The 55,796-nt window shown below is 55.2% G+C and carries 68 protein-coding genes (2 of these 68 running past the window's edge); 65 read left to right on the forward strand and 3 right to left on the reverse strand.

The window, feature by feature from the left end:
- The 49 genes from rpoC to W02_RS19240 form a co-directional block, all read left to right on the forward strand.
- A protein-coding gene (rpoC, locus tag W02_RS19000) for a DNA-directed RNA polymerase subunit beta' (protein ID WP_370467948.1) crosses the window boundary here: on the forward strand, positions 1-3,244 show its 3' portion. It extends 938 nt beyond the left edge of the window; 3,244 of the gene's 4,182 nt are visible here — the last part of the coding sequence; its start codon lies off the left edge, out of view; it ends in the stop codon at positions 3,242-3,244.
- Between the two features lie 123 nt (positions 3,245-3,367).
- Positions 3,368-3,739 carry a 30S ribosomal protein S12 gene (rpsL, locus tag W02_RS19005; protein WP_173050615.1) on the forward strand — a complete coding sequence of 124 codons (372 nt, stop codon included), beginning with the start codon at positions 3,368-3,370 and terminating at the stop codon, positions 3,737-3,739.
- Positions 3,740-3,777: 38 nt separating this feature from the next.
- Entirely contained in the window at positions 3,778-4,248 is a 471-nt protein-coding gene (gene rpsG, locus W02_RS19010; RefSeq protein WP_173050617.1) for a 30S ribosomal protein S7, read from the forward strand.
- Between the two features lie 109 nt (positions 4,249-4,357).
- Positions 4,358-6,439, forward strand: coding sequence for an elongation factor G (fusA, locus tag W02_RS19015; protein ID WP_173050619.1), 2,082 nt, complete (start codon positions 4,358-4,360; stop codon positions 6,437-6,439).
- 38 nt (positions 6,440-6,477) lie between these two features.
- A complete protein-coding gene (tuf, locus tag W02_RS19020; protein ID WP_173050601.1) occupies positions 6,478-7,683 on the forward strand; it encodes an elongation factor Tu in 1,206 nt (401 codons plus the stop codon).
- 63 nt (positions 7,684-7,746) lie between these two features.
- Positions 7,747-8,058, forward strand: coding sequence for a 30S ribosomal protein S10 (gene rpsJ, locus W02_RS19025; protein WP_173050621.1), 312 nt, complete (start codon positions 7,747-7,749; stop codon positions 8,056-8,058).
- A gap of 27 nt (positions 8,059-8,085) precedes the next feature.
- The gene (gene rplC, locus W02_RS19030; protein WP_173050623.1) at positions 8,086-8,706 is read left to right on the forward strand and encodes a 50S ribosomal protein L3; all 621 of its coding nucleotides are present in this window, start codon (positions 8,086-8,088) and stop codon (positions 8,704-8,706) included.
- 3 nt (positions 8,707-8,709) lie between these two features.
- On the forward strand, positions 8,710-9,333 hold the full coding sequence (gene rplD, locus W02_RS19035) for a 50S ribosomal protein L4 (protein ID WP_173050625.1): 624 nt from the start codon (positions 8,710-8,712) through the stop codon (positions 9,331-9,333).
- A complete protein-coding gene (locus tag W02_RS19040) occupies positions 9,330-9,623 on the forward strand; it encodes a 50S ribosomal protein L23 (protein ID WP_173050627.1) in 294 nt (97 codons plus the stop codon). The genes rplD and W02_RS19040 overlap by 4 nt, the downstream gene beginning before the upstream one ends.
- A gap of 46 nt (positions 9,624-9,669) precedes the next feature.
- Positions 9,670-10,494 (forward strand): 50S ribosomal protein L2, encoded by an 825-nt coding sequence (gene rplB / locus W02_RS19045; protein ID WP_173050629.1) that lies wholly within the window; start codon positions 9,670-9,672, stop codon positions 10,492-10,494.
- Between the two features lie 11 nt (positions 10,495-10,505).
- Entirely contained in the window at positions 10,506-10,793 is a 288-nt protein-coding gene (rpsS, locus tag W02_RS19050) for a 30S ribosomal protein S19 (protein ID WP_173050631.1), read from the forward strand.
- A gap of 12 nt (positions 10,794-10,805) precedes the next feature.
- Positions 10,806-11,159, forward strand: a complete 354-nt coding sequence (gene rplV, locus W02_RS19055) for a 50S ribosomal protein L22 (protein ID WP_173050633.1) — start codon at positions 10,806-10,808, stop codon at positions 11,157-11,159.
- A 58-nt stretch (positions 11,160-11,217) separates the two neighbouring features.
- Positions 11,218-11,889, forward strand: a complete 672-nt coding sequence (gene rpsC, locus W02_RS19060) for a 30S ribosomal protein S3 (protein ID WP_173050635.1) — start codon at positions 11,218-11,220, stop codon at positions 11,887-11,889.
- A gap of 14 nt (positions 11,890-11,903) precedes the next feature.
- Complete coding sequence (gene rplP, locus W02_RS19065; protein ID WP_173050637.1) at positions 11,904-12,317, forward strand: 50S ribosomal protein L16; 414 nt, start codon at positions 11,904-11,906, stop codon at positions 12,315-12,317.
- A 35-nt stretch (positions 12,318-12,352) separates the two neighbouring features.
- Positions 12,353-12,562: a 50S ribosomal protein L29 gene (rpmC, locus tag W02_RS19070; RefSeq protein WP_173050639.1), complete on the forward strand. Its 210-nt coding sequence runs from the start codon at positions 12,353-12,355 to the stop codon at positions 12,560-12,562.
- A gap of 17 nt (positions 12,563-12,579) precedes the next feature.
- The gene (gene rpsQ, locus W02_RS19075) at positions 12,580-12,846 is read left to right on the forward strand and encodes a 30S ribosomal protein S17 (protein WP_173050641.1); all 267 of its coding nucleotides are present in this window, start codon (positions 12,580-12,582) and stop codon (positions 12,844-12,846) included.
- Between the two features lie 34 nt (positions 12,847-12,880).
- Positions 12,881-13,249, forward strand: a complete 369-nt coding sequence (rplN, locus tag W02_RS19080; RefSeq protein ID WP_173050643.1) for a 50S ribosomal protein L14 — start codon at positions 12,881-12,883, stop codon at positions 13,247-13,249.
- A gap of 23 nt (positions 13,250-13,272) precedes the next feature.
- Positions 13,273-13,602 carry a 50S ribosomal protein L24 gene (rplX, locus tag W02_RS19085; RefSeq protein WP_173050645.1) on the forward strand — a complete coding sequence of 110 codons (330 nt, stop codon included), beginning with the start codon at positions 13,273-13,275 and terminating at the stop codon, positions 13,600-13,602.
- A 16-nt stretch (positions 13,603-13,618) separates the two neighbouring features.
- Positions 13,619-14,281: a 50S ribosomal protein L5 gene (rplE, locus tag W02_RS19090; RefSeq protein WP_173050647.1), complete on the forward strand. Its 663-nt coding sequence runs from the start codon at positions 13,619-13,621 to the stop codon at positions 14,279-14,281.
- 11 nt (positions 14,282-14,292) lie between these two features.
- Entirely contained in the window at positions 14,293-14,478 is a 186-nt protein-coding gene (locus W02_RS19095) for a type Z 30S ribosomal protein S14 (RefSeq protein WP_173050649.1), read from the forward strand.
- A 49-nt stretch (positions 14,479-14,527) separates the two neighbouring features.
- Positions 14,528-14,923 carry a 30S ribosomal protein S8 gene (rpsH, locus tag W02_RS19100; RefSeq protein ID WP_173050651.1) on the forward strand — a complete coding sequence of 132 codons (396 nt, stop codon included), beginning with the start codon at positions 14,528-14,530 and terminating at the stop codon, positions 14,921-14,923.
- Positions 14,924-14,963: 40 nt separating this feature from the next.
- Positions 14,964-15,500, forward strand: a complete 537-nt coding sequence (gene rplF / locus W02_RS19105; protein ID WP_173050653.1) for a 50S ribosomal protein L6 — start codon at positions 14,964-14,966, stop codon at positions 15,498-15,500.
- Positions 15,501-15,506: 6 nt separating this feature from the next.
- Positions 15,507-15,872, forward strand: a complete 366-nt coding sequence (rplR, locus tag W02_RS19110; protein WP_173050655.1) for a 50S ribosomal protein L18 — start codon at positions 15,507-15,509, stop codon at positions 15,870-15,872.
- 59 nt (positions 15,873-15,931) lie between these two features.
- Entirely contained in the window at positions 15,932-16,441 is a 510-nt protein-coding gene (gene rpsE, locus W02_RS19115) for a 30S ribosomal protein S5 (protein WP_173050658.1), read from the forward strand.
- Complete coding sequence (rpmD, locus tag W02_RS19120) at positions 16,441-16,644, forward strand: 50S ribosomal protein L30 (protein ID WP_173050660.1); 204 nt, start codon at positions 16,441-16,443, stop codon at positions 16,642-16,644. Before rpsE ends, rpmD begins: the two co-directional genes overlap by 1 nt.
- The gene (rplO, locus tag W02_RS19125; RefSeq protein WP_173050662.1) at positions 16,641-17,090 is read left to right on the forward strand and encodes a 50S ribosomal protein L15; all 450 of its coding nucleotides are present in this window, start codon (positions 16,641-16,643) and stop codon (positions 17,088-17,090) included. Before rpmD ends, rplO begins: the two co-directional genes overlap by 4 nt.
- Entirely contained in the window at positions 17,083-18,402 is a 1,320-nt protein-coding gene (gene secY, locus W02_RS19130) for a preprotein translocase subunit SecY (RefSeq protein WP_173050664.1), read from the forward strand. The genes rplO and secY overlap by 8 nt, the downstream gene beginning before the upstream one ends.
- A gap of 6 nt (positions 18,403-18,408) precedes the next feature.
- On the forward strand, positions 18,409-19,065 hold the full coding sequence (locus tag W02_RS19135; protein ID WP_173050666.1) for an adenylate kinase: 657 nt from the start codon (positions 18,409-18,411) through the stop codon (positions 19,063-19,065).
- On the forward strand, positions 19,062-19,817 hold the full coding sequence (map, locus tag W02_RS19140) for a type I methionyl aminopeptidase (protein WP_173050668.1): 756 nt from the start codon (positions 19,062-19,064) through the stop codon (positions 19,815-19,817). The genes W02_RS19135 and map overlap by 4 nt, the downstream gene beginning before the upstream one ends.
- Before the next feature lie 27 nt (positions 19,818-19,844).
- Complete coding sequence (gene infA, locus W02_RS19145) at positions 19,845-20,063, forward strand: translation initiation factor IF-1 (protein ID WP_173050670.1); 219 nt, start codon at positions 19,845-19,847, stop codon at positions 20,061-20,063.
- 12 nt (positions 20,064-20,075) lie between these two features.
- Positions 20,076-20,189 carry a 50S ribosomal protein L36 gene (gene rpmJ, locus W02_RS19150; protein WP_173050672.1) on the forward strand — a complete coding sequence of 38 codons (114 nt, stop codon included), beginning with the start codon at positions 20,076-20,078 and terminating at the stop codon, positions 20,187-20,189.
- Positions 20,190-20,249: 60 nt separating this feature from the next.
- Positions 20,250-20,642: a 30S ribosomal protein S13 gene (rpsM, locus tag W02_RS19155; RefSeq protein ID WP_173050674.1), complete on the forward strand. Its 393-nt coding sequence runs from the start codon at positions 20,250-20,252 to the stop codon at positions 20,640-20,642.
- 17 nt (positions 20,643-20,659) lie between these two features.
- Entirely contained in the window at positions 20,660-21,043 is a 384-nt protein-coding gene (rpsK, locus tag W02_RS19160) for a 30S ribosomal protein S11 (protein WP_173050676.1), read from the forward strand.
- A gap of 54 nt (positions 21,044-21,097) precedes the next feature.
- Complete coding sequence (gene rpsD, locus W02_RS19165) at positions 21,098-21,724, forward strand: 30S ribosomal protein S4 (protein ID WP_173050678.1); 627 nt, start codon at positions 21,098-21,100, stop codon at positions 21,722-21,724.
- Between the two features lie 74 nt (positions 21,725-21,798).
- A complete protein-coding gene (locus tag W02_RS19170; RefSeq protein WP_173050680.1) occupies positions 21,799-22,800 on the forward strand; it encodes a DNA-directed RNA polymerase subunit alpha in 1,002 nt (333 codons plus the stop codon).
- A 17-nt stretch (positions 22,801-22,817) separates the two neighbouring features.
- Entirely contained in the window at positions 22,818-23,228 is a 411-nt protein-coding gene (gene rplQ / locus W02_RS19175; protein WP_173050682.1) for a 50S ribosomal protein L17, read from the forward strand.
- A 171-nt stretch (positions 23,229-23,399) separates the two neighbouring features.
- Positions 23,400-23,972: an LPS export ABC transporter periplasmic protein LptC gene (gene lptC / locus W02_RS19180; protein ID WP_173050684.1), complete on the forward strand. Its 573-nt coding sequence runs from the start codon at positions 23,400-23,402 to the stop codon at positions 23,970-23,972.
- A 79-nt stretch (positions 23,973-24,051) separates the two neighbouring features.
- Positions 24,052-24,519 carry an LptA/OstA family protein gene (locus tag W02_RS19185; RefSeq protein WP_173050686.1) on the forward strand — a complete coding sequence of 156 codons (468 nt, stop codon included), beginning with the start codon at positions 24,052-24,054 and terminating at the stop codon, positions 24,517-24,519.
- Positions 24,520-24,542: 23 nt separating this feature from the next.
- The gene (lptB, locus tag W02_RS19190) at positions 24,543-25,298 is read left to right on the forward strand and encodes an LPS export ABC transporter ATP-binding protein (RefSeq protein WP_173051554.1); all 756 of its coding nucleotides are present in this window, start codon (positions 24,543-24,545) and stop codon (positions 25,296-25,298) included.
- 19 nt (positions 25,299-25,317) lie between these two features.
- Positions 25,318-26,835 carry an RNA polymerase factor sigma-54 gene (gene rpoN / locus W02_RS19195; RefSeq protein WP_173050688.1) on the forward strand — a complete coding sequence of 506 codons (1,518 nt, stop codon included), beginning with the start codon at positions 25,318-25,320 and terminating at the stop codon, positions 26,833-26,835.
- 141 nt (positions 26,836-26,976) lie between these two features.
- Positions 26,977-27,483 (forward strand): ribosome hibernation-promoting factor, HPF/YfiA family, encoded by a 507-nt coding sequence (gene hpf, locus W02_RS19200; RefSeq protein WP_173050690.1) that lies wholly within the window; start codon positions 26,977-26,979, stop codon positions 27,481-27,483.
- An 11-nt stretch (positions 27,484-27,494) separates the two neighbouring features.
- Positions 27,495-28,361 (forward strand): RNase adapter RapZ, encoded by an 867-nt coding sequence (gene rapZ, locus W02_RS19205; protein ID WP_173050692.1) that lies wholly within the window; start codon positions 27,495-27,497, stop codon positions 28,359-28,361.
- A 259-nt stretch (positions 28,362-28,620) separates the two neighbouring features.
- Positions 28,621-29,730 (forward strand): type IV pilus assembly protein PilM, encoded by a 1,110-nt coding sequence (gene pilM, locus W02_RS19210; RefSeq protein WP_197742070.1) that lies wholly within the window; start codon positions 28,621-28,623, stop codon positions 29,728-29,730.
- Entirely contained in the window at positions 29,727-30,278 is a 552-nt protein-coding gene (locus tag W02_RS19215) for a PilN domain-containing protein (protein WP_173050694.1), read from the forward strand. The genes pilM and W02_RS19215 overlap by 4 nt, the downstream gene beginning before the upstream one ends.
- A 2-nt stretch (positions 30,279-30,280) precedes the next feature.
- Positions 30,281-30,904 (forward strand): type 4a pilus biogenesis protein PilO, encoded by a 624-nt coding sequence (locus W02_RS19220; RefSeq protein WP_173050696.1) that lies wholly within the window; start codon positions 30,281-30,283, stop codon positions 30,902-30,904.
- A 27-nt stretch (positions 30,905-30,931) separates the two neighbouring features.
- Entirely contained in the window at positions 30,932-31,564 is a 633-nt protein-coding gene (locus W02_RS19225; protein WP_173050698.1) for a pilus assembly protein PilP, read from the forward strand.
- Positions 31,561-33,525 (forward strand): type IV pilus secretin family protein, encoded by a 1,965-nt coding sequence (gene pilQ / locus W02_RS19230; RefSeq protein WP_173050700.1) that lies wholly within the window; start codon positions 31,561-31,563, stop codon positions 33,523-33,525. Before W02_RS19225 ends, pilQ begins: the two co-directional genes overlap by 4 nt.
- A gap of 184 nt (positions 33,526-33,709) precedes the next feature.
- On the forward strand, positions 33,710-34,888 hold the full coding sequence (gene aroB, locus W02_RS19235; RefSeq protein ID WP_197742071.1) for a 3-dehydroquinate synthase: 1,179 nt from the start codon (positions 33,710-33,712) through the stop codon (positions 34,886-34,888).
- 12 nt (positions 34,889-34,900) lie between these two features.
- Positions 34,901-36,166: a GAF and ANTAR domain-containing protein gene (locus tag W02_RS19240; RefSeq protein WP_173050702.1), complete on the forward strand. Its 1,266-nt coding sequence runs from the start codon at positions 34,901-34,903 to the stop codon at positions 36,164-36,166.
- 7 nt (positions 36,167-36,173) lie between these two features.
- Here the strand turns inward: W02_RS19240 and W02_RS19245 are convergent, their stop codons facing one another.
- Both W02_RS19245 and W02_RS19250 read right to left on the reverse strand, forming a co-directional pair.
- Positions 36,174-36,848: a hypothetical protein gene (locus W02_RS19245; RefSeq protein ID WP_173050705.1), complete on the reverse strand. Its 675-nt coding sequence runs from the start codon at positions 36,846-36,848 to the stop codon at positions 36,174-36,176.
- A gap of 384 nt (positions 36,849-37,232) precedes the next feature.
- On the reverse strand, positions 37,233-38,048 hold the full coding sequence (locus tag W02_RS19250; protein WP_173050707.1) for a hypothetical protein: 816 nt from the start codon (positions 38,046-38,048) through the stop codon (positions 37,233-37,235).
- A gap of 408 nt (positions 38,049-38,456) precedes the next feature.
- Here W02_RS19250 and W02_RS19255 point away from each other — a divergent pair, with 408 nt between their 5' ends.
- From W02_RS19255 to W02_RS19290, 8 genes are all read left to right on the forward strand, one after another.
- On the forward strand, positions 38,457-39,875 hold the full coding sequence (locus W02_RS19255) for a hypothetical protein (protein ID WP_173050709.1): 1,419 nt from the start codon (positions 38,457-38,459) through the stop codon (positions 39,873-39,875).
- Positions 39,876-39,950: 75 nt separating this feature from the next.
- Positions 39,951-41,309, forward strand: a complete 1,359-nt coding sequence (urtA, locus tag W02_RS19260; RefSeq protein WP_173050711.1) for an urea ABC transporter substrate-binding protein — start codon at positions 39,951-39,953, stop codon at positions 41,307-41,309.
- 120 nt (positions 41,310-41,429) lie between these two features.
- Positions 41,430-42,968, forward strand: a complete 1,539-nt coding sequence (gene urtB, locus W02_RS19265) for an urea ABC transporter permease subunit UrtB (protein ID WP_173050713.1) — start codon at positions 41,430-41,432, stop codon at positions 42,966-42,968.
- Between the two features lie 14 nt (positions 42,969-42,982).
- On the forward strand, positions 42,983-44,119 hold the full coding sequence (gene urtC, locus W02_RS19270) for an urea ABC transporter permease subunit UrtC (RefSeq protein ID WP_173050715.1): 1,137 nt from the start codon (positions 42,983-42,985) through the stop codon (positions 44,117-44,119).
- Positions 44,116-44,880: an urea ABC transporter ATP-binding protein UrtD gene (gene urtD, locus W02_RS19275; RefSeq protein ID WP_173050717.1), complete on the forward strand. Its 765-nt coding sequence runs from the start codon at positions 44,116-44,118 to the stop codon at positions 44,878-44,880. The genes urtC and urtD overlap by 4 nt, the downstream gene beginning before the upstream one ends.
- Positions 44,880-45,620 carry an urea ABC transporter ATP-binding subunit UrtE gene (gene urtE, locus W02_RS19280; protein WP_173050719.1) on the forward strand — a complete coding sequence of 247 codons (741 nt, stop codon included), beginning with the start codon at positions 44,880-44,882 and terminating at the stop codon, positions 45,618-45,620. Before urtD ends, urtE begins: the two co-directional genes overlap by 1 nt.
- Positions 45,621-45,733: 113 nt before the next feature.
- Positions 45,734-46,105 carry a hypothetical protein gene (locus tag W02_RS19285; RefSeq protein WP_173050722.1) on the forward strand — a complete coding sequence of 124 codons (372 nt, stop codon included), beginning with the start codon at positions 45,734-45,736 and terminating at the stop codon, positions 46,103-46,105.
- A complete protein-coding gene (locus W02_RS19290; protein ID WP_173050724.1) occupies positions 46,102-47,409 on the forward strand; it encodes an outer membrane beta-barrel protein in 1,308 nt (435 codons plus the stop codon). The genes W02_RS19285 and W02_RS19290 overlap by 4 nt, the downstream gene beginning before the upstream one ends.
- Positions 47,410-47,516: 107 nt before the next feature.
- Here the strand turns inward: W02_RS19290 and W02_RS19295 are convergent, their stop codons facing one another.
- Complete coding sequence (locus tag W02_RS19295; RefSeq protein ID WP_173050726.1) at positions 47,517-48,560, reverse strand: urea transporter; 1,044 nt, start codon at positions 48,558-48,560, stop codon at positions 47,517-47,519.
- Between the two features lie 174 nt (positions 48,561-48,734).
- Between W02_RS19295 and W02_RS19300 the strand changes: the two genes are divergently transcribed.
- The 8 genes from W02_RS19300 to W02_RS19335 all read left to right on the forward strand — a co-directional run.
- Positions 48,735-49,037, forward strand: coding sequence for an urease subunit gamma (locus W02_RS19300; protein ID WP_173050728.1), 303 nt, complete (start codon positions 48,735-48,737; stop codon positions 49,035-49,037).
- Between the two features lie 49 nt (positions 49,038-49,086).
- Positions 49,087-49,587, forward strand: coding sequence for an urease subunit beta (locus W02_RS19305; protein ID WP_305080027.1), 501 nt, complete (start codon positions 49,087-49,089; stop codon positions 49,585-49,587).
- Positions 49,584-51,311, forward strand: a complete 1,728-nt coding sequence (gene ureC / locus W02_RS19310) for an urease subunit alpha (RefSeq protein WP_197742072.1) — start codon at positions 49,584-49,586, stop codon at positions 51,309-51,311. Before W02_RS19305 ends, ureC begins: the two co-directional genes overlap by 4 nt.
- 170 nt (positions 51,312-51,481) lie before the next feature.
- The gene (locus tag W02_RS19315; RefSeq protein WP_173050730.1) at positions 51,482-51,886 is read left to right on the forward strand and encodes a hypothetical protein; all 405 of its coding nucleotides are present in this window, start codon (positions 51,482-51,484) and stop codon (positions 51,884-51,886) included.
- Positions 51,886-52,572 (forward strand): urease accessory protein UreF, encoded by a 687-nt coding sequence (locus W02_RS19320; RefSeq protein WP_173050732.1) that lies wholly within the window; start codon positions 51,886-51,888, stop codon positions 52,570-52,572. The genes W02_RS19315 and W02_RS19320 overlap by 1 nt, the downstream gene beginning before the upstream one ends.
- 16 nt (positions 52,573-52,588) lie before the next feature.
- Positions 52,589-53,260, forward strand: coding sequence for an urease accessory protein UreG (gene ureG / locus W02_RS19325; RefSeq protein ID WP_173050734.1), 672 nt, complete (start codon positions 52,589-52,591; stop codon positions 53,258-53,260).
- 7 nt (positions 53,261-53,267) lie between these two features.
- Positions 53,268-54,143 carry an urease accessory protein UreD gene (locus W02_RS19330; RefSeq protein WP_173050736.1) on the forward strand — a complete coding sequence of 292 codons (876 nt, stop codon included), beginning with the start codon at positions 53,268-53,270 and terminating at the stop codon, positions 54,141-54,143.
- 308 nt (positions 54,144-54,451) lie between these two features.
- Positions 54,452-55,796, forward strand: the 5' portion of a protein-coding gene (locus tag W02_RS19335) for an NAD+ synthase (protein WP_173050738.1). The gene runs 446 nt beyond the window's last position; the window shows 1,345 of its 1,791 coding nt (coding positions 1-1,345); its start codon is at positions 54,452-54,454; its stop codon lies beyond the right edge, outside the window.

Genomic DNA, 55,796 nt, shown 5'->3' on the forward strand with positions numbered 1-55,796 from the left:
CGGTCGTGCGATCCGAGGACCCAACAAGCGTCCGCTCAAATCGCTGAGCGACATGCTGAAGGGCAAGCAGGGACGTTTCCGACAGAATCTTCTTGGTAAACGGGTGGATTATTCAGGCCGTACTGTCATTGTCGTCGGTCCGGAACTGCGTCTCCATCAATGCGGGTTGCCTAAAAAGATGGCGCTCGAACTCTTCAAGCCGTTCATCTTCCACAAGCTCGAAGAGCGCGGGGCCGCCACGACCATCAAGAGTGCCAAGCGTCTAGTGGAAAAAGAGCGTCCCGAAGTCTGGGACGTTCTGGATGAAGTGATTCGGGAGCATCCGGTTTTATTGAACCGTGCCCCCACGCTCCATCGTCTCGGCATACAGGCTTTCGATCCGGTGTTGGTGGAAGGCAAAGCCATCAGATTGCATCCGCTCGTCTGCGCGGCGTTCAATGCAGACTTCGACGGCGATCAGATGGCCGTGCACGTACCGCTGTCCGTCGAGGCCCAGGTCGAGGCTCGCGTGCTCATGATGTCGATCAATAACATTCTGTCGCCAGCGAACGGAAAGCCGATCGCCGTTCCTTCTCAAGACATGGTGCTGGGCTGTTACTGGCTGACGAAAGAGCGCGCAGGTATGAAGGGAGAGGGCAAACTGTTCGGCTCGCCCGAAGAAGTCCGCATTGCGTTCGATGCGCGGGAAATCGAAGAGCATGCCCGGATCAAGGTGCGTATTGAAGGCGAGTTGGTTCAAACCACTGTGGGGCGAGTCATTCTGTCGGAAGTGCTTCCGACAGGAATGCCGTTTGCCTATGCAAATAAGCTGATGACCAAGAAAGAGGTCACCAAGCTCATCGATTCCGTATACCGGCAATCAGGTCATCGGGAAACGGTCATGTTCCTGGATAAGATCAAGGACACCGGATTCCAGTACGCCACGCGGGCCGGCGTATCGATCTGCATCGACAACATGCATATTCCCAGCAAGAAGGAAGAAATCATCGGGAAGGCGCAACGAGAAGTCAATGAAATCGAGCGCCAATACGGTGAGGGCTTGATCACGAACGGTGAGCGCTATAACAAGGTCATCGATATCTGGGCACATACGACGGAACAGGTGGCTGGAGAGATGATGAAAGAGCTTGGTGCCAGTGGCGATCCGAACAAGCAGGAAGCCTTCAACCCGATCTTCATGATGGCCGACTCGGGCGCTCGCGGTAGTTCGCAACAGATTCGTCAGTTGGGCGGGATGCGCGGGTTAATGGCGAAACCGTCAGGAGAAATCATCGAGACGCCGATCACGGCAAATTTTCGCGAAGGGTTGACCGTGCTCCAGTACTTCATTTCCACGCACGGCGCTCGAAAGGGATTGGCCGATACCGCGTTGAAAACCGCGAACTCAGGCTATTTGACGCGCCGGCTCGTTGATATCGCGCAAGATGTGATCATTAGCGAAATCGACTGCGGAACGACCGACGGAATCTTCGTCAGCGCGCTCGTGGAGGGCGGAGAAATCATTCAGCCGATCGAAGAACGTATTCTTGGACGGTTGGCCGCCGATGATATCCGTGATCCGGTGACCGGTGAAATCATCGTCTCGTTCAATGAAGAGATCACCGAAGAGCGGACGAAGGACGTTGTCGAGGCCGCTGTCGACCGGGTGAAAATTCGGTCGGTGCTGACGTGCCAATCTCGGCGTGGCGTATGCCGTGCGTGCTATGGCCGCGATCTCGCGCGAGGTCGTCTTGTCGAGAAGGGTGAGCCGGTAGGCGTCATCGCAGCCCAATCGATCGGTGAGCCTGGAACGCAGTTGACCATGCGTACGTTCCACATCGGTGGAACGGCTAGCAAGGTCGTTGAGCAAACCGTGCTTGAAGCCAAGCATGCCGGCTACATGAAATTCATGAGCTTCGATGCCAAAAAGAATGCGGACTTGCACAACGCTGGCATTGCCGTTCGCAATAAGGAAAACGACTGGGTCGTGATGAATCGCAACGCGAAGATTGCGATCGTCGACGAAAATGGCCGTGAGCGTGAAAAGTATCCGGTCGTGTATGGCGCCAAGATCAAGATTAAAGACGGCGAGCGGGTTGCATTGGCCCAAAAATTGGTCGAATGGGATCCTTATTCGCTCACGATCCTGACTGAGGTCGGAGGGAAGGTCGCGTATGGCGACATCGTCGAAGGTGTGACGATGAAGGAAGAGTTCGACGAGGTGACCGGATTGTCACGCAAGGTCATTATCGAGCATACCGGCGCGACGTTGCGCCCTCGAATCTCGATCAAAGACGAAGGCGGAAAGACGGCGAAGGTGTCCGGTGGCGCGAATACCGTGGCGCGATACCTGTTGCCCGTCGGTGCACACATTTTCGTGGAGAAAGGTGCGATGGTGCATCCTGGCGACGTTCTCGCCAAAATTCCGCGAGAAACGACGAAGACCAAGGACATCACGGGGGGGCTACCACGTGTGGCCGAACTGTTTGAGGCCCGCAAGCCGAAGGAGCAGGCCGTGATCAGCGAGATCGATGGCGAAGTGTCATACGGAGGCTTCGTCAAGGGGCAACGCAAGGTCCTGGTCGATAACAAGATGGGCGACACCAAAGAGTACTTCATTCCGAAGGGAAAGCACGTCAACGTGCACGAGGGAGATTGGGTGCGCGCGGGCGAGCCGTTGATGGACGGGTCTGCGAACCCCCACGATATTCTCGATGTGCTGGGTCCGAATGAGTTACAGAAATATCTCGTTGACGAAGTGCAGGATGTGTACCGTCTCCAGGGCGTGACGATCAACGACAAGCATATTGAGATCATCGTGCGGCAGATGCTGCGCAAAGTGCGGATCGAAGATCCCGGAGATACGGAATTTCTCCCGGGCAGTCAGGTCAGCAAGATGCTTTTCGAAGAGGAAAACGATCGTGTGTCAAAGAAGGATGGTAAGCCGGCGATTGGCAAGCCGGTTCTCTTGGGCATCACGAAGGCCGCTTTGACGACGGACAGCTTCATCTCTGCTGCGTCGTTCCAGGAAACAACGAGGGTGTTGACGGAAGCGGCGATCAACGGTCGCGAAGACAATTTGAGGGGCCTGAAAGAAAATGTCATTGTCGGGCGCTTGATTCCTGCAGGAAGTGGGTTTGAGGAATATCGTGAGACTTTCGTGATCAGTCCGAAGCCCGAACCCGTAGTTGTCGGTTCTCCGGATTTGCCGGCGATATCGCATGAAGGAGTTGCCGCTGCCGCGGGAGAATCCACGTCGACGTAAAATTACGTGAGATGGATCTTCCAGGTATTGACACTGAAAGAGACTGTCATTATAATCCACCGGCTTTGCCCTGGAAGGGGCGAAGAAGAGTCTGAAACGTTCTGAAATTGAGAGCAATGCAACATGCCGACGATTAATCAGTTAGTCAGAAAGGGCCGCCAGTTGGCCCACGCCAAGACGAAAAGTCCTGCGCTGAAATCGTGTCCGCAAAAACGCGGCGTCTGCCTTCGCGTCTATACCCAGACGCCGAAGAAGCCGAATTCCGCGTTGCGTAAAGTTGCCCGTGTTCGGTTAACTAACGGAATGGAAGTGACCACATACATTCCCGGTGTTGGGCACAATCTGCAGGAGCACTCGATTGTCCTCGTTCGGGGCGGTCGCGTGAAAGACTTGCCGGGTGTTCGTTATCACATCGTTCGCGGGGCTCTTGATGCGGTCGGTGTATCGGATAGAAAGCAGGGACGTTCGAAGTACGGAGCGAAGCGTCCAAAGTAATCATTCATGCGCAGCTAATGGAATAAGAGTACACGACAATGCCGCGAAGTAGATTTTTAGGTCAACGTGAGCCACTTCCCGATGTCCGCTATCGAGACAAGCTTGTTGGGAAATTTTTGAACATTTTGATGGAGCGTGGCAAGAAGAGCACGGCCGAGCGTATTTGTTATGGCGCGTTCGACGTGATCCAGGAAAAGACGGGTGGGGATCCGCTCAAGGTATTCCGTTCAGCGATCGACAATGTCAAGCCGGTCGTTGAGGTGAAGTCCAGACGTGTCGGCGGCGCGTCTTATCAAGTGCCGGTCGAAATCCGTCCGGCTCGCCGGATGTCGCTCGCACTTCGTTGGTTGTCAGAATTCTCGCGGACGCGCGGCGGAAAGAGCATGCGGGAAAAACTCGCGGCTGAATTGCTGGACGCGTCGAATAACACAGGGGCGTCGGTCAAGAAGCGGGAAGACGTGCATCGGATGGCGGAAGCGAACAAGGCTTTCGCGCACTATCGCTGGTAACGTCGTTCGTGCTGCAGTTGGGCCGTGCTGCGATCCGCAGACGCGGAGTGCCCCTGATCGCGGCAATTGTCGGCTCAGTCTGCAGCACGTGTATTTTTAGGGGATGAATGTGGCTAGGCAAGCTCCGTTAGAACGCACGCGAAACATTGGCATCATGGCCCATATTGATGCCGGGAAAACTACCACGACCGAGCGCATCCTCTACTATACGGGGATGACGCATAAGATGGGTGAGGTGCACGAAGGCGCCGCCACGATGGACTGGATGGAGCAAGAGCGCGAGCGCGGCATCACCATTACGGCAGCTGCCACCACCTGCTTTTGGAAGGACCATCGCATCAATATCATTGATACGCCGGGTCACGTGGACTTTACGATTGAGGTCGAGCGGTCGTTGCGCGTCCTGGACGGCGCGGTCGCGGTCTTTGACTCCGTGCAAGGAGTCGAGCCGCAGTCGGAAACTGTCTGGAGGCAGGCGGACAAATACCAGGTTCCCCGCATTGCGTTCATGAACAAAATGGACCGCATCGGTGCCGATTTTTATTTCAGTGTTCAGACCATTATCGATCGGCTGGGAGCGAACCCCATTCCTATTCAGATTCCCATCGGAAAAGAGTCGGAGTACAGGGGATCAATCGATCTCATCACGATGAAGGCGTATGTCTATGACGATGAGACTCTGGGTGCCAAGTACAAGGTCGAGGAGATCCCTGCCGATTTGCTGGATAAGGCCAAGGAGTATCGCGAGAAGATGCTTGAGGCCGTTGCCGAATTCGATGACCATGTCATGGAGAAATATCTCAACGGCCAGCCGCTGACTGAAGAAGAGGTGCGCCGTGTCGTGCGCGCCGGAGCGATTGCCATGAAGGTCACTCCGGTGCTTTGCGGATCCGCCTTCAAGAATAAGGGTGTCCAGCAGTTGTTGGACGGAGTTGTGGATTTTCTGCCCTCTCCATTGGACATTCCGCCTGTGAAGGGGATCGATTCCAATACCGGCAAGGAAGTTGAGCGCAAGCCCGCTGACAATGAGCCGTTTGCCGCGCTCGCGTTCAAGATTATGTCAGACCCGTTCGCCGGCCAGTTGACCTATTTCCGAGTGTATTCCGGTACGCTCAAGACCGGCACGCCTGTCCTCAATGTCACCAAGGGGACCAAGGATCGCATCGGTCGTCTTCTGAAGATGCATGCCAACAAACGGGAAGAAATCGATGCCGTGTATGCAGGAGACATTGTTGCCGCTGTCGGTCTCAAGGGCGCCACGACCGGCGACACGCTTGCCGATGAAAAGCAGCCGGTACTGCTCGAGGTGATGAAGTTTCCGGAGCCAGTTATCGCGATGGCTATCGAACCCAAAACCAAGCAGGACCAGGAAAAGATGGGGTTTGCCTTGCAGAAACTCGCTCAGGAAGACCCGTCGTTCCGCGTGCGTACCGACGAGGAGACTGCCCAAACCATCATTGCCGGTATGGGTGAACTGCATCTGGAAATCATCGTTGATCGGTTGTTGCGGGAATTCAAAGTTGAAGCCAACGTCGGGAAGCCTGAAGTCGCGTTTCGTGAAACAATCAGGCGGAAAGCCGAATCTGAATCAAAGTACATCAAGCAGACCGGGGGGCGCGGGCAATACGGCCATGTCGTGCTTACCGTCGAGCCGTCCGAACCTGGAAAGGGTCTGGAATTTGTCAACAAGGTGGTTGGTGGTGCGATTCCGAAGGAATACATCCCGGCGATCGAAAAAGGTGTCAAGGAACGTATGGAGAATGGCGTCATTGCCGGATATCCGCTTCGCGATATCAAGGTGACGGTGATCGATGGGTCGTATCATGAAGTGGACTCCAATGAAATGGCGTTCAAGATCGCCGGTTCCATGGGATTTTCTGACGCGTGCAAAAAGGCCGATGCGGTGCTGCTCGAGCCCATCATGAAGGTGGAAGTGCTGGTTCCACAGGAGTTCATGGGCGACGTGATTGGAAATTTGAACGGACGCCGCGGCAAGGTGCAAGGTATGAAGGTGCGTGCCGGAGCTCAGGCGATAGAGGCCTCCGTGCCGTTGATGGAAATGTTCGGATATGCCACGGATCTTCGTTCGAGAACGCAGGGCCGCGCGACCTACAGTATGGAGTTCGACCGCTACGATCAAGTACCGCGCCAGATCTCGGAAGCGATCATGGCAAAGTACCGCGGCGAATAATTGATTATTGCAGTGTAAGTCGTAGGGAGGAATTCGGCATGGCGAAGGCGAAATTTGAGCGGAAGAAGCCGCATGTGAATATCGGGACGATCGGGCACGTGGACCACGGAAAGACGACGTTGACAGCGGCCTTAACGAAGGTGTGTGCGGACAAGGGGATGGCGAAGTTCATCAGCTATGACGAAGTGGCGAAGGCGTCGGAGAGCCAGGGCCGGCGGGACGCGACGAAGATCATGACGATCGCCATCAGTCACGTGGAGTACGAGACGGACAAGCGGCACTATGCGCATGTGGACTGTCCGGGGCACGCCGACTACGTGAAGAATATGATCACGGGAGCGGCCCAGATGGACGGGGCGATCCTGGTGGTCAGTGCGGCGGACGGGCCGATGCCGCAGACGCGGGAGCACATCTTATTGGCGCGCCAAGTCGGGGTGCCCTACATCGTGGTGTTCTTGAACAAGGCGGACAAGGTCGATGACAAGGAGTTGTTGGACCTGGTGGAATTGGAAGTGCGGGAGTTGCTCTCGAAGTATGATTTTCCGGGCGAGAAGACGCCGATCATCCAGGGGAGCGCCTTGAAGGCGATGGAAGGCGACGGGGGTCCGCTGGGGGTGCCGGCGATCATGAAATTGCTCGATTCGGTGGACAGCTATATTCCGACGCCGCAACGGCCGATCGACAAGCCGTTTTTGATGCCGATCGAAGACGTGTTTACGATCAGCGGCCGGGGCACGGTGGTGACGGGCCGCTGTGAGCGGGGCATCGTGAAGGTGGGGGATGAAATCGAGATCGTGGGGTTGAAGCCGACGCAGAGCACGGTGGTGACGGGGGTGGAGATGTTCCGCAAGGTGCTCGACGAGGGGCAGGCGGGCGACAACATCGGGGTGCTGCTGCGGGGGACGAAGAAAGAGGACGTGGAGCGGGGGATGGTGCTCTCGAAGCCGAAGAGTATTACGCCGCATACGAAGTTCAAGGCGGAGATTTATGTGCTGACGAAGGAAGAAGGGGGACGGCATACGCCGTTCTTCAACGGGTACCGGCCGCAGTTTTACTTCCGGACGACGGATGTGACGGGGATCGTGTCGTTGAATCCGGGGGTGGAGATGGTGATGCCGGGGGACAATGTGAGCGTGTCGGCGGAGTTGATCAGCCCGATTGCGATGGATCAGGGGTTGCGCTTTGCCGTGCGTGAGGGCGGCAAGACCGTCGGCTCCGGCGTCGTCACCGAAATCCTGGCGTAGCGAAGCAGGCAATAGCGGGGCAGTGCGCGGTATTGATCGATGCAGTGATGCGAGGAGAAGAGCGTGAAGGTTGATCAAAGAATCAGAATCAGATTGCGCGGGTTTGATTATCGCGTTTTGGATCAGTCGGTCGCGGAAATCGTCGAGACTGTTCGCCGAAGCGGTGCGAAGATCGTCGGTCCCATACCCTTGCCGACGCGCATCGAGAAATTTACCGTTCAACGTGCCACGCACGCTGATAAAAAGGCTCGCGAACAATTTGAAATTCGAACGCACAAGCGGCTGATGGATATTATGGAGCCCACGCCTGAGACGATGGATTCGCTGATGAAGCTGAATCTGGCTGCGGGTGTCGACGTCGAAATCAAGCTGTGATCTGAGGTCAGTAAGGAATTTGCCGCTATGACGAACGGGTTGCTCGGTAAAAAGTTGGGAATGACGCAGGTGTTTGACGAGAGTCAATTTGTACCCGTGACCGTCATTGAAGCAGGACCCTGTCGTGTCGTGATGGTCAAGACCAAGGAAAGCGACGGCTATGAAGCCGTCCAGTTGGCGTACGAAGAGACCAAGGACCGGAAGCTTTCCGGGGCGCAACTGGGTCATTTGAAGAAGCATCAGGCTCCGGCCATGCGCACGTTGAAAGAATTCAAGAAGACCGGTGATGTCGCTGTCGGCCAAGTGATTAAAGCCGATTTGTTCAAGAAGGGTGATTGGGTCGATGTCATCGGCGTGTCGAAGGGCAAGGGCTTTCAGGGCGTCGTGCGTCGGCATCATTATTCGGGCGGTCCGGAATCGCATGGCTCCATGTTTCATCGCGCGCCGGGTTCCATCGGAGCCAGCTCTTTTCCTTCTCGTGTCTGGAAAGGAAAGACGTTGCCGGGGCACATGGGTGCGGAGCGTGTGACCACTCAGCGACTGAAGGTCATCGATTCGCGCCCCGAGGAGAATCTCCTGTTGGTCCGTGGCGCCGTTCCTGGTGCGGCTAACGGTCTGGTGATCGTCAGAAAGTCTAAGAAGGGATAGGGCATGCCGACGGTTGATGTCATAGATTTGAACAGACGAAAAGTGGGGTCCGCGGAGCTTCCTCCGGAGGTGTTCGGTTGTAAGCCCCACCGAACGCTTGTGCATGAAGCCGTGGTCATGCAGCAGGCTTGTGAGCGGCAAGGAACGGCTTCTACTCTCCGTCGAGGTGAAGTGAGCGGGTCCGGGAAGAAGCCCTGGAAGCAAAAGCACACAGGACGTGCCAGGGCCGGTTCATTGCGCTCGCCTGTATGGCGTCACGGTGGGTCGGTCTTTGGGCCGAAGCCGAGAAGCTACGCATTCAACATGCCGAAGAAGAAGTACCGAGCCGCTCTGCAAAGCGCCCTATCGGCAAAGCTGGCGGATGGACATGTGATCGTCGTCTCGAATTTCACGCTCGAATCAAGCAAGACCAAAGTGCTGGCGAAAACATTGAAGCAGTTTGGAGAAGGGTCTCACATCCTGATCATCGCTGGAGAGGGACATACCGGATTGACTCAGGCAGCCAAGAATCTTGCCGGAGTCGGAGTCGTCGCGCCGGACCGTCTTAACGTCTATGATATCGTGCGCGCGGGAACGATCATGATTCCGGAGCGTGATGTGGCGCGTTTGAAGGAGGTCTGGGCATGAAAACAGATCTTCACAATGTGCTCATTCAGCCGTTGTTGACGGAAAAGATCACCGCATTGCGCGAGAGCAGCAATACGGTCGGGTTTCTTGTGCATGCTTCTGCCAATCGCGTGCAGATCAAGCAGGCCGTCGAAACGTTGTTGAAAGTGAAAGTCGAGCGGGTCAATGTCCTGAACGTTCAGGGGAAGATTAAGCGTCTTGGACGTTTTTCTGGAAAGCGTTCGGATTGGAAGAAGGCGTTCGTGAAGCTCAAGCAGGGTGAAAAGCTTGAGCTGTATGAAGGTGCATAGAGGAGATGTCGTTCCGGTTACGACCGGTGCGGGATGAAAGAAGCACATGGCCCTGAAAGCATATAAGCCGACTACATCTGGACGTCGCGGAATGACTATCGTGACGACCAAGGAGTTGACGAAGAAAAGACCTGAAAAGTCCCTCACGTCCTTCCACCTCCGTACGGGCGGACGTAACAATGACGGTCGGACTACCGTAAGATTTCGTGGCGCTGGTCACCGACGCCTGTATCGGAAAATTGATTTCCGTCGAGACAAGGTCGGCATTCCGGCCAAAGTGGTGGCTTTGGAGTATGATCCTAACCGCTCTGCACGGATCGCACTTCTCAGCTATCAGGACGGTGAGCATCGCTATATTCTCGCTCCTGTAGGGCTGCAAGTGGGAGATGTCTTGCAGTCGGGAGAAGATTCAGAAGTGCGAGCAGGCAATGCATTGCCACTTTCGAAGATGCCGCTTGGCACCACGATACATAATATTGAGTTGAAGCCGGGAAAAGGCGGGCAACTGATTCGCAGCGCCGGAGGGTTTGCCCAGGTGATGGGTCGTGACGGGAATTATGTTCAAGTCCGGCTGAAGTCCGGCGAAATGCGTCGGATTCTTGGGACATGCATGGCGACGGTCGGGCAGGTTGGCAATGTCGATCACGAAAATATCAACGTTGGAAAGGCCGGAAGAACCCGATGGCTGGGTCGTCGGCCTCACGTGCGCGGTGTCGTCATGAACCCGGTCGATCATCCGCACGGTGGAGGAGAGGGGAAGTCTGGGCAGGGCAATCCCCATCCGGTGTCTCCATGGGGACTGCCGACGAAGGGTTATAAGACGCGTAAAAACAAATCCACCAACAAGTTCATTATCGCCAGACGGAAGTAGGAGATCCAGCGATGCCGAGGTCGGTAAGCAAAGGGCCGTTCATTGACGATCATCTGCTGAAGAAGGTCGCGCAGATGAATCAAACGAAGGATCGTAAAATAATTAAGACGTGGTCACGCCGATCCACGGTGGTGCCCGATATGATCGGTCATACATTCGCCGTTCATAATGGCAAGAAGTTCATCCCCGTGTTCGTCACGGAAAACATGGTCGGTCACAAGCTCGGCGAATTTGCTCCGACTCGGTTTTTCAAAGGGCACGGACAGGCGAAAACTGAAAAGGCAGTCGCGCTCAAGTAAGGGAAACCGCATATGGCAGAAGCACAAGCAATACTTCGATTCGTTCGCGTGGCTCCTCGCAAGGCCCGTCCGGTCGTGGACATGATACGAGGACAACAAGTTCCCATGGCCTTGGCGATGCTCAAGCATCTTCCTCGTCATGCGGCGCGGGTCATCGAAAAGGTGCTTCGCTCAGCCGTCGCCAATGCTGAACAGAAGGAGTTGGGCGACAGCGAATCCATGCGGGTGTCCAAAGCGTTCGTAAACTGTGGGCCAATCTATAAGCGCTTCCGCGCGAGATCGATGGGACGTGCGAATTCGATCCAAAAGCGCACCAGTCATATTACCGTCGTCGTCGAATCGGCTGACGTCGGCAGGAAACACTAAGTCAAGGCGTGTGAGCGGACCGGAAATCTTTCCGCCGCAGAACTGAGGCACAGATCGTATGGGTCAAAAAACACATCCAATCGGATATCGGCTCGGATACAACTACACGTGGAGTTCCAGGTGGTATGCCGGAAAAGATTACGCCAAGTTGCTTCATCAGGACATCAAGATCCGAAAGGTCGTGAAACAGAAATTGTTTCACGCCGGCGTGGCGAAGGTGGAGATCGAGCGTTCCGGAGACCAAACCCGGGTGATCATTCATACGGCCCGTCCGGGAATCATTATCGGCCGCAAGGGGGCCGAGGTCGACAAGTTGAAGGCCGAATTGGAAAAGCAGTACGGCGGTCAAGTGTACATTACGGTCAAGGAAATCAAAAAGCCGGAATTGGATGCCCAACTTGTCAGCGAGAATGTAGCCACTCAATTGGAGAAGCGCGTGGCCTTTCGCCGCGCAATGAAACGAAGCGTGCAATCGGCGCTGCGGCTTGGAGCTCAAGGCATCAAGATCATGATTGCGGGGCGACTCGGTGGAGCGGAAATCGCCAGAACTGAATGGTATCGCGAAGGTCGGGTGCCCTTGCACACGCTGCGTGCCGAGGTGGATTACGGGTTTGCGGAGGCCCATACGACCATGGGTCAGATCGGCGTCAAGACCTGGATCTATAAGGGGGAAATTCTCCCTGCTCAACCCTTGAAGCCGGAGTCTGCGCTAGAGCGACGGTTAGGCTAAGTCATGAGGCAATCGTGTTAGCACCGAAAAAAGTCAAGTTCAGAAAAATGATGAAGGGTCGAATGCGAGGGAAGGCCTATCGTGGCGGCCAGGTCACCCTCGGCGAATTCGGATTGAAGGCTCTTGAGCCTGGCTGGGTGACCAGTCGGCAAATCGAGGCTGCTCGGATCGCCATTACCCGCTATGTGAAGCGGGGCGGTCAGGTATGGACAAGAATTTTCCCCGACAAGCCGATTACCAAAAAGCCGGCAGAAACTCGAATGGGTAAAGGGAAAGGCAATCCTGAATATTGGGTGGCTGTCGTGAAGCCTGGGCGAATCCTCTATGAGATGGGCGGCGTCACTTCGGATATTGCGAATGAAGCATTTCGTCTCGCTTCTCACAAGCTTCCCATTGCGACGAAATGCGTTGCCCGAGGAGAGTTTTAGGTCGATCGTTCACCGGAGAGAAGGCGGTACGGCTCATGGATTTGAAAGAACTCAAGCAATTGACTGCTCCAGAGTTGTTGGAGAAAGAAAAACAACTGACCCAGGAGTTGTTTAATCTTCGGTTCCAATTGGGAACCGGGCGATTGGAAAATCCGATGCAAATCAGAAAAACCAAGCGAACGATTGCGCAGGTCAAGACCATCATGCGCCAATCGGAACTGCAGGGCCGCAAGACGGCCGAATAAGGCGAAAGGGTTGATGTATGGCAGAGGCTGAGGTTAAGCGACGGGAATGGGTCGGGCGTGTCATCAGCAATAAGATGAACAAGACAGTTGTGGTGGCCGTTGAACGTTCCGTCGTGCACCCTATCTACCGCAAGGTGCTGCGGCGAATGACCAAGCTGAAGGCGCACGATGAACAGAATTCGTGCAATGTCGGCGATCGAGTTCGAATGATTGAAACGAGGCCGATCAGCAAGGACAAGCATTTTCGCGTCGTGGAAGTATTGGAAAAAGGGCGAGCCGACTAGAGTTTTCGGAGTCGGGTAAGGAACGAAAGAGATCATGATTCAGAACTACACTTACATGGACGTGGCCGACAACTCAGGAGCGAAGCAGGCCATGTGTTTCCACGTGCTGGGAGGATCAAAGCGACGGTATGCCTCGCTCGGGGACGTGATTGTCGTGGCCGTCAAGGAGGCTATTCCGCAGGCCACGGTCAAGAAGGGTGATGTGAGCCGGGCTGTCATCGTTCGGACCACGAAGGAGGTCCGCCGGGAAGACGGTTCCTACATCAAGTTCGATCGCAACGCATGCGTGCTCATCAACAAGGACGGCGAACCGGTCGGGACGCGCATCTTCGGCCCGGTCGCGCGTGAATTGCGTTGGAAGAAGTTCATGAAAATTATTTCGTTGGCTCCGGAAGTTCTCTAGCCGGAATAGGTTCAGGAGTAATCGTGGAATCGCTTCAGAAAAGCCGAATTCGTAAGGGAGATACCGTGGTTGTGATCGCGGGTCGCGATCGCGGCAAATCCGGGAAAGTGCTTTCGGTCGACCGGTCTGCCGGAAAGGTCATCGTCGAGAAGTTGAACATGATCAAACGGCATACCAAGCCGAATCAGAAGGTGAAGCAGGGTGGAATTCTGGAGCGCGAGGCACCGCTCGCGATCTCCAATGTCATGTATTTGTGTCCGGTGACGCAAAAGCCGACCCGTCTCGGAATGCGGACGCAGAGTGACGGCCGTCGGGTGCGATTCAGCAAGAAATCCAAGGAACTCGTTGAGTAGGAGTGAGGACGGTTCGATGGCGGAAGTAAAAGATTCAAAAAAGACAGCGAAGGGCGCGAAGCCGGCAGGGCGGTCATCAAGAAAAGAGAGCGGCTCGACCCCTCAAGCCCTGGATGACGGCAGTGAAGAGTCGAAGTTTAAGCCCAGGTTACGTGACATGTACCGGGATCAGGTCGTTCCCGCTCTGATGAAAGAGTTTTCATACAAGAATGTGATGCAGGTGCCGAAGCTTGAGCGCATCGTGCTCAACGTCGGGATGAGCGAAGCCACGCAGAACGTGAAGCTGCTTGAGAGCGCTGCAGGGGAATTGGCGACGATTACCGGTCAGAAGCCGATTATCACGAAGGCCAAGAAAGCGATCGCAGGATTCAAATTGCGTCAGGGCATGCCGATCGGCACGAAGGTGACGCTGCGGAACCGTCGAATGTACGAATTTTTCGATCGTTTGGTCACGCTGGCTCTTCCTCGCATTCGGGATTTTCGCGGAGTGTCTCCCAAGGCTTTCGATGGCCGTGGAAACTATACGTTGGGACTGAAAGAGCAGCTGATCTTTCCTGAAATCAAGTATGACGAAGTCGCCTCGATCCACGGCATGGACATTACGATCGTGACGACCGCTCGCACCAACGATGAAGGCAAGGCATTGCTCCGACAATTGGGGATGCCGTTTAGAACGTAACGGAGGAACGCGTGTCCAGACTAGCCCTGAGAAACAAGTGCGCTGAAAAACCGAAGTTCACGACGAGGGCGTATCACCGGTGCGGGATCTGCGGCCGGGTTCATGGATTCCTGCGGCGATTCAAAATGTGCAGGATCTGCTTTCGGTTGCTGAGCCTCAAGGGAGAGATTCCCGGGGTGCGGAAGGCGAGTTGGTAACGTCGGCGTACGTCGTTGTCCATTGATTAGCGGGTGAAGGGATTTCTACATGGTGACAGATCCGATCAGTGATTTGTTGGTGAGATTGCGAAATGGGTTTCGTCGGCAGCACGAAGTGGTGACGGTCCCAGCTTCGAAGCTCAAGCGGGAAGTTTTACGCGTCCTGCAAGCCGAAGGGTACATCCACGGCGTCGAAACCGCGGACGAAGACGGCCATCCGGTGTTGAAAGTGCAGTTGCGGTATGTGGGTGAAGGGCAACCCATGATCACCGGGATGGAACGGATCAGCAAGCCAGGTCGGCGCGTCTATGTCGGTATCAAGGACATTCCCCGTGTGCGCAATGGCATTGGAATGGCCATTCTGTCCACGTCCAAGGGGCTCATGACCGATCAGGCTTCGCGCAAGGCCGGCTTGGGTGGTGAAGTTCTGTGTTCAATCTGGTAACGCGAAGGAATGCCCAACTTGTGAGAAGGATGACGTATCGATGTCACGTATAGGAAAAAAGCCGGTCCCGGTTCCCAGTGGAGTGGATGTCACGGTGAAGGGCTCTGTCGTATCGGTGAAAGGGCCGTTGGGAAAGCTCGACTGGAAGTTGGCGCAAGGCATTGGCGTCTCCGTTGACAAAGGACAGGTCATCGTGACGCGAGCCAACGAAGACCGGAAAGTCCGGGCGCTGCATGGGCTGGTCAGAGCGGAACTCAACAATATGGTCCATGGTGTGACAAAGGGCTACGAGCGAAATCTTGAGATTACTGGTGTGGGATACAAGGCTGCCCTTCAGGGCAAAACGATGAATTTCAACGTTGGCTTCATCAATCCTGTCGTATTTCCCATTCCGACCGGGATCGATGTGAAGATCGACAAGCAGACGCTGATCAATGTCAAGGGCATCGATAAACGTCTGGTTGGCCAGGTGGCGGCGAATCTGCGGGCGATCAAGCCGCCGGACGTGTACAAGCAGAAGGGTGTCAGGTATGCCGGAGAGGTCCTGCGCAAGAAGGAAGGCAAGACCGGGAAGTAGGAATCCATGAATAGTGCAGACAAAGCCAGTCATTTAGAAAGAAGAAAACAGCGTGTGCGGCAACGGGTGTTCGGTACGGATGAAAGACCTCGATTGAATGTCTTTCGGAGCAGAGGGCATATCTACGCACAGATCATCAACGACCTTAAGGGGACGACGCTGGTTGCGGCTTCTTCCCTCGATAAATCGTTGCGGTCTGCACTGAAGTCTACGAGTAGCATTGCGGCTGCCAAAGCGGTGGGAACGCTGCTGGCTGAACGGGCCAAAGGCGCCAAGGTTCAGACGGTTGTGTTCGATCGGGGAGGACGCCTCTATCACGGGCGAGTCAAAGCCCTGGCCGATGCCTCGCGAGAGGGCGGTCTGAAGTTCTAAGCAGGGCGAGTCGCGTTTCGTTCTGCGTGGTCCAGAAGCATTGAGAAAAGAGGTACGGCGTGCGAGTCAATCCAGACGAACTCAGCTTAAAGGACAAGGTCGTCTTCATCAACCGCGTTGCAAAGGTGGTGAAGGGCGGTAAACGATTCAACTTCTGCGCACTCGTCGTCGTCGGCGACGGGCAGGGGTGGGTCGGCATCGGCAAAGGCAAGGCGGCGGAAGTCCCTGTTGCGATTTCTAAGGCCGTACAGCAGGCGAAGAAGAACCTGGTGCATGTCCCACTCAAGTCCGGGACGATTCCCCATGAAGTGCACGGGTTGTTCGGGGGTGAGCATGTGTTGCTCAAGCCTGCGGTCGAGGGTACGGGCATCATCGCGGGTGGAGCGGTGAGAGCTGTCGTGGAACTGGTCGGGGCGCACAATGTGATTTCCAAAACGCTGGGCCGGGGAAATCCATTTAATACGGTACGCGCGACACTCGATGGTTTGGTGCAGTTGAGAAATCCAGAAGAAGTCCTGCATCTCAGGCGCGGTCTGTCGGAAGGCCGGCAGGCGGGGATGGGAGCATAATGTCGAAGACCAAGTCGGGAGCATCTCAGGGCCTTCGTATCACGCTGAAGCGCAGCCCTATCGGCACGCCGGAGCGACACCGTCTCGTCTTGCGAGGGTTGGGTCTTCGCAAAATCCGTCAATCAGTGCTTCGACCTGATACACCGCAAGTGCGCGGTCTGATTCATCGGGTCGGTTATTTATTGGAAGTACAGCCATCATGAACCTTCATGAGCTTGCTCCCGCCAAGGGAGCCAAAAAAAAACGAAAGCGAATCGGCCGCGGTCCGGGGTCTGGACATGGCAAAACGGCGACGAAGGGTCACAAGGGTATTCTCGCGAGATCCGGCGGAGGTAAAGGAGCAGGATTTGAAGGCGGCCAAATGCCTCTGGTTCGGCGAGTCCCCAAGTATGGATTCAAAAACCCGTTCAGGAAAGAGTATGCCATTGTCAACGTCAAGAGTTTGGTCGATCTGACGGTGTCGGGAACCATCACTCCCCAGGCTCTGGTCGATGCCGGACTCGTCAAGCGAGTCACGTTGCCTATCAAGATCCTGGGCAACGGAGAACTGAAGAAGGCCATCGTCATCCAAGCACATAAGTTCAGCAAGTCGGCGGAAAGCAAGATCCAAGCAGCGGGAGGGAGAGTCGAGGTCATTCCCGGTGTTTGAGAGGCTCCTCACCAGTTTTCAGAATATCATCAAGATTCCCGAGCTTCGCACGCGCATCCTCTTTACGCTTGGGATGCTCGTGGTGTACCGGATCGGCGCTCATATCCCGACACCCGGGGTCAATGGTGAGGCCCTTGCCGAGTTTCTTCAGAAGCAGGGCGGGGCGCTGCTCGGATTCCTCGATATTTTTTCCGGCGGATCGCTGTCCCGGTTGACGATCTTCGCGCTGGGCATCATGCCCTATATCAGCGCGTCGATCATTCTCCAGTTGTTGACGGTCGTCGTCCCGCACCTCTCCAAGCTCGCTAAGGAGGGCGAGCGAGGCCGGAAGAAAATCATCCAGTATACGAGGTTCGGAACCATTGGGATCGCCCTGATCCAAGGGTTTGGCATTGCGGTCGGTCTTGAACAGATGAATCAGGGCGCGTTCGTTCTGAATGCCGGCTGGGGATTCCGGTTCATGACGGTCATCACGCTGACCGCTGGGACGGGATTTCTGATGTGGCTCGGAGAGCAAATCACCGAACGGGGTATCGGGAACGGTATTTCGCTGATCATATTTGCCGGTATCGTCGCCCGTCTGCCGTCTGCGGTGGCGCAGACGTACAACCTGTACGAGATCGGACAGTTGAATGCATTTTTGCTGATCGGCTTGGCTGTGTTGATGGTCGCGGTCGTCGCGGCGATTGTGTTTCTCGAGAGCGGTCGACGGAAAGTCCCGGTTCAGTATGCCAAACGCGTCATCGGCCGACGGGTTTACGGAGGACAAAGCACCCATATTCCGTTGAAGATCAATACGGCAGGAGTCATTCCCCCGATTTTTGCCTCATCGATCATCGCATTTCCTGCGACGATCGCCGGATTCTTCGAGACGCCTTGGGTCAAGGCGATCGGTGCGCAATTGGCTCCCGGATCGCTTCTATATACACTGATGTACGTCGGGCTGATTTTGTTTTTCTGTTTTTTCTATACAGCGGTCGTGCTGAATCCAGTCGATATGGCCGACAACATGAAAAAGTACGGCGGGTTCATTCCCGGCATCCGCCCGGGTCAGCGGACCTCCGATTATATTTACAAAGTCCTGACCCATATCACGTTCGCCGGGGCGATTTATCTGGCGGTGGTATGCGTGATTCCCGAATTGTTGATCTACAAATTGAACGTCCCGTTTTATTTCGGGGGCACGTCCTTGTTGATCGTCATCGGGGTAGGATTGGATACGGCACAGCAGATCGAGTCTCATATGCTCATGAGAAACTATGAGGGATTCTTGGGCAAGGGAATGGGGCCTCTGCGTGGCCGGAGCGGGTGAGCCACGATGCGTGTCGTGTTTCTTGGAGCTCCCGGCGTCGGCAAAGGCACGCAAGCGGATCGTATCGCCGCGCAGTTTAAGGTCCTCAAGATTTCGACGGGCGACTTGCTTCGTGAAGCCGTGCGCAATCAGACGGCGTTAGGTATCGAAGCAAAGAATTTCATGGATCAGGGCAAGCTCGTTCCTGATTCCGTAGTGATCGGTCTTGTTCGAAACAAACTTGCCGACCCGAGTTCCGCCAAAGGGTTCGTGTTGGATGGCTTTCCCAGGACCGTTCTCCAGGCCGAAGAATTAGGCAAGGCGTTAAAAGCCGCGCAAGCGCCCTTGGATCGCGTGGTGAATTTCGAGGTTTCACGAGAGGATATTATCAAGCGATTGAGTGGGCGTCGCAGTTGTCCAAAGTGCCAGGCGACCTTCCATGTCGAGTTCGCACCTTCGAAAACTGGTCATACATGCGATCGATGCGGAGAAGTGTTGGTTCAGCGGAATGACGACAAGCCGGAGGCGATTGAGACGAGACTGAAAGTCTATGAAGAGCAGACCGCCCCGTTGATAAAATATTATGGGAATCAGCGACTCTTGTCTCAGTTGAACGCGTCTGGTTCCGTTGATACGGTATTTGAAGCTTTGTTCGGGGTACTCGCGCCGTATACCAAGATATGATCATACTCAAGACGCCAGAGGAAATTGCCCTCATGGCAAAGGCGTCGAAGGTAGTGGCCGAAGCCTTGGAGGCGGTCAAGAAGGCCGTGAAACCAGGGGTTTCGACGGATGAACTGGACCGTATCGCCGAAGATGAAATACGCTCCCGTGGAGCGCTTCCGGCGTTCAAGGGGTACCGAAACTATCCCAAGACGCTTTGCGCTTCGATCAATGAGCAGGTCGTACATGGGATTCCATCGAAGCGCGTGTTGAAAGACGGAGACATCATCGGATTGGATCTTGGTGCGATCGTCGAAGGGTTCTATGGCGATTCTGCAGTGACGGTTGCGGTCGGGCGAATTGATGACAAGACCGCCAAGCTGGTACGTGTCACGCAGGAGTCTATGGATCGAGGGATCGAGCAGGCCGTTGTGGGGAACCGACTGTCGGATATTTCCCATGCGGTTCAGAAGCATGTTGAGGCAGCTGGATATTCAGTCGTCACCGAGTTCGTCGGTCACGGCATTGGCCGGCAGCTTCATGAAGAGCCTCAGGTTCCCAATTACGGAAAACCAGGCCAAGGGCCAAGACTACAGCACGGGATGGTTCTGGCAATTGAACCAATGGTCAACATGGGAGGAGCCGCGGTTCGTGTGCTTGGCGATCGGTGGACCGCCGTGACTGCCGATGGAAGTTTGTCCGCTCATTTTGAACATACAATTGCCATTCAGCCGAGCGGGCCGGCTTGGGTGTTGAGCAGGCTGCTGCAGTAGAGGAAGCGGAAGGAGACGCGACGAGTCGTGCCTAAGGAAGATATCATTGAAATTCAAGGTACGGTAGCAGAGACGTTGCCCAATGCGATGTTTCGTGTCCGATTGGACAATGGCCATAAGATCCTTGCCCACATCTCCGGTAAGATGCGTATGCATTTCATCCGTATACTGCCTGGAGATAAAGTCACGGTGGAGATGTCCCCATATGATCTCACCAGAGGGCGCATCACGTATCGGTTCAAGTAGGAGTATGAGGTTATGAAGGTTAAATCGTCAGTCAAACCCATTTGCGCAAAGTGCAAGGTCGTGAGACGGCGCGGGGTCGTCCGGATCCTCTGTGCGAATCCGCGGCATAAGCAGCGACAGGGATAATTCCCCGTGGACTGCCTCAGCTGATTAGTCACGAACGACACAAGACGAGGAGAGCTAGCTATGGCACGTATTGCCGGCGTGGATTTACCGAGAGACAAGAGGACCGATATCGGTCTCACTTACATATTCGGGATCGGTCGGGCTGCGGCACTTGCCATCCTTGACAAAGCCGGAATTGACGGGACAGTCCGCGTAAAGGATCTCAGCGAGGATCAGATCGTCAAGATTCGCGAGATCATCGACCAGAGTCATCAGGTGGAAGGCGATCTGAGAAAAACATTCTCAATGAACATCAAGCGGCTGGTCGACATTGGCACCTATCGTGGACTTCGGCACCGCAAAGGCCTTCCTGTCCGCGGGCAGCGATCGAAGACCAATGCACGAACCAGGAAAGGCCGCCGAGCCGGCGTCGGCAGTAAACCGAAACCAGCCAATCGTCCGGCTGGAGCGTAACTGAGTAGGAGCGTCTCATGAGCGTGAAAAAGGGAAAAAAGAAAGAGCGGCGCATTGTTCAGAGCGGCATCGCGCACGTTCAGGCTTCATTCAACAATACGATCGTGACGATCACGGACATGAGTGGCAATACGGTCGTGTGGGCGAGTTCAGGCAATCAGGGGTTCAAGGGCTCTCGCAAGAGTACGCCGTTTGCCGCGCAGCGCGCCGGTGAGGCGGCTGCCCGTAAGGCCATGGAAAGCGGCATGCGGCAGGTGGATGTTTATGTGAACGGCCCAGGGTCTGGGCGTGAGTCAGCTATTCGATCGCTTCAGGGCGCCGGACTTCGCATCAACCTGATTCGAGACGTAACGCCAATTCCCCATAACGGATGCCGACCGCCGAAGCGGAGGCGAGTCTGAGGTAACATTTCGACGCATCCGTTTGGGATGTGTCCGATAACCGGAGGTAGAGAAGTGGCAAAGTATCGCGGTCCTGTCTGTCGGCTGTGTCGTCGCGAGGGGGAAAAGTTATTCCTCAAGGGCTCGCGCTGCATGACGGAAAAATGTGCCATCGAACGTCGGAGTTATCCACCTGGCCAGCACGGACAAGGCCGGCAACGGACGTCTGATTACAGCCTGCAGCTTCGGGAGAAACAGAAATTGCGGCGCATCTACGGGCTTCAGGAGTGCCAGTTCCGAGGGGTCTTCGAGCGGGCAGAACGTCAAACTGGTGTGACCGGAGAGGCACTGCTCCGTCTTTTGGAATCACGTCTCGATAATGTCACGTACCGGCTCGGATTTGGTGCCTCGAGACGGGAAGCCAGACAACTCGTCAGCCATGGCCATGTCATGATCAACGGAAGAAAGACCAATGTTCCTGGGGCGTTGGTCAGGGCCGGCGATGTGGTGGCGGTTCGCGAACGAAGCCGTACTCTGGTCTCGATTCAAGCCGCCTTGGAATCGGTCGAAGGCCGTGGTATCCCGGAGTGGCTTGAATTGGACAAGGTAGGATTCAAAGGCACCGTGCGGTCGTTACCGACGAAGGATCAGATCACGTTGCCGGTCAACGAGCAGATGGTCGTGGAGTTGTACTCCAGATAAAGCACAGAAGAACGGCGTCATGCTGGTCAGAATGCTTCGACCGGAACGATGACAGCTGAGAAGAAGGGAGACTCATGATCAAATCGATGAAGGACTTCCAAATCCCCATGCGGGTTGAAGTCGATAAGGAAACACATTCACCAACGTTCGGACGGTTTTCCACGGAAGCGTTTGAACGCGGATTCGGCACGACGGTCGGCAATGCGTTGCGTCGTGTCTTGCTCTCGTCTTTGACCGGCGCGGCGGTGACAACCGTCAAGATTGAAGGAGTCTTGCACGAGTTTTCGACGATTCCAGGTGTGACGGAAGATGTGACTTCGATCATCTTGAATGTCAAGGGACTCCGGCTTGCCCTTCATACGGATAAACCCAAGACGATCCGACTCAAGAAGAAAGGCCCGGGGGAAGCAAAAGGAACCGACATCGTCCATGATGCCGACGTGACGATTCTGACCCCAAACCTCCATATTGCGACGTTGGATAAAGATGCGTCGCTCGACATTGAAATGACGATCAAGCACGGACGAGGATACGTTCCTGCTGAACGTAACAAGGAAGAGGGTCTTCCTATCGGCGTGATCGCCATCGACTCGATTTTTTCTCCGATCAAGCGGGTGAATTTTCACGTCGAAAATGCGCGTGTCGGGCGAATGACGGACTACGACAAATTGACCCTGGAGATATGGACGGACGGGACAATTTCTCCGCGTGACGCCCTGTCGACTGCGGCGGGTATTTTGCGGGACCACGTGGACATCTTCATCAATCCCGAGGCGAGAGTCGAGGGACGTGGTGAACTGGCGGGTGACGAGGCCCAACGCGAAATCAATAAGAATTTGTTTCGGAGCGTCAACGAGTTGGAATTGTCCGTCCGGGCCGCCAACTGTCTCAAGAATGCGAACATCAAGACCATCGCAGATTTGGTGCAAAAGACTGAAGCCGAAATGTTGAAAACGAAAAACTTCGGCAAGAAGTCGTTAAACGAGATCAAAGAAATTCTAACCGAAATGGGATTAGGGTTAGGGGTGAAGCTGGATGCCTTGCCCGCAAACGGTAATCCAAAGCCCGGTGAGTAACGAACGGAGAGTGACCCGTGCGTCATAGAAAAAAAGGAAGACAGCTAGGACGTCAAACCAAACACCGGTGGGCATTGTTCCGAAGTCTCGTGACGTCACTTCTTGAACACGAACGGATTGAAACCACCGAGGCGAAAGCCAAAGAGATCAGAGGATTTACGGATCGAATGATTACCCTGGGTAAAGACGGGTCGTTGCCTGCCCGTCGACGAGCGCTCAGTTTCTTACGCAGCAAAGACGTCGTCTCGAAATTGTTTAGTGATGTCGCGGTTCGCTTCAAGGATCGTCCAGGCGGATACACCAGGATGGTAAAGACCCGTCGCCGGATTGGTGATGCAGCTGAAATGGTTGCCATTGAATTGGTGACTCGTCCAGATACGCCGGCTGACAAGAAACCCTCCGTTACTGCCCCATCGACAAAGTCGTAACGCCTCTCACAAGACACGAGGCTCTTCAAGCCTCGTGTCGGTCTTGTTTCGCTTTCAGCGAATTTTGTTTTTTTGAATTGTGTTTGCGTGAGCACTGCTGAGTTTACTTGGCTCACTCTCCATGCTACTATCGTGCCAATAGGTTTCTGCTGAGTAAGAGAAGGGCGCGAGGTGCTGAGACGGCTGATCCAACGCGGGCTATTGGCTCTAAGCGTCGTCCTGGCATGCTATTTGGTGTACTTGCTCATGACCAATTCCACCTCCGCCCCTCCACCAAAATCCGCTTCTCCTGGAACGATCGATAGAGCGGACGCGACTATCTCGCATTTCACATTTACGCAAACCAAGGGCGATAAAGTTCAATGGCAGGTTGATGCCAAGGAAGCCAGGCTTTTTGAACAGGATAAGCGGGCGCTTTTGGAAACCGTAGCGGTCACCCTCTTCGGGCAGCAGGGCAAAGATTTGACGGTCGAAGGTGATGAGGGAACTTTAGAGACTGACACAAAGAACTTTAGATTGGCGAATCGTACAGAACCCCTCGTCCTCCACACCGCAAGCGGCTACATCATCTATACCAACCATTTGGTCTGGACTGACAGCACTCGACAGATCAGGACGAGCGATCCGGTCCGAATAGTCGGCAATGGTTTGGAGGTCACGGGTAAGGGACTGCTGGGACACCTTGATCGTGAAGAATTTGAAGTGCTTGAGGATGTGCATGTGGACGTGGCTCCGACATCTTAGCTTATTGGCAGCCACTACGTGTCTCTGGAGTTATCCAACAGCGCAGGCTGTCACCGGCCCAGCCGGTCAGGATCAGGCAATGGGTACTACAATCACGTCGAAGAAAATGACCGTAAAAAATCATGATAATCTGGCCATCTTTGAAGGATCAGTCGTTCTGACTCGAGGAACCCTGGTCGTCTATTCTGATCGCATGGTCGTTTCATTCGGATCACAAAACGGTCCCACCACCAACCGCCCGGACACTCTGGAGGTTGCGAAGCCAGCAGTCAACAGAAAGGGCCCTGAAACTGTATCCAACCGGGCAGTAAACAAGATTGAAGCGATGGGACGAGTAAAGATTGAACGTGATAATGGTAACGCAACATGTGACAAGGCCGTATATTATCGGGAAGAGGATAAGATTGTTCTGACCGGCTCTCCAGTGGCTTGGGAAAAAGGCACACGGGTCAGCGGTAAACAGATCACGATGTTTCTGGCCGAAGACCGCAGCGTGGTCGAAGGCGGATCTCACGTGCGGATAGAGCCGGAAGGCGAAACAAAGTGACGAACGTGCATCTGATGCCGGTCATGGCTTTGCGCCCAGAGGGAAGCGTTGCTCCAAAATCGATTCTGAGAGCGGATGGTCTCGTCAAAAGCTTTCGCTCCAGAAAGGTTGTGAAAGGCGTGTCGGTAGAGGTCCACGCCGGTGAAGTCGTCGGCCTATTAGGACCGAATGGGGCGGGGAAGACGACAATTTTCGACATGATGGTTGGATTGACTCAGCCGGACGAAGGAACGATTACCTTCGATCAGGAAACGTTGACCGATTTGCCCATGTTTAAGCGCGCGCGAAAGGGGATCGGGTACCTCCCGCAAGAGTCTTCCGTATTCCGCCGACTATCGGTGGAGGACAATATTGTCGCAATTCTTGAAATGCTCAACTATTCTCGTGTCGAGAGGGCTGAACGCGTGGAGTTGCTGCTGAAAGAATTAGATCTGGGCCATATCCGGGCAAGCATGGCGTATGCCCTATCTGGAGGTGAACGCCGGCGGTTGGAAATTACCAGAGCATTGGCCACCAATCCCTCCTTCATGCTGCTGGACGAGCCATTTGCCGGCATCGATCCTATCGCAGTGGCAGACATTCAGCAGATCATTACCCGTCTGAAAGAGAAAGGCATTGGAATTCTGATCACTGACCACAATGTTCAGGAGACCCTTTCGATCACTGATCGAGCGTATATCATTAACGAGGGCAAGATCTTAGAGGCCGGTGCACCAGCAGACATCGTGAAGAGTGAGACCGCCCGCGCCGTGTATTTGGGCGAACGATTTAAATTGTAGGCATGAAGGCACGCTGACGATGAAATTACGTCTTGATCTGAAGCTTAGTCAAAAGCTCATCATGACCCCGCAGTTACAGCAGGCCATCAAGCTGCTGCAACTCTCGCGATTGGAGCTTCAGCAAAGTCTTGCCCAGCATCTCATGGACAATCCCCTCCTCGATGAACTTTCGTCTGAAACTGATGACAACGAGCCTAATACCACGGACGAACAAGCGGAGGAAACTGCCGCTTCGGCGTCGACCGTAAATGAGACGGCCAGCCCGGAAGAGCCGCGAACCGAAGAACGGGAAACTCCGGACGAAGTGTCGGCGGCCGGGTGGGAAGAGTATTTCGGCAGCGATCGACGGATTGGATCTGGTGAAGGGGGAGGATCCTCGCAGGACGAGTTACCGTCCTATGAGCAAAACCTAGCAAAGGCTGCTTCTCTCGAAGATCATCTACTGTGGCAATTGTCGATGTCGGGTCTCTCTGAGCGACAGAAAACGATTGGACGATTGCTGATCGGCAATCTTGATGATGATGGATATTTGCGCACGCCGCTGTCCGAGATTCTCGTGAATACGGAATTCACCGAAGCGGAAACCGAGTCGGTTCTTCGGGACATTCAGTCATTCGATCCGACCGGAGTGGGGGCGCGCGACCTGACCGAGTGTTTGTTGCTACAGATCGGTCATTTGGCCAAGAGCCCGATTGGTTCGTTGGGGGCCAGGCCCGGTGCATTGAAGGGCTCGATTGTGGAGGCGATTGTTCAGCATCATCTGAAAGATCTGGAAAAGAAGCAGTATTCACGGATCGCGAAGGCACTCGATGTGAGTCTCGAAGAAGTTCTGCAAGCGACCAAAGTCATCGAGGCCCTCGAGCCGAAGCCGGGACGACCATTTTCCAGTACGCACAACTACGTTATCGTACCGGATGTGTTTGTCGTGAAGAACGAAGGGGAATGGGTCGTGCTTCTGAACGATGACGGACTGCCAAGGATGCGCATTAGCCCGTACTACAAACAGTTGATGGCTGCCGGACAAAGCGGATCGACAGAAACAAAAGCCTATTTAGACGAACGGCTGCGGGCGGCTCAATGGGTGATCCGCAGCATCGAACAACGAAACAAGACTATTGTAAAAGTCGTGTCGAGTATCGTGAAGTTTCAGGAGCAGTTTTTCGAACGCGGGGTGCAGTGCCTAAAGCCACTGGTTTTGAAGCAGGTGGCCGAGGACATCGGGATGCATGAGTCGACGATCAGCAGAGTCACAGCCAACAAGTACATGTATTGTCCCCAGGGTATGCTGGAGCTTAAATATTTTTTCAACGCGGGACTTCAGCGTGCGGACCAGCCCAGCGACATGCTGTCTTCAGTCACGGTGAGAGAGATGATCAGAAAAATGGTGGCCGCCGAAGACGCGCGGCGACCGTTGAAAGATGAAGAAATCGCGGCAAAGCTTCGGGATCAACAGGTGTTGATTGCCAGGCGGACCGTGGCCAAATACCGTGCGGAAGAGAACATCCCGCCAGCCACCCAGCGTAAACGATTTTTTTAGCCGATGCATGCCAATACCATCTACTACGGCTGCATGGTCGCGCTTCCTTATGGTTGTACAGATCCGGTGCCATGCGTGATCTGATCAGGCGGGGGCGATGACAATGGACAGCAATCCGGATTGATTTGAAGGAGTGAAGGTATGAAGATCACGGGTCGACATTTGGCTGTGACGGAGGCACTGACTGAACGGGTGCGCGAGCGGTGCAGTCGACTGCTCAAGTACGGTATATCGTTGGATCGTATGGAAGTTATTTTGAGCGTCAACAAACTGCAACATATCGCCGAGGCCGTATGCTCGGTCGGGAGAAAGCGATTTCAAGCAAAAACGTCAACGTTAGAAATGTATGTGACCATTGACCAACTCGTGGATCGTTTAGAAACCCAAATCCGTAAAGAAAAGGATAAGCAGACGAAACACAAGGGGCGGAAACGTCAAAAAAGCGTCCGAGGCGCAGTCCCATTGGATGGGCTTCAGGAACCCGTGCATGTTATGAAACCTAAGATTGCAGTTCTTTCGACCGAGGCCGCAAGAAAACGGCTCGATGAGCGGCCAGGGGCATTGGTTGTATTCACGTCCGTTGAATCTGGCAAACTGCAAATTCTCCAGCGAGGGGACAATGGGCAGGTCGTCCTCATTGATCCGTAAGGGATTGGACGATGGCAGGCTTGAGGTTGGTCGTCATTAGCGGACTGTCCGGATCTGGCAAGTCCCACGCTCTCAAATGTTTCGAAGACGTCGGCTACTTTTGCATCGACAACCTTCCTCCGGCACTCCTACCAACATTTGTCGATCTCTGTCACCAGCAAGGCGGTGAGATAAAAAATGTGGCTCTTGGCATTGATGTACGAGAACGCATATTTTTCTCTGATCTCGTCGGAGTGCTCGAACGGGTAAAAGTCTTGGGACATGCCGTGGAACTTCTGTTCCTCGAAGCCAGGGAAGAGGTACTGGTTCGCCGGTTTTCGGAATCCCGAAGGCCGCATCCTCTTTTACCCGACCTTCCCGTACTTGAGGGTGTTCGGGTTGAAAAAGAACGATTGGCTGATCTGCGACGCCACGCGGATCGTATCGTTGACACTTCGGATCTCAACGTGCACGAGTTGCGCGACTTACTTGCGAGACAGTTTAGTCAGGAAGAATCGCCGCGTCGGCTGACGATCTCCATAGTGACCTTCGGCTACAAATTCGGCGTGCCGTATGACATCGATTTATTGTTCGACGTGCGATTCTTGAAGAATCCGTTCTTCGTGCCTGAATTGAAACCACTGACGGGAGAAGACCCGCGAGTCAGCGCCTTTGTGCTCTCAGAGCCAGACGCCATTGCATTTATTGGACATCTTGAGCAGTTGTTCAAGTTCTTGATCCCACTGTTCGAGCGCGAGCGGCGTAGCTATCTCAATGTGGCGCTTGGTTGCACGGGAGGCCGCCATCGTTCGGTATCGATTGCAAAGCGCTTGCAGGAAAGTTTCGCCGCTGTTGGGTACCACGCGACGGTGGTTCACAGAGATCTCTACAAGCAGTAGTATTTACTTCCATTCGTGTTCCCGCCTTTCTCCGTTTGATCTAATACCACCATTCGCCTATCAGCAGTTTCCTTGACAGTGCGGGCATATGAACTATACTTAGCCTGTGCATCGTCAGATGTCACTAGATGAAAAACGCGTTTTAGTAGCATAAACACTGTAAGTTTTTGCTCTAGCCTGAATGAACGGTGACGACGAGTTGTGGAAATATGAAAAAGATTTGTACCCCGAATGAACTCATGTACAGTCTGAGGCACGTATGCTGACTTCTCTGAAAGGCTTGGTAGAAACGGACATCTTCTCCATGCTCGCGCCCAAGCGGCAATTGGTGGGGCTGGATATCGGATCCAGTGGTATCAAGCTGGTTCAATTGAAGGACAATAGGGGACGCTATGTATTGCAGAAGTTTGGAGTGAAGCCGTTGGAACCGGAAGTCATCGTCGACGGAACGGTCATGGACGAAGGCCGGGTTGTGGCGGCGATTCGAGAATTGTTTGATGAGCTGAATGTTAAGGTCAAGCAGGTGGCGGTTTCGATTTCTGGTCATGCCGTCATTGTCAAGAAGATCAGCCTCCCACCCATGCCGGATGAGGAACTTGAAGGCCAGGTGAGGCTTGCAGCCGAACAATATATTCCCTTCGACATCAATGAGGTCAACATCGACTTTCACGTGCTTCCTGTCCACGAAGGCGAGGTGGATGCTCAGAATGAAATGTCTGTCATCCTTGTGGCTGCGAAGAAAGACAAGATCAACGAATTGACTGAACTGGTCAAGGGGGCCGGGTTGCTGCCCATGGTCATGGATGTCGATGCATTTGCCATTGAGAATATGCACGGCATCAATTATCCGGTGTCTCAAGAGGATACGACGGCTCTGGTGAACATCGGTGCCAGTGTGATGAATATCAATATCGTACGCGGCGGTGTTTCCGTTTTCACCCGCGATATTCCCATTGGAGGCAACCGCTACACGGAAGCGATTCAGCGTGAGATGGGTTTGTCGTACGAGGAAGCCGAGGAAACCAAGAAGGGTGGACACTCTGCAGGAGGCAGTCAAGCCGCCGTTGCGACGGTCATTGATAGCGTCAATGCGGAGGTGGCCTCAGAAATAGCTCGTACGGTGGACTACTTCAAGTCGACTATGTCGGATGCCGATGTGCAACACGTTCTTTTGTGTGGCGGGGGATCCCAGGTGGCCGGATTGGAACAGCAACTGAGAGACCGTATGCAGGCCATCGTGGAAACAGCCAATCCGTTTGCAGAGATCGACACGACGGCAAGTGATCTGGACCAAGCCGCTCTCGACCAACTCGCTCCACTTGCAGCCGTGGGGGTGGGGTTAGCCCTCAGATCGGTAGGAGATCGATGATCCGAATCAATCTATTGCCCGGTCCTAAAGGGCGTCAGGCGAAACCGCAGTATGACGTGAGAGCTCAGGCACTCCTCGGGGTTGGTCTCGTCGTCGTCACGCTCGCGGGATGCTGGTGGTACTCGGCAACGCTCGATGAAGAGTTGGAAGCTCGCCAGACCGAAAAAAGCGAAAAGACTAAACAAGTTGCTTCGCTGAACGAACAGGTTAAACAGGTTGCCGATTTTGAACAGCGTAAGAGGCATCTAGAAGACAAGAATCGCATCATCGATCAGTTGGAGAAGTCTCGCATCGGACCGGTAAAAGTGCTGGATCATGTTAGTCAGAGCCTCGACCCCTTGAAAATATGGCTGGTCAAAATCGGAGTGACCGGGCAGATGATCGATCTTGAGGGTCGCGCTCTTTCCAACGATGATGTGGTCGAATTCGTCAACAATCTTCGTCGCACAGACTACTTCACGAACATCGATCTACAGGAGAGCCGATCAGCTGTCGAAGCCCAGGTCAGCGTCTATCAATTCAAGATGGGCTTTCGTCTAAAGGGATAAACATGACGTTACCCTCTCTCAATCTCGAAGTGTTGCGTACGATCCCCGTCGCTCAGAAGGTCGGGCTGTTGACATTGGTTCTGGCCGGCATTGTGGTGGGATTTTACTATTACATTGTGGAACCCAAGACCACGGAGATTACGGGCCTTCAGACCGACATTACGAAACTCGACGGCGATATTCAGACTCTGACAATCAAGGTCAAGCACCTGGATGAATTGATCGCTGCGAACAAACAGTTGGAAATCGAACTTGCAAAAAAGAAGGAGCGCTTGCCGCCGGAAGAAGAGGCGGTGATGTTGTTGAAACAGATTTCAGATCTTGCGATTCGGCTGGGTTTGGACATCAAGCTGTGGAAGCCGGCTGGAAAATCGGAAGATCCTTCTAAGCTGTTCGTCAAGATGCCGGTCAATGTCGAGGTTTCGGGTGGGTACCACACGGCGGCATTGTTTTTCGATCGCGTCAATAGTTTGCCCAGAATCATCACGGTATCGGGACTGAAGATGGGGAGCCCAAAGGTCGAAAAAGGCCGGGTCGTGACACAGACCATATTCGATTTGGTCGCGTATGCGGCGCCGCAAGAGTTGAAGGTCGCATCGGCAACCACGTTGCCTGCCGCTAAGTAGAAGTTGAATAACCGAGTGGAGATATCCATGTGGGGCGGAACCAACGATGTGCGAAGAGACCTGGTCACCCTCGCCTGTAGGACCGTTCTGATCCTATCCGTCGTCGGCCTGATGATGCTCCCAGCTGGGGAGGAAGTCTATGCCAGTTCACTGGCCTCTCACTTGAGGCAGGTTGCCCCAATGCATCAGGATTCCTTGAAGGTCCCTTCGCCAAACGATCCCTCTAAGCCCGCGACGCTGGTGGCCTCATCTCCAGTTGATGCCAACTCCGCGATGATGGATGCTGTTCCGCCATCCTTCGTGAGTTCCGTCAATGGGTACGATCCATCAGGACGCCGTGATCCGTTTGCTCCGATCCTCCAACAATTGTCTCCAGGACAAGTGGATCTGACTCTTCCTCCCTTACAGCGGGTAGGGTTGACCGATATGAATCTGATCGCTGTCGTATGGGGAGCGTATGGGTATACGGCTATGGTCCAGACTCCTGACGGAAATGGTTATTCAGTTAGAAAAGGGACGCGAATGGGTCCCAACAACGGAGTCGTCAGTGCGATAACGGAAAAGGGGATCATCGTCCAAGAGCGATTTACGGACGTGTACGGAAGAAAGCAGGAACGAGAGTATGTCAAGCTTCTCCATCCGAAAGAGGGTTCAGAATGATACCTAAAGCCATGCAAACGACGACGTTGGTCAGGGTTGTCTCCGCGATCGGAGTATTCGGCATGCCTCTGACGATACCTATGATTGGGGGAACCGCCGAAATTCCCGACTACGGCCAGACCTTGTCGGATATCTCTGTCCCGTCCGTCTCGGCGGACATGGCGATGGAAGACTTGGCTCATACTGTGACCGACGTCGACATCCGGCGTGGTGATGATGACGTCAAAGTCGTGATTTCGGGAGATGGTCGGTTGAGGCACGAGGTCAACCTCTTAGGGGAGAAACGACTGGTCGTTGATATTCCTGGCGTGTCTGCGGCGGTCAGGAAACCTGTCTACTCGGTTGATCATCAGCTTCTCAAGAAGGTTCGGCTGGGGTATCACGCCGACAAGGTACGGGTTGTGTTCGATCTGGGGAGCAAATCGACTTTTTCCGTTGAACCGCAGGACACCACGATTGCTGTGACGCTAAAAAAGGAAGAAGTTCCTCAGGTCACGGCATCGGGGGAGTCTCACGTTCAAAAAATAGCTCTTGCCAGCGAGGGCGAGGACCGAGCACAGGGATTTCCCGGCAGTATTCGTTCCCTGCAGAAACCATCACGATCCATCCGTCGGATTCCCGCGTCCTTCCAAATCCGGCCGGTTCAAATGATGACCGACCCGACTGTGTCAGAAAACAATTCTCAAAAGGACGATCTTGTTCTTGGAGAGACCCGATATGTGGGTCGGAGAATCTCCCTCGACTTCCAGCAGGCGGATATCAGCAATGTGCTCCGTCTGATCGCAGAGGTCAGCGGCTTCAATATCGTGGTTGGCGAAGGGGTGAAAAGCAAGGTTACGATGAAGCTGGTCAGTGTGCCGTGGGATCAGGCACTCGACATGATCTTGAAGATGAACGGTCTCGGAAAAATCAGACAAGGCAACATTCTATGGATCGACTCACTGTCGAACATAGCTAAGCAGGAAGACGAGGAAGCCCGCGCCAAGGATGCAAAGACGAAAGCGGAGGCCCTGGTCGACCGCGTATTTTACGTCAGGAATCTTCAGGCGCAGGAATTGATGACGTCTCTGCGACAGAATTTGAGTCCTCGAGGAGTCATGCAGGTCAGTGTCGGCACGAATGCATTGATCGTCAGAGATACCGAAAGCAAGATGATCGTGCTCAAGCAATTGATCGACGGATTGGATCTGGCGGTGCCTCAGGTACAGATCGAGGCGAGAATCGTTCAGGCCGACACCACGTATTCCCGGTCGCTCGGTGTGCAGTGGGGTGTGCAGAATGTGAATACGCTTGGACCGTCATTCGGTGTCGCCAATTTCAAATCAGGAACAACGGGAACATTCGGCAATCAGACGTCAGACTTCCTCGTGAATCTGCCTGCCACGGTGGGGGGGCTGGTCAGCACGCCGGGAGCCGGATTCACATTTGGAAAGGCTGACGGTGCGATGCTCGATGTCAGGCTTTCCGCGGGTGAATTGCTTGGCTTGAGCAAAGTCATCGCCGCGCCTAAAGTCACGACCCTCGACAAACGAGAGGCCAAGATTTCACAAGGTGAGTCGATTCCTTTTCAGACTACGTCACTTCAAGGAACACAGACGACCTTCGTCGATGCGAATTTAGAATTGAACGTCACACCTCAAATTACATCACGCGATCCCAAAGAGGTTGGGAAACAAATTCTTATGAGAGTGCGAGCGACGCGTAATGCGGTTGGCGCGCGGAGCAACCCCGCCGGCCCTAGCATCGACCGTCGCGAGGCGAATACACAGGTCATCATCCGAGACGGTGAGACCATGGTGATCGGAGGGGTGTTCATCGATACTCAGAATAACAACGTGGCGGGAGTTCCCTATCTGTCCCGTATTCCGGTCTTAGGCTGGCTGTTCAAAAACAAGACTGAATCCGTGTCCAAACAAGAGTTGCTGATTTTCATGACACCGACGATCGTGAAGGTCTCGTAGCCAGCTAAGGGATCTTCACGGTAACGGTGAATCATACATCCCGCCGTCTTTGAGTTCCCGTCAGAGTGTGGTAGTATCTCGTCGAATTTCTTGATTTTTCACCCTCTCATCCAGTTGACGTCACGCAGGCGACGCTCCCCTCTATCCTTCTCCTTGGACAGGGAAAGACGCCTATGTGTTTGAGGTGACTTGGGTCCGTATGGTTGGTTCGAGCGAGCAGACGGTTTCAGTGCGTTTAGGAGAGAGAAGCTACGAGGTCACGCTCCAGCAGGGCCTTCTCGCCACGGTCGGTACAAGAATTCGTCAACTCACCAATGCCCGCAAGGTCGGAATCATCACCGACCGTCATGTCGCCCGTCACTATCTCAAAGGCGTCCTCCGCAGCCTGAGGGCTGCCGACTTTCACGCTACAGCTATCGTGCTGCCGCCGGGGGAACCATCCAAATCCATGCCGACGGTGGAACGCATCCTCGATCACTTGGCCAAACAACGATTTGAACGAGGGTCTTTTCTCGTCGCCCTCGGAGGGGGCGTCGTCGGAGACCTAACCGGATTCGCCGCCGCCATATATCAGCGGGGCATTCCGTTCGTTCAGGTCCCTACCACTCTGGTGGCGCAAGTCGACTCCAGCGTCGGTGGCAAAACCGGTATCGACCATCGGCTAGGCAAGAATCTCATTGGCGCGTTTCATCAACCTCGCGCCGTACTGGTCGATCCACAAACATTGGAGACGCTCCCGCGCCGTGAGTGGATTGCCGGTTTGGCTGAGGTGATTAAATATGGCGTCATCGCCGATCAGGCATTTTTTGAATTTCTGGAACGTTCGATGGCGGATCTCGCGGCGCTTCGCAGCGCTGACATCATCAGGGTGATTGGCCGATCCTGTGAAATCAAAGCGCAGATCGTATCGGAAGATGAACGCGAATCCGACCGACGCCGCATTTTAAACTACGGACATACGATCGGGCATGCGCTCGAAGTGCTTGGAGGATACAGAAGTTTGATTCATGGCGAGGCGGTAGGAATCGGGATGGTGCAAGAGGCCAATCTGTCCGCCCACGTGGGACTATGTTCATCGAACGTGCCCGAAAGAATTCGATCAATAGTTCTCTCCGCCGGTCTATCGGATGTCATGCCTCGAAGGACGTTTCGGTCCCTGTGGTCCGCGATGCAGCATGATAAAAAGGCCATTGGTGGGCAGGTCATTGGAGTGTGGCCAGTTCAGATTGGGAGCGTCGTCATCCAGAAAATCGGAAGAGAGACCTGTGCCGAATGGTTCCGAGGCCTGCATGTCCGCAGAAGCGACCAAGGTGCAACGCATCAATCCAAAGTCGTCCGGAAGACGCGCATAGCGCGCAGGTGATCATAAGGTCGTATGACATCCAAGCGTACACCGTCAGTGTCACAGCTCGAACAGGCGCTTCAAGAAAAAAGCCGAGAGGTCGATGTCCTCCATCGTATTACCGATTCCATCAGCAACACGCTTGACCTTGAATCAATCCTTAAGCACATCGTTGAAATCGTCGTTGAGGTGACGCGGGCCGATGCGTGTCTGCTGTATCTGCTCTCCGACGGGGGCGATGAACTGATTCTTCGCGCCTCGAAAAATCCACATCCCCGACTCATTGGTCGCATTACCATCGGCATGGGTGAGGGGATTACCGGTTGGGTGGCTCGGGAGCGAACGCGCGTCGTCATTCCCAGTAATGCAAGCGATGATCCCCGGTTCAAATTCTTCCATAATCTTCCGGAGGATCGGCATCAGGCCTTTGTTTCCGTTCCGATCATGGCGAAGAAGGAAGTGACGGGGGTCATCAACGTTCAGCACAAGCGGCCGAAACGGTATCGGATGGATGAACTCGCGCTGCTTTCCACGATCGCCAATCAAGTTGGGGGTGCTATCGAAAATGCTCGTCTGTACGATCAGATGAGACGCAAGGCTCTCCAGGTTGAAACCTTGTCGCAAGTTTCGGAGACTGTTGCATCCAGCCGTCTTCTCGAGGACGTCATGCAATTGCTGGTCACGATGACCGCGCAGATGATGAATTCAAAAATCTGCTCCATCATGCTGCTCGACCCGGCGACGGGAGATCTCAGAATCGAGGCTACGCAGAGCCTCAGCGAGCAGTATCGGCGGAAGCCCAGCTTGAAGATGGGCCAAAGCGTGAGCGGCCGGGCGGTTCAAGAGCGCCGACCGATTATCGTCCTCGATGTCACGAAAGAGCGGGACTATATGTATCCGGACATCGCCAGACGGGAAGGGTTGTCCTCGCTGCTTTCCGTGCCGATGATGGTCCGTGAGAAGGCGGTCGGGGTGATTAATAGCTATACCTCCGTCCCGCATGTGTTCACGAACGAAGAGGTCAAGCTGCTTCAAGCTGTGGCGAACCAAGCGGCGATCGCTATTGAGCATGCGACGCTCTTGGAAAAATCGTTCGAAATGCAGGAGGCGCTTGCCGTTCGCAAATTGCTGGAACGCGCCAAAGGCTATCTGATGCGGTCGAAAAAACTTACCGAAGAAGAAGCGTTCAAGCTCATTCAGCGTCAGAGCATGGATCTGCGTAAATCGATGCGTGAAATTGCCGAGGCAGTCCTCTTGGCGGGAGAACTCGAAGAACGCGCGGATAAACGGCGAGGTTAGGTGTCGATCATCGGTCAGGGGATTTCGGAGTTGCCGGGATCCTCGGTTGGGTTGCATTCCGCTGAGCGGCCTGTTCAGCGAGTTGCTTCTTGATTTCCTCAAGTTCTTTCCGGAGTGCCTCTAATTCAGGATCTTTTTGCCCCCGTTCTCCTTTTGCGGCCGATGGGTCTGTGGCTGTCGTGGCAGGGCTCTTTGTCGGTGCGACAGTCGAGGGCGTCGAATTTAAAGCAGCTGGTCCAAGATCATGCGGAAGGCGGGCGAGCAATTCATAGTCAATAACCAGTGTTGAGTTGGTCGATCGGGAGTCGCGGTACGTATCAGCTCGCTTGGCCGATTCCGGGAAAAATAGAACCTGATCATTCACCGCTCCCTTGCCGTCGCGGACATTCGGATTGCCCATGCCGCCATTGCCGGGCTGTAAGGAACCGCCTTTATACTGCGTGAGTGTGAGATAAAGGGAGCGCCCATAGGCATAGAGAAATCCGGTCGTTTGTTCAATGGGCGATTGATGGAGAGCGCCGGTCTGTTTAATCGCGAAACTGATCTGCTGGTTTGGAGCAGCCTGGCTCAATCCGTCCGTAACCGAGGGAGTCAGAAAGGCGATGTCTTCCTCTGAAAACGCCCGCACGATGCCTGGCTCGCGTACACCGGCGCTACTCGGCACGTCCGTATCGACTCGCATGAATACACCTCGAAACACTGACGCCATAGTATCAATTGGCAACTTGATCGGGTGTGCAGCCTGAAACGAAGGATCAGCTGTGCGCTCCAAGGAGAGTCTTCCCCGATCAGATTGATAGAGGACAACGATCGGTTGAGCGGAAGTAACACAGGCAGAAATGCCGGCCAAGAGCGCAGTCAATATTATGAAGATGGGAATATTTCGGTGACGCATTCAGCCCACCTCGCCTGGACTCTTTCGCAAGTCTAGCACGGCAGGAGCATGTGCGGCATGTGCAACAAACTGCGCGAGAAATGAGACACATCATGGAACTATCTTATAACCCCATCATTGAGGTTACGATCGGCGGAGAACGAAGCGACTCACAACAGCTGCGAGAACGGGCTACGGCGATTTCGAGGGCTTCCCCAAATCGCGCCGGATGTCCTCCACCTCTTTCTTGAGAGTATCGATTTCCACGTCTTTTCTCTTCATCTCCTCCCGGATCTGTTGTAAGTCTTGATCCTTCGCTCTTGATCCTTCGGTGGGGCTGACAGCGCGCTCCGTCGTGGGTGCAAGCGCCTTACTCCCGGCAGGCAATGCGGCTAGTCGTGCAAAGTCGATTGCAAAGAAAGCTTCCGGAGAACTGCCCGCAAGCAGGGAAGGTTTCTTTCCATTTTCGACCAATGCTTCCTTGGGCTCGAAGCGTAACTCGAGGTCGGTCTGCCCTGAAGGATCAGGTAATCGCCGGTTTGCCATGTTGATGGCATCTCCTTGCTCCGCTCGTGTTCGATATTCGCTCACGGTGAGGTAAAGCGAGCGTTCATGTACCAGAAGATGTCCCGTGGTGGTTTCGAGCAGAGTCGAATTGGCCAGGGGAGGCTCTGAGGATCCGATCCCCGCTCCACTCTGGCGCGAATAGGAAAGATCAGAAGGGTAGCGACGTATCTGGAAACCCACCTGCTGATCGGCTGCAGCCTGACGAAGCGCGGCGGACAGGAAGGGGGCTAAGAAGGTGATATCTTCCTCTGAGAATGCCTGGTCTGACGGGTGTGTCTTAGAGAAGACAGTCTGAAGCGCAGTGCTCGCGGCCGTCACCTTGACGCCACGGAGTGTACGCGCGATCACCGCTTCATCAAGGATAATCGGATGAGCTGCCTTGAACGATCGATCGGGAATCCGCTCGAGGTAGATTGACCCCTTTGGGGCCTCGTGCAGCATGGTATCCACCTCGGGGGTACTTGCGCATCCGCCTGTGAGGAGGATACAGACGAGTAAAAATCGGCCTATCATCGCACGTCGATCTTCAGCAAAAGCGTTCCAGTGTATGGTAGCGGGGGTAAGTTTAGCATAGGAACCGGAGTGCTGTACTGCAGGCCCTGAATAGGCTGCAGTTTTTGGAATACTGTCTTGACAAGCGGTAGGCAAAGGTCCTATAAGCGTGGCGCATCGTGCCGTACAGTGAGAGGGACAATGAAGTCCTGATCAAAGGCACGGGTTACTGCGAGAGGACAATGGCGTCCTTTTGGTCCACTTGGCGGGCCGGAAGGGCGTTTTTTTTTGACTCCAGCCGCTCCTTCCGGATGACATGAGTGATGAACCTGTTGTCGATCATGAGGAGGACTAGGAATGAGAAGCAGTGTGAGAATTCCAGGCTGGGCCATCACCGTGATCTTGCTCGGTACGGTGTTTGCGATGGAAGCTCCGGTTGTTGCTCAAGTGCAGGAAAAAGCCGCGGGTGAAGAGGCGGGCGGGGGGAGAGAGACGAGGAAATTGGAGGATGTGGAGCCGGCCGTCAATATCTGTGCAGGCTGTATCGCGCCACTCTTTACCAAAGGGAGTAAGGGAACGCTCACGCCGTATGGACGCATCGAACTCGATGGCATCTACAGTACAAGAAATACCAACCCGTTAGATCCACAGCAGTTCAATGGTTATGGCACGGCGGCCGGGCGGCAGGGCAATAGCAGTTCCACCCTCAATCCCCGCTACAGCGTGTTTGGCCTTCGAGCCGATAGAACGGACGGCGTCAGTACACTCGCTGGCGTCGTCGAGATGGACTTCTACGGGCAGTCTGACAGCGGCAACAACCTGTTGCCCCGTCTGCGTCTCGCGTACCTGAAATACTCGCCGAACAACAACAAGACCATTTTCACGGTGGGGCAGGACTGGAATCCCATTATGGGACTGTTGAGCGATAACATCGACTTTTCGATCATGGGCTACACCGGAAATCTCTGGCAACGTATTCCGCAGATCACGGTGCGGCAAAAATTTTCGGACAATTTTGAAGGACTCGTCACGGTGATGCGGTTCGAGCGTGGACTCTCCAACTGCTGCGGCAATACCCAAGTGCGGACGACAACCGACACCGGCGGCAATGGAGGCGGGCCTGGAAGCACATCGGCCTTTAACGATCCAGTTCAGATGCCATATTTCGGAACGAGGTTCGCGTTCAATGGCACCGGCAAGATGGCGGGGACGATGCTCGCGGTGAATGGAGCCTATCGATGGTATCGGTCGGCACCGACCCCTACCGGCGTTCTGGCCACTCCCGGCAAGGACATCAGCTCCTATCTCGTGGGTCTTGAAGCTGTTCATCAATTGGCCAAACAGCTAAGATTGACGTGGGAATTGGCCTATGGACAAGCGCTGGGGAATGAATGGTTCAGGTGGAACCAGGATTTGAACTGGTCGACCGGCAACCCTGTCCGCGCGTTAACCTCTTGGTTCCAATTGAGCTATGCCTACTCTCGCGATTATACGTTTCTGTTCGGGTACGGCATTGATAATCCCCTCGACAGCGATCTCAAGGGCAGCATCAATGCCTACGGGACAACGCCTGGGTCAACTGGATATAACTCGAGCATCCAGTATCTGTCCAACCAACGGACGTATCTCACGGCGATCCACCCGATATGGTCGGATTTCGTGATGGGATTTGAGTGGCAGCATTTCTGGACGAACTGGGCGCAGCCGACGACCTATTCGGCAAAGGCGTCCAATCAGGCGGACATGTTTACGTTGTCAGCCTGGTACAACTTCTAACCATAGAACGGATCAGGCGGTTCGTTGTTTAGCACAGGCGGATGGCGGACGGCCGATCACTGATAGGAGTCAAACATGAGCGCTGAACTCAACGACGGGCAACATCACCTGACGGCAGGGCCTGAGGAAGGACAGTCCCGGCGGGACTTTCTGGTACAAGGTTCAAAGACCGCAGCCAGTATAGGCATCGCCGCGCTGCTGGGGAACCTAGGCCATTGGGCTCTGTCCTATGCCGCGGACAAGGAGCCGGTAAAAATTGGTGTCCTCCACTCACTCAGCGGCACCATGGCGATCAGCGAAGTCTCTTTGCGCGACACAGTGCTGATGGCGGTGGAAGAGATCAATGCCAAAGGCGGCGTGATGGGTAGGCAGATCAAACCGGTGGTGGTCGATCCCGCCTCCAACTGGGATCTGTTCGCGGAAAAAGCCAAACAGTTGCTCTTGCAAGACAAGGTAGCCGTGGTTTTCGGTTGCTGGACTTCGGTCAGCCGCAAGTCCGTGCTGCCGGTGTTTGAGAAGAACAACGGCTTGCTGTTCTATCCGGTGCAGTACGAAGGCGAAGAATGTTCGCGCAATGTTTTCTATACCGGCGCGGCCGTCAATCAGCAGGCCGTGCCTGCCGTAGAATATCTGATGAGCAAGGAGGGCGGAGGATACAAGAAGTTCTACTTGCTCGGTACGGATTACGTGTATCCGCGTACGACGAATAAAATTCTTCGCGCCATGTTGCTCGCCAAGAAAGTGCCCGAGGCGAATATCATGGAGGAATACACGCCGTTTCATCACCAGGACTATCAGACGATTGTGGGCAAGATTAAGAAATTTGCCGCTGGAGGCGGGGCGGCGGTGATCAGCACGATCAACGGCGACAGCAATGTGCCGTTTTACAAAGAATTTGCCAATCAGGGATTGCGGGCGGAAGATGCTCCGATTATGGCCTTCAGCGTGGCGGAGGATGAGTTGCGCGGCATGGATACCACGACACTTGTCGGTCATCTGGCCGCCTGGAACTATTATCAAAGCGTTGACACACCTCAGAACAAGAAGTTCGTCGCGGACTTCAAGGCGTATTGCAAGAAGAACAATTTGCCGGACGGCGAAAAACGCGTGACGGACGATCCGATCGAGGCCGCGTATTTCGGCGTCCACGTATGGAAGCAGGCTGTCGAAAAGGCTGGGGCGCTCGAAGTCGATGCGGTTCGTAAGGCGGTGTATGGCCAGAAGTTTCTCGCACCGGGTGGAGAAATCATGATGGATACCGGCAACCATCATACGCATAAGCCGGTGCTCATCGGAGAAATTCTCAAGGACGGCCAGTTCAAGGTGGTGTCGCGTTCCAAAGGACTGGTGAAGCCTGAGCCATGGAGTGAGTACACCAACCCGGAGAAAGGCTGCGATTGGACCAGCCACCAGGGGACGTACCAGAAGCCGTAGTCGCTGCGAGTGACGCGTGCGGGACTTCGTCAGTTGAAAGATCGTAGAGAGAGACGAGCGGGTGACGAGGCAAATGGCCGACGTCACCCGTTGTCGTGTTCGGGAGGATTCGTGAAAAGCATGAGACAGGCAGCCATGGTATGGGCTGTGATTCTGTGCCTTGCGCAGGCAGGGACTTCAGCGCTGGCGGCGGACTCTTCGGCTCAGCCGGTGATCATGCCGCTCGAACAGGCACTTACCCAGATAACCAGTGAAGACGACACGGTGCGCGACACGGCGCTTGCCGCGGTCATCCAACAGGGAGATGCGACACTGCTTCCGCGTCTCGATGAGATCCGCGCTGGTGCGGAGCGCCCCATTCGTCTGGCGATCAAGCCGGTGATGGATCTCATTCGAAACCGGAGCAATCTCGACGATCCTGCCTCCCATGTTCGTCGTTCCGCTGCCACGGATTTGGGCACGTCCGGCCGGGTCGTCGCGATTCCATGGCTGGAAGCCGCGGCTGCGAAGGAAGACAAAAAATGGGTGCGCTATACGATGCAGGAAGCCGCAGCGCTGCTCAAGTTATCGTTGAATGACCAGGCCTCCAAGCTCGAGGCGATCGATACGTTGGGAGCCTTGTCGAGTCAGAACGGCGTGCCGGCGCTTCAAGAAATGATGACGGCCGGTCGAGCCTCCAACTCCACAGACGCACAAAAGGAATTGGCCAAACGGTCGTCCGCCGCAATCGAGCGGATCGAAACGTGGGGGGCCTGGTCGAACGCCATTGAAACCATCTTCCGAGGGATCAGCCTCAGTTCTATCCTCCTGATTATGTCGGTGGGGCTGGCCATCGTGTTCGGTCTGATGGGCGTCATCAATATGGCGCACGGAGAGTTGATGATGGTCGGCGCCTATGCGACCTTCCTCACCCAGGAACTCTTCAAGTCATTGCTGCCGCCGGCGATGTTCGATTATTATTTCGCTTTTGCCCTGCCCGTGGCGTTTGTGTTGGCGGCCTTGAGCGGATTGATTCTGGAGGCCACGGTCATACGGTTTCTGTACGGGCGTCCGCTCGAAACCATGCTGGCGACGTGGGGAGTGAGCCTGGTGCTCATGCAGGCGGCGCGCGTATATTTCGGCGATCTCACGGCCGTGGTCGCACCCGGCTGGTTGAGCGGAGGGCAGCAGGTGATGGTTGGAGTCTTTTTCCCCAACAACCGTTTGTTCATCATCGCATTATCCATCATCTGTGTGCTGGGCATCTATGGACTGCTGTTCCGTTCCAACCTCGGACTTCGCGTTCGAGCGGTGACGCAGAATCGGAATATGAGCGCGTGTCTCGGTATTCCCACGAGAAAAGTCGATGCCTATACCTTTGCGTTCGGTTCGGGGCTGGCCGGCATCGCCGGCTGGGCCTTGACCTTGATTGGGAACGTCGAGCCGGGTCTTGGTCAAAACTATATCGTGGATTCGTTCATGGTGGTGGTGACGGGCGGTGTTGGCAAGCTGGCCGGCACGATCGTCGCGGCCCTGGGAATCGGCGGGTTGAACAAGGTGCTCGAGCCGAGTTTGGGAGCGGTTTACGGAAAGGTCTGCATCCTCGTCCTTGTAATTTTATTTTTACAATGGCGGCCGTCCGGTTTGTTTGCCATCAAGGGGCGCCATGCCGATTCGTAATTGCCGGATGAACCATGTCCGAGTCTCCTGATCTCCAGCCCCGCCAGGCCCGTGAAGTCGGCCTCTCCTTCTGGGCTGCGGGGTTTGTGTTGCTGATCCTCATGCCGTTGCTCAACGTCCTGCCGCCGGAGGAGTCCTGGCTGCATCTGTCCGATTTTTCGCTCAACCGGTTCGGCAAATTTCTGGCTTTTGCCATTCTCGCATTGGGTCTGGACCTCATTTGGGGCTACACCGGCATCCTGAGTCTGGGGCAGGGAGTGTTTTTCGGGCTGGGGGCCTACTGCATGGGCATGCACCTCATGCTGGCGATCGGCAAGGAGAGCGTGTACGGAAGCGACCTTCCTGATTTCATGGTGTGGAATCAGGTCAAGGAACTCCCCATATTCTGGAAACCGTTCTACAGCTTTCCTGTCGCCGTCGTCGGGGCCATCCTTGTCCCGACCCTCTTCGCGCTCGTATTTGGATTCCTCGCCTTCCGCAGCCGAATCAAGGGTGTCTATTTTGCCATCATCACCCAGGCTCTCGCCCTCGTCGCATGGCTCGTGTTCAACCGTAATGAGACGAATCTGGGCGGCACCAACGGCCTGACCGATTTCAAACAGCTTCTGGGTTTCAGGCTGTCGGAGCCGGGCACGCAGCGGGCGCTCTATGTGCTGACGGTGCTGTGTCTTGGTGGAGCCTACCTGCTCTGCCGGTGGATCATTCGGTCCCGGGCAGGACGAGTGCTGGTTGCCGTGCGCGACAGCGAGGCGCGTGTCGTGTTTTCCGGCTACACACCGGCGAACTATAAATTATTCGTGTTCATCGTGGCTGCCGCGCTCGCAGGTCTTGCGGGGATGCTTTACGTGCCGCAAGTCGGCATCATTACTCCGGCGCAGATCGGCGTACTGCCGTCATTGGAAATGGTCATCTGGGTGGCCGTTGGAGGAAGAGGCACGTTGGCCGGAGCCGTATTGGGAGCCGTCAGCGTGAATCTCGGACGCAGCGTCCTGACCAATTATTTTCCCGAGTTGTGGCCCTTCATGCTCGGAGGACTCTTTGTGGTAGTCGTTCTGCTGTTTCCCGACGGCCTCATCGGGATCGGACGTAGGTTGAGGGAACATACGGTTTCCAGAAAAGTTCCCGTCGTGATCGAGGCTGAACGCTCATGAGCGAACGCGGGTCGATCATCTACCTGGAAGGCGTCATTGTCGATTACGACGGGTTCAAGGCGCTGAACAATCTTAATTTCATCGTCAATTACAACGAGCTGCGCGTCGTCATCGGTCCGAATGGCGCCGGCAAAACGACGTTGCTCGATGTGATCTGCGGGAAGACCAAGCCCGCTGCGGGGCGCGTGATCTTCGGCAAGGATGTCGAGTTGATCGGCCGGCGCGAGGACGAGATCGTCAAGCTGGGTATCGGGAGAAAATTCCAGGCTCCGTCGATTTATGGCAATTTGACCGTATGGGAAAATCTCGATCTGTCGTTAAAACGTCCGAGCAAGGGCGTTTTCCCGACGTTGATCGGAAAATCGACGCCGGAAGAACGTGAACGGATCGCCGCCGCGTTGGACACCATCGGACTACAGCTGCATGCCCACACGAGAGCGGGTTCGCTGTCTCACGGACAGAAACAATGGCTCGAAATCGGTATGGTCATCCTGCAGGATCCGCAGTTGCTGCTGGTTGATGAGCCGGTCGCCGGCATGACCGACAAAGAAACAGAACAGACGGGTGTCCTCCTGCAGTCGTTGGCCAAACAGCATGCCATCGTCGTGATCGAACACGATATGGAATTCGTGCGCCAGATCGCCAGAACCGTCACCGTGTTGCACGAAGGCACCGTCATCTGCGAAGGCACGGTGGAGAAAGTCCAAGCTGACGATCGGGTTCGCGAAATTTATCTGGGACGGCAGAAAGTGGCCCACTAATGCCCTCTGAATCGAACGGTCGGAATGTCATATTGGACTTGAGACGGGTCAATGCCTTCTACGGAGAAAGCCACATTCTGCGGAACGTCTCGTTCACGGTCGAAGCCGGTGAAGTGGCGTGCCTCATGGGCCGCAATGGGGTAGGGAAGACCACGACGCTCAAAGTCATCACCGGCCTGCTGGCTGTCCGCTCCGGAGAATTATTCTTCAATGGAACGGACGTGACGAAGCTGACGCCGGACCGTAGGGCGCGTCTTGGCCTCGCCTACGTTCCTCAGGGGCGGGAAATCATTCCACATCTCACTGTACGGGAAAATCTGAAGTTGGGGTTTTGGGCCAGATCGGATTCTCCAGCCGGCGATGTGGAGAAGGCGGCGTTTGAGGAAGTCTATCGGCTATTTCCAAAACTGACGCAGATTCTCGACCGTCCGGGTGGGGTGTTGAGCGGCGGTGAACAGCAGCAACTGGCGATTGGACGGGCGATCCTGTCTAACCCGAAGATGCTGCTGCTGGATGAGCCGACTGAAGGCATTCAGCCTTCCATCGTCGATCAGATCGAGGACGTGATCATAGGGTTCAAACATTCACGGCGGTTCGCGATTCTACTGGTCGAACAGGGCCTCCATTTCGCTGCCCGGCTGGCTGAAAAATATGTCGTCATGGCGAAGGGGGCCGTCGTGGCGGCCGGGAAAAGTCATGAGCTGAATGCTGAGATGGTCAGGCAGCACCTAACGGTTTAGCGTACAGTATTGTTCATGCTTTGCGAGTGTTGATGACGAATCGCTGACCACCATCGGTTGATATCCTCCGGTGCCCCCGCTACTATTCCCCACCTAGGTTCAAGGTTCCACACATGAATAGAACAGCTCTCACAATATGCTCCGTTATGCTTATGGCTCTCCTTCCGGCCTGCGCGACCTCGCGGTACACGTCGCTGGATCACGTCGATAAGGACGATGTCGAGCAGCTGAAGGAAAACGTTTTCCGTGTCGAGTATCGCGTCAGTTCCTTTACCCCACAGGAGCAACTTGATAAATACCTGCTACGCCGCTGTGCAGACCTGACCATTCGTGAAGGATATGATTACTTCCATCTGAGCCAACGGTTCGACGTCCTGATGATGTCCCGCCGGACTTCGATCACCGTGACCATGTTCAAGGGTGAGAAGCCCTCCGGTGTGTCGGATATGTACGATGCCAAGACAGTGGTGAACGAGCCGATGTGAAGGTGACGGACCGCCAACCTCGTCGAGGAGCTGCCTTTGCAGCCGGCCTGCTCCGCTTCATCCTGTCCCTATTCTGTATTTCTCTCTTCTCCAGTCAAACGTACGCCCAGTCCGAAGATCCTGACGGCGGCATCGGATATCTCGAGCACGTGGCGCTGCGACTCAAGGCAGCCGAACGGGCCGTTGGGAAGCGCATCCTGTCCGAGAAGCTGAATATCCGTCTTTACGGGTACCTCGAAGGTTCGTACACTCAGAATTTCAACAACCCGTCCAATCGAATCAATCAACTCCGGATTTTCGACGTCAATTCCAATGAGGTGCGGCCGAATCTCGCACAGGTTGTGCTGGAACGGGAATCTCAATCCACTAGTGGCAACTGGGCGGACCGGTTGGGGTTTAAATTGAAGTTCAATGCGGGGCGTGATTCCGATTTCATTGGAGGCACCAACCTGAGTGATTGGTCGGACTTTCAAGAGTTCTATGTTCAGTATCTCGCGCCGGTGGGCAAGGGCCTCGACATCAAGCTGGGCCAATTCAACAGCGTGGTCGGCTATGAAGTGGTGGAAAGTCCGCGCAACGCCAACTATTCCCGTTCGTGGCTCTTCGGAATTGGACAGCCGTTCACGACCCGCGGTGGCCGCCTGTCCTATCGATTTGACGACCAGGTGTCATTGACAGTGGGACTTATCGGCTACATCAATTCAGCACGCGCCGATTCCCGGCACGATTATCTGGTCGAGTCCGCACTGACGCTCGCGCCATCCAAGAACACGTCGGTTACACTGTACGCGCTGGCCGGACCGAGATCGGGTCCCACCGGTACATCTGGCGGCACGCTGTTTCTCGGTGGAGGCTATGTCAGCGTGCGTGTCACCGACCAGGCATCGGTTGTCGTCGAATCGTACTATGCGAATCAGTCAGGAAGCAGCACGATCAGTGCATCGGGAAATGCGCGATGGAACGGTGTCGCCGGATATGTGATGTATGATCTAAACCGGCGATGGGGTTTCCGGTTTCGCAGCGAACTGTTCGAGGATGCCGGAGGCTATGTCTCGTGCGGCGGTACGACCGACTATCAGCCCAGGGCGAACGTCTGTTTTGGGGCCTCGTCGACGGGAAGTGCTCCGGCGGTCGCACAGACGGTGTGGGAAGTGACCTCGACGTTGCAATACAAACCATTCGATTCGCTCATCACCAGACTCGAATATCGCTACGACAAATCCAGTCAGCACGTCTTTCAAGTCGGCGGGCGGGCGACGACCTATCAGCCCACGCTGTCTCTCGACGTCATCTATCTTTTCTGAAATCATGCAAGGGCGGAGTGAAGAGGGAGCATCGACTCGACGGCCTTGCGCGGGGTGGCACGTCTCTCCTGTGCGCAGAGGAATCCAACGCAGGTGCAGGCCGCTTGCTAGGAAGATTTGCCGAAGCGCCGTAGGTTGTCCTCAGGTGTGGTGGCATCGGCGGGTGCGACGGGAATCAGGCTTGAAAATCCGTCCTTTGCCAGCAGCATCAGCCAGGTGACAAACACGAAGGCCGATGTCAGCACCGGCATACCGGCCGGTTCCAGGAAAATGCCCAACGAAGCCCAGACGCGTGCCGTCACCAGAGCTCCGATGAATGCATAGAGGAATGCAGGCAGGTTGAATACGAGAAACATGCCTCCCAAGGCCATCGCGGTTAGCGCCGCATTGTAGCCGAACAGGCCATCCCTGATGGCCTCATCGTGGGCTCCGTAAAGGACGGCGACGCCGACAGCGAGTGTTGAGCCCATCAAGGCCATCAGCGCCCCGATGCGAGTGTTGACGGCGATGCCGGTCAGAATGACGATGCCGGTTACCCAGTTGTCCTGAAAAAATATTTCCGCGATCCCCATCGTGATGCCGTGGAACCAGGTGATCCAGGTATAGTCGGGCCTTGGACCGCTGAAGTCGGCCGGTGAAGTCGGTTTGAGCGCGTTGGAGACATCGATGGTCGTGAATTGGAGGAGCGCGCCGAGGAAAAACCACGTTGCCAGGACGAAGGGCATCGTCAGACCTGGAACCCTGTGCGGACCTAACAAGGCGCCGAACGCCGGTAGGATGATCGTCGTGAAGACGGCGCAGAGCATGATGTAGAAAATGAGATAGGCGTTTGGGACGTTGCCGGTCGTAAAATTCGGACTCGTGTAGGCGACGAAGGCGATTCCGATCAACGCACCGTTGAATCCGAAGAGGCCGTCTTTGATCATGCCCTTATCGGCTTTGAACAGGATCGCGGTCAGCGTGCTGACAATCGTGGCGAACAGACAGATTGTTCCGTAGATCCAGGAGTTGTAGAAGATGCCGGCAAGGATGATGGCGCCGGAGCGAGGATTATTCTGGAACACAACCTGGCCGATCCCGCGAAGGATCCAATCGACGAACCCGAAGACGGGATGATCCCGCCACCGGTCTTGAAAGGGGACGGTCGGCACAGGCGGCCTCCACGCGTTCGATGACGCGCCTTGACACGGTCGGCATCGTAGACTACGATCCCTTCCCCACGCAATAAGAATGTTCTAGGAACCACGTAATGGTCTTCCTTCCGTCCCGCACCTTGCTCGTGTTTGGGTTGGTCCAACCACCACGATCCAGTTAGAGGAGCCGCCATGCATCTGACTCCACGAGAACAGGAAAAACTCATGATTTACCTGGCTGCACAGCTGGCGAAGGAGCGGAAGGCTCGAGGCCTCAAATTGAATCATCCCGAAGCCGTTGCATACCTCACGTCCGCGGTGCTGGAAGGCATCCGGGACGGTCGGTCGGTGTCGGAATTGATGACCTATGGTGCCAATCTCCTGACAAGAAAAGATGTCATGCCAGGCGTTCCGGAAATGATTCATGAATTCCAGGTCGAAGGGACGTTCCCCGACGGAACCAAGCTCGTCACCATCCATAATCCCATCCGTTGAGTCAGGTTTGGTCGGCTCAATCACTGCGATGCCGGGAAGGAGTGCGCATATGGCAAACATGAAAAAAAGAGCCGGTGCAAAAGTCACAAGACGGCCGGTGAAAAAGAGCGTGAAGAAATCCACCGGGAAGTCGTTGACGGCTTCCATACGGGCAGAACTGTCCAAGCCGGTTATTCCAGGTGAGATTCTCTTCGGAAGCGGCGACATCGAAGCGCTGCAAGGACGGACGACAAAAGAGATGACGATCTCGAATACTGCCGACCGCCCGATTCAGGTCGGATCGCACTGCCATTTTTTCGAAGTCAATCGTGCGCTGAAATTCGATCGCGAGCAGGCATTTGGATTTCGGCTTCAAATCCCCGCAGGAACCGCCGTTCGGTTCGAACCCGGCGAGGAGAAACGGGTCACGCTCGTGAATGTGGCAGGGAAGCGGATGGGGCACGGCATCAACGGATTGACCAACGGCTCGCTGGACGATCCACAGGTCAAGACGAAGGCTTTGGCCCGGGCAGGGGAGCAAGGGTTCTCGGGACAAGGAGGCGCACGGTGAAGATCCCACGCAAGCAATATTCGGATCTGTTCGGGCCGACCGTCGGCGACCGCGTGCGTTTGGCGGATACGGATCTGCTGATCGAGATCGAAAAGGATTTCACATCCTACGGGGATGAGGCGGTGTTTGGAGGTGGGAAGGTATTGCGCGACGGCATGGGCCAATCCTCTGGAGCCACCAATGCCGGCGGTGCGCTCGACACGGTGATTACGAATGCGCTCATCCTCGACTACTGGGGGATTGTGAAGGCCGATATCGGTATTAAGAACGGACGCATCGTCGGCATCGGGAAGGCCGGCAATCCCGACACGATGCCGAACGTGACGGCTGGAATGGAGTGCGGAGCCGGGACTGAGGCTATTTCCGCGGAAGGGTGCATCGTCACGGCGGGAGCGCTCGAAACGCATGTGCACTTCATTTGTCCGCAACAGTGCTGGGAAGCGTTGTCTGCCGGCATCACGACCATGATCGGCGGGGGCACTGGCCCGGCCACCGGGACGAACGCGGTGACCTCGACGCCTGGTCCATGGAACATCGCCAGGATGCTGGAAGCAGCGGAAGGCATTCCTATGAACCTGGGTTTTACCGGCAAGGGAAACTGCTCGATGCCCGATGCGTTGAACGAACAGATCGAGGCCGGAGCCCTTGGATTGAAAGTGCACGAGGACTGGGGCTCGACGCCTGCCGCCATCGACTGCGCGCTGTCGGTCGCCGATCGTTATGACGTGCAGGTGGCGCTGCATACCGACACCCTGAACGAGGCCGGTTTTGTCGAAGATACGATCAAGGCTTTCAAGGGTCGGACGATCCATACCTATCACACGGAAGGGGCGGGTGGAGGGCATGCGCCCGACATTCTCAAGGTCTGCGGAGAGCCCAACTGTCTTCCGTCTTCGACGAACCCGACGATGCCGTTCACGGTCAACACGCTGGATGAACATCTGGACATGATGATCGTCTGTCACCACTTGAACAAAAAGGTTCCCGAAGACGTTGCGTTCGCGGAATCGCGGATCAGACGCGAGACGATCGCCGCGGAAGACGTGCTGCACGACATGGGGGCGATCAGCATGATGTCCTCGGACACACAGGCCATGGGACGGATCGGAGAATTGATCATTCGCACCTGGCAGACTGCGCACAAGATGAAACTGCAGCGCGGCCACTTGACCGAACGCGGTATTCAGCCCGGGAAGGCGCAACACGACAATTTCCGGGCAAAGCGCTATGTCGCCAAATACACGATCAATCCGGCACTCGCCCATGGCGTGGCCCATGAAGTTGGATCGGTGGAAGTGGGAAAAGTCGCCGATGTGGTGGTCTGGAAGCCGGCGTTTTTCGGGATCAAGCCCGAGATGGTTTTGAAAAGCGGCTTCATCGCGCAGGCTCAGATGGGCGATCCGAATGCGTCGATCCCGACGCCGGAACCTATCATTAGCCGGCCGATGTTCGGAGCCTATGGACGCGCATTGGCGAGTACGAGCATCACGTTCGTTTCGCAAGTGTCGCTCGATCTGGAGGTGCCGGAGAAATTGGGCCTGCAGCGGCGCATGGTGGCGGTCAAGAACTGCCGGACGGTCAAGAAGCGCGACCTCAAGCTCAACGATGCTCTTCCTCACATCGAGGTCGATCCGGAAACGTACGTGGTTACGGCGGACGGCGAGCGGATCACCTGTGAGCCGGCTGTTGTTCTGCCGATGGCGCAGCGGTACTTCCTCTTTTGAGAGGCTGATGAAAACGTCCCCAAAGTCGTCTCGGGTGCTCGCACGTAGGTTGTTCAGGGATGTCTCAAGGGTCATTGCGCTGTGTTCTCGCTTAATACCATTCTAAAGTTAGTAGCCGTGTGAGCGTTAGACGCAGTTTAGTAGGGGCAGCGAGAAGGTGAAATGGATTTTTGGGAAGAGATAGACAGTTTCCAGTCCTTCCACAAGCCGCAATTCAAAAGAATATTCATGGAAATCCATGGAAGGCAGATCTTGATTTTGTGGCTTTAGATTTTCTTGAAAAGAAAGTCTATTTAATAGAGGTTAAGAGTTCATCCAGCTATCTCAAGGCATCGAAGGTTCTTGAAAGACTTACTAAAGCGAATTGTGACAACATCGAGTCTTATGTTAATGGAACAATTCTGAAAAATGAACTTGCATCATTCACCAATGCGTGGTGGTTTTTTGTGAGAGATAGACATATTGATAGGATGAAGAAAGAATCGCTGCATACGGAATACATAAAATCTGGCGGTTGCTGTGACATTACGGCACTTCAAAATGTGCACGATCAGATCAAAGAAAGGCTCAGTTAATGGATACGCTCGCGTTACTCGAAGGCCTTCGATTCCTCGACAGTTTTTTTCCGTCCGGAGGCTATGCGTTTTCGTCGGGATTGGAAGCCGCCGTGCAAGCCGGCGCGTTGACGAACGGCGAAGGGCTATCTCGCTACGTCGAAGATTTGTTACGAGGCGGTCTGGGCAAGCGAGAAGCCGTTGCCGTACGTGAAGCCCATGACGCGTTGGTGTCGAACGATCTTGCACGTGCGCTGACAATTGACCGAGATCTTGATGCGATGAAGATCGGCCGTGATTCTAGACTGGCCAGTCGTCAAATGGGGCGGCAGGTGATACGGATCTCCGCGGAGCACATGCCGGTCTGCAAACTCCTGAGACAGTTCCAAGCGAAGGTCGAAACGGGACATGCATTTGGTCACCACGCTGTCGCAATGGGGCTGACACTGGCTGCATGCGAATGGCCGCGCCGCGAGACTGTCGCAGGGTATCTCTATCACAATGCTGTCGGGTTGGTCTCTGCGGCCATGAAGTTGCTGCCGGTCGGACAACGCGAGGCTCAGAATCTGCTGCACAGATGGACCGCCGTTATCGATAAGCTGAGCGAAGAGGTGCTCTTGTCAGGCCATATGTCTTTCTGGTCTCCTGTTCAGGACATTTACGCCATGAGACATCACAGGTTGGAGTCCAGGCTTTTCCGTTCATAAGCCAAGAGGGGGAAATATGCATCGAGGAGATGAACATTTTGTGGGGAGCGGACGAGCGACGCGGGCACGGCACCAACACATACCCGTCATTGGAATCGGCGGTCCTGTCGGCTCGGGGAAGACCGCGCTTGTCGAAGCGCTCTGCCGGAAGCTGCGCGATCGATATAGTCTAGCCGTAGTGACGAACGATATTTTCACGAAAGAGGACGCCGAATTTCTCACGAAAAAAGGGGCGTTGCCGCAAGACCGCATTCTCGGCGTCGAGACAGGCGGGTGCCCCCATACTGCCATCCGTGAAGATGCCTCGCACAATCAGGAGGCTCTCGACGATCTGCTGAAACGCCATCCGGACGTGGAACTGATGTTCGTCGAGAGCGGCGGCGACAACTTGGCGGCGACGTTCAGCCCTGAACTGGTCGACAAGGTCATCTATGTCATCGATGTCGCGGCAGGCGACAAGATTCCGCGTAAAGGCGGACCTGGGATCACGCGATCGGATCTGCTGGTGATCAACAAGATAGACTTGGCGCCGCAAGTTCGAGCCGATCTAGGGGTGATGGATCGTGATAGTCGACGCATGCGTAGCGGTCTACCGTTTATGTTCACCAACCTCTTGAGCGGAGAAGGGCTCGATCAGGTTGTCGGATGGGTCGAGGAGTGGATCCATCAGCCTGCCCCGCAAGCATGACCGGACAGTGAGCTCGCGAAGGAGACGTCCACGGCCGTCGCTTCAGCGAGATCCGACTCACCACATCGGACGCGCCGGGACGCTCGCCATTCAATATGTCCACGACGGTTCGCGCACCGTCTTCGGCCGGACGAAATCTCAAACGCCGTGGCATCTCTTTCCTCCCATCTATCTGGATGAATCCGGGGCGGCCTACACGCTCTTGTTGAACCCATCAGGGGGGCTCGTCGGTGGAGACCATCTGCGCCTCGACATCCGTCTTGAGACTGGCACGCATGTGCTGGTGTCCACGCCGGCCGCGAATCGTGTCTATCGGTCTCTTTCCGAGGAGTCATTTCAAGAAATCACACTGAGCCTGGCTCCTCGGGCAATCCTTGAATGGTTTCCTGAACAGACCATTCCGTTCGCGGAGTCACGGTTTCGCCAATCGATCGAGGTGACACTCGCTCGTGGAGCGACGGTGCTATTGTGGGATGCGGTGGCCTCCGGCCGTATCGCGCGGGGCGAGCGGTGGGCATTCACGAGTCTGTGTAACGACATCCGGGTCGTGATGCCGACCGGCGCCACAATTCGTGAACGATACGACATCAATCCCGGCTCGGTCGGCCTGGCAGGCGACTGGGACTATGTGGCATCGCTGTTCATTGTGGGAGATGGCGCCGACAGTGCGACCCGTGACCGCCTCGAATCGGAACTCGCGATGCAGTTGGATGGGCACAAGGGAGCCCTGCTGGGTGGAGTGTCACGGCCGGAGGGGCCGGCAGTGGCGGTCAAACTTGTAGCCCGATCCGCGCATGTCCTGACCGAAGTTTCCGACAGGCTTCGGCATACGGTTCGACGCGTGCTGTGGGGGCTTCCCGCTGTGACGCTACGGAAGTATTGAGTGGGAATCGTAACGGGAACCTGTTTGACAGAATTGCAGGTCGGATGATACCGTTGCGCCCAGTTTGCCGGAGACAACGGAGTCTCCCAATCGACACTTCTCCGATAATGGACAACGACGTCCTCGATCCCGCTCATAGGGATTGAGGACGTTTTTTTTGGGATGATGCTGAAACAGCAACCTGACTTCGTTCTCAGTCGGTTTAGCCGCTCAACGTGCGGAAGGGAGCATGCCTCGCGGCCACTCTTCCTTGCGGCCTTGCCGGTTCGTCTGTTTGAGCATCATCCAAATCAATGGCGGTAAAAAGAATGAGGACATTTCGGATCGCCATGGTGCAGATGAACCCGACGGTGGGTGATCTGGACGGTAATGTCCGCCGGATCACTGGTTGGATTCGGGAAGCCCGCAAGGCCAATCCCGACCTGATCGCATTTCCTGAGCTGACGATTACCGGGTATCCGCCGGAAGATCTCCTGCTCAAACCTCAATTTGTCGAGGACAATCGAAAGGCGTTGGCCGAGGTAGCGCGTGCAAGCAAGGGTTTGGTGGCCGTCATAGGCTGGGTCGGGCAGGGCGAACTCTCCGGTCGGAAGGATCGGTTGTCGCCACTTGTCCGCGGGGCCGGTCATGAGCTGTACAATGCGGCGGCGATCATCGCCGACCGCCGGGTCGTGACCAGCTATGGGAAGTGGTACCTGCCGAACTATGGTGTGTTCGATGAGAGCCGGTATTTTTATCCCGGGGATCGCGTTCCGTTGATCACGGTAAACGGCACGCCGATCGGCGTCAATATCTGTGAAGACATTTGGCTTCCCGAAGGTCCGGCGCGTTCACAGGCTGCGGCGGGGGCCGAAGTCATCGTCAACATCAACGCCTCGCCGTTTCACATGGGCAAGAGCCGTTCACGCGAGCAGATGTTGGCGACCCGCGCGCGGGACAATCGCGTCATCGTCGCCTATACGAATACGGTCGGCGGGCAGGACGAATTGGTGTTCGACGGGCACAGCGTCATCGTCGACCATACGGGCGAACTCATCGGACGCGCCAAGGGTTTCGAAGAGGATCTTCTGGTCGCGGATCTGGATGTGGAGTCTGTCAAACGAGCCCGCATCGTCCAAGGACGCAAACCCTCCGCGCACCCATCCTCCGGAGCGGCGATTGACCGCTGGACGGTGAGCGTTCGAACCGGTGTGAGGAAAACCCGTCTGGGTGCGCCGATTGAACCATTGACCCATCCTCTCGATGAAGTCTATGGTGCCCTGACGCTGGGGGTGCGCGACTATGTGAGCAAGAACGGGTTCAGGCGGGCCGTGATCGGCTTGAGTGGCGGTGTGGATTCCGCACTGACGGCGGTGATCGCCGTCGACGCGCTGGGAGCGGAGAACGTGATGGGAGTGTTCATGCCTTCCCCATACACCTCGAAAGAGAGCCGCGACGACACGCATGAGCTGGCTCGCCGGCTCGGCATCCAGTTAAAAACAATTTCCATCACTCCGGCCTTCAAGACCTATCTGCGTTCGTTGAAGACCTTGTTTCGCTCGACGACACCTGATTCGACGGAAGAGAATCTTCAGGCGAGGATCCGCGGGAATCTCTTAATGGCGCTCTCCAACAAGTTCGGACACTTGGTCCTGACAACCGGCAACAAGAGCG

It is taken from the genome of Nitrospira sp. KM1 (assembly GCF_011405515.1).
In the GTDB taxonomy this organism is placed as follows: domain Bacteria; phylum Nitrospirota; class Nitrospiria; order Nitrospirales; family Nitrospiraceae; genus Nitrospira_C.

What these genes read in the sequence shown, in the direction of transcription:
- rpsL (WP_173050615.1), top strand. Translation starts at nt 3,368, where the DNA reads ATGCCGACGATTAATCAGTTAGTCAGAAAGGGCCGCCAGTTGGCCCAC.
- rpsG (WP_173050617.1), top strand. Translation starts at nt 3,778, where the DNA reads ATGCCGCGAAGTAGATTTTTAGGTCAACGTGAGCCACTTCCCGATGTC.
- tuf (WP_173050601.1), top strand. Translation starts at nt 6,478, where the DNA reads ATGGCGAAGGCGAAATTTGAGCGGAAGAAGCCGCATGTGAATATCGGG.
- rplC (WP_173050623.1), top strand. Translation starts at nt 8,086, where the DNA reads ATGACGAACGGGTTGCTCGGTAAAAAGTTGGGAATGACGCAGGTGTTT.
- rplD (WP_173050625.1), top strand. Translation starts at nt 8,710, where the DNA reads ATGCCGACGGTTGATGTCATAGATTTGAACAGACGAAAAGTGGGGTCC.
- W02_RS19040 (WP_173050627.1), top strand. Translation starts at nt 9,330, where the DNA reads ATGAAAACAGATCTTCACAATGTGCTCATTCAGCCGTTGTTGACGGAA.
- rplB (WP_173050629.1), top strand. Translation starts at nt 9,670, where the DNA reads ATGGCCCTGAAAGCATATAAGCCGACTACATCTGGACGTCGCGGAATG.
- rpsS (WP_173050631.1), top strand. Translation starts at nt 10,506, where the DNA reads ATGCCGAGGTCGGTAAGCAAAGGGCCGTTCATTGACGATCATCTGCTG.
- rplV (WP_173050633.1), top strand. Translation starts at nt 10,806, where the DNA reads ATGGCAGAAGCACAAGCAATACTTCGATTCGTTCGCGTGGCTCCTCGC.
- rpsC (WP_173050635.1), top strand. Translation starts at nt 11,218, where the DNA reads ATGGGTCAAAAAACACATCCAATCGGATATCGGCTCGGATACAACTAC.
- rpmC (WP_173050639.1), top strand. Translation starts at nt 12,353, where the DNA reads ATGGATTTGAAAGAACTCAAGCAATTGACTGCTCCAGAGTTGTTGGAG.
- rpsQ (WP_173050641.1), top strand. Translation starts at nt 12,580, where the DNA reads ATGGCAGAGGCTGAGGTTAAGCGACGGGAATGGGTCGGGCGTGTCATC.
- rplN (WP_173050643.1), top strand. Translation starts at nt 12,881, where the DNA reads ATGATTCAGAACTACACTTACATGGACGTGGCCGACAACTCAGGAGCG.
- rplE (WP_173050647.1), top strand. Translation starts at nt 13,619, where the DNA reads ATGGCGGAAGTAAAAGATTCAAAAAAGACAGCGAAGGGCGCGAAGCCG.
- rpsH (WP_173050651.1), top strand. Translation starts at nt 14,528, where the DNA reads ATGGTGACAGATCCGATCAGTGATTTGTTGGTGAGATTGCGAAATGGG.
- rplF (WP_173050653.1), top strand. Translation starts at nt 14,964, where the DNA reads ATGTCACGTATAGGAAAAAAGCCGGTCCCGGTTCCCAGTGGAGTGGAT.
- rplR (WP_173050655.1), top strand. Translation starts at nt 15,507, where the DNA reads ATGAATAGTGCAGACAAAGCCAGTCATTTAGAAAGAAGAAAACAGCGT.
- rpmD (WP_173050660.1), top strand. Translation starts at nt 16,441, where the DNA reads ATGTCGAAGACCAAGTCGGGAGCATCTCAGGGCCTTCGTATCACGCTG.
- rplO (WP_173050662.1), top strand. Translation starts at nt 16,641, where the DNA reads ATGAACCTTCATGAGCTTGCTCCCGCCAAGGGAGCCAAAAAAAAACGA.
- W02_RS19135 (WP_173050666.1), top strand. Translation starts at nt 18,409, where the DNA reads ATGCGTGTCGTGTTTCTTGGAGCTCCCGGCGTCGGCAAAGGCACGCAA.
- map (WP_173050668.1), top strand. Translation starts at nt 19,062, where the DNA reads ATGATCATACTCAAGACGCCAGAGGAAATTGCCCTCATGGCAAAGGCG.
- rpmJ (WP_173050672.1), top strand. Translation starts at nt 20,076, where the DNA reads ATGAAGGTTAAATCGTCAGTCAAACCCATTTGCGCAAAGTGCAAGGTC.
- rpsM (WP_173050674.1), top strand. Translation starts at nt 20,250, where the DNA reads ATGGCACGTATTGCCGGCGTGGATTTACCGAGAGACAAGAGGACCGAT.
- rpsK (WP_173050676.1), top strand. Translation starts at nt 20,660, where the DNA reads ATGAGCGTGAAAAAGGGAAAAAAGAAAGAGCGGCGCATTGTTCAGAGC.
- W02_RS19170 (WP_173050680.1), top strand. Translation starts at nt 21,799, where the DNA reads ATGATCAAATCGATGAAGGACTTCCAAATCCCCATGCGGGTTGAAGTC.
- W02_RS19185 (WP_173050686.1), top strand. Translation starts at nt 24,052, where the DNA reads ATGGGTACTACAATCACGTCGAAGAAAATGACCGTAAAAAATCATGAT.
- lptB (WP_173051554.1), top strand. Translation starts at nt 24,543, where the DNA reads ATGGCTTTGCGCCCAGAGGGAAGCGTTGCTCCAAAATCGATTCTGAGA.
- rpoN (WP_173050688.1), top strand. Translation starts at nt 25,318, where the DNA reads ATGAAATTACGTCTTGATCTGAAGCTTAGTCAAAAGCTCATCATGACC.
- hpf (WP_173050690.1), top strand. Translation starts at nt 26,977, where the DNA reads ATGAAGATCACGGGTCGACATTTGGCTGTGACGGAGGCACTGACTGAA.
- rapZ (WP_173050692.1), top strand. Translation starts at nt 27,495, where the DNA reads ATGGCAGGCTTGAGGTTGGTCGTCATTAGCGGACTGTCCGGATCTGGC.
- pilM (WP_197742070.1), top strand. Translation starts at nt 28,621, where the DNA reads ATGCTGACTTCTCTGAAAGGCTTGGTAGAAACGGACATCTTCTCCATG.
- W02_RS19215 (WP_173050694.1), top strand. Translation starts at nt 29,727, where the DNA reads ATGATCCGAATCAATCTATTGCCCGGTCCTAAAGGGCGTCAGGCGAAA.
- W02_RS19220 (WP_173050696.1), top strand. Translation starts at nt 30,281, where the DNA reads ATGACGTTACCCTCTCTCAATCTCGAAGTGTTGCGTACGATCCCCGTC.
- W02_RS19225 (WP_173050698.1), top strand. Translation starts at nt 30,932, where the DNA reads ATGTGGGGCGGAACCAACGATGTGCGAAGAGACCTGGTCACCCTCGCC.
- pilQ (WP_173050700.1), top strand. Translation starts at nt 31,561, where the DNA reads ATGATACCTAAAGCCATGCAAACGACGACGTTGGTCAGGGTTGTCTCC.
- W02_RS19240 (WP_173050702.1), top strand. Translation starts at nt 34,901, where the DNA reads ATGACATCCAAGCGTACACCGTCAGTGTCACAGCTCGAACAGGCGCTT.
- W02_RS19245 (WP_173050705.1), bottom strand. Translation starts at nt 36,848, where the DNA reads ATGCGAGTCGATACGGACGTGCCGAGTAGCGCCGGTGTACGCGAGCCA.
- W02_RS19250 (WP_173050707.1), bottom strand. Translation starts at nt 38,048, where the DNA reads ATGCTGCACGAGGCCCCAAAGGGGTCAATCTACCTCGAGCGGATTCCC.
- W02_RS19255 (WP_173050709.1), top strand. Translation starts at nt 38,457, where the DNA reads ATGAGAAGCAGTGTGAGAATTCCAGGCTGGGCCATCACCGTGATCTTG.
- urtA (WP_173050711.1), top strand. Translation starts at nt 39,951, where the DNA reads ATGAGCGCTGAACTCAACGACGGGCAACATCACCTGACGGCAGGGCCT.
- urtB (WP_173050713.1), top strand. Translation starts at nt 41,430, where the DNA reads ATGAGACAGGCAGCCATGGTATGGGCTGTGATTCTGTGCCTTGCGCAG.
- urtC (WP_173050715.1), top strand. Translation starts at nt 42,983, where the DNA reads ATGTCCGAGTCTCCTGATCTCCAGCCCCGCCAGGCCCGTGAAGTCGGC.
- urtD (WP_173050717.1), top strand. Translation starts at nt 44,116, where the DNA reads ATGAGCGAACGCGGGTCGATCATCTACCTGGAAGGCGTCATTGTCGAT.
- urtE (WP_173050719.1), top strand. Translation starts at nt 44,880, where the DNA reads ATGCCCTCTGAATCGAACGGTCGGAATGTCATATTGGACTTGAGACGG.
- W02_RS19285 (WP_173050722.1), top strand. Translation starts at nt 45,734, where the DNA reads ATGAATAGAACAGCTCTCACAATATGCTCCGTTATGCTTATGGCTCTC.
- W02_RS19300 (WP_173050728.1), top strand. Translation starts at nt 48,735, where the DNA reads ATGCATCTGACTCCACGAGAACAGGAAAAACTCATGATTTACCTGGCT.
- W02_RS19305 (WP_305080027.1), top strand. Translation starts at nt 49,087, where the DNA reads ATGGCAAACATGAAAAAAAGAGCCGGTGCAAAAGTCACAAGACGGCCG.
- W02_RS19320 (WP_173050732.1), top strand. Translation starts at nt 51,886, where the DNA reads ATGGATACGCTCGCGTTACTCGAAGGCCTTCGATTCCTCGACAGTTTT.
- ureG (WP_173050734.1), top strand. Translation starts at nt 52,589, where the DNA reads ATGCATCGAGGAGATGAACATTTTGTGGGGAGCGGACGAGCGACGCGG.